This window comes from Fibrobacter sp. UWOV1 (assembly GCF_900142495.1).
Taxonomy (GTDB): Bacteria; Fibrobacterota; Fibrobacteria; order Fibrobacterales; family Fibrobacteraceae; genus Fibrobacter.
This window is the reverse complement of record NZ_FRBA01000001.1, coordinates 1-54326: the sequence shown is the minus strand read 5'-3', so window position 1 is coordinate 54326 and position 54326 is coordinate 1. Positions and strand designations below refer to the sequence as shown.

At 50.7% G+C, this 54326-nt stretch carries 66 protein-coding genes (1 of these 66 running past the window's edge); 47 read left to right on the top strand and 19 right to left on the bottom strand.

The genetic code is table 11. The features are described 5' to 3' along the window. From BUC02_RS00300 to BUC02_RS00290, 3 genes are all read left to right on the top strand, one after another. Positions 1-1079: the 3' portion of a PCMD domain-containing protein gene (locus tag BUC02_RS00300; protein WP_083564318.1), read on the top strand. Its footprint begins 577 nt before the window's first position; only the last 1079 of its 1656 coding nucleotides appear in the window; its start codon lies beyond the left edge, outside the window; it ends in the stop codon at positions 1077-1079. A gap of 63 nt (positions 1080-1142) precedes the next feature. Next, positions 1143-2636, top strand: coding sequence for an ABC transporter substrate-binding protein/permease (locus tag BUC02_RS00295; RefSeq protein WP_073317106.1), 1494 nt, complete (start codon positions 1143-1145; stop codon positions 2634-2636). After that, a complete protein-coding gene (locus BUC02_RS00290) occupies positions 2626-3372 on the top strand; it encodes an amino acid ABC transporter ATP-binding protein (RefSeq protein ID WP_073317103.1) in 747 nt (248 codons plus the stop codon). The genes BUC02_RS00295 and BUC02_RS00290 overlap by 11 nt, the downstream gene beginning before the upstream one ends. 187 nt (positions 3373-3559) lie before the next feature. On the opposite strand, the gene yfcE is transcribed toward BUC02_RS00290, so the two are convergent. Further along, positions 3560-4138, bottom strand: coding sequence for a phosphodiesterase (gene yfcE / locus BUC02_RS00285; protein ID WP_073317101.1), 579 nt, complete (start codon positions 4136-4138; stop codon positions 3560-3562). A gap of 97 nt (positions 4139-4235) precedes the next feature. Between yfcE and BUC02_RS00280 the strand changes: the two genes are divergently transcribed. The 7 genes from BUC02_RS00280 to BUC02_RS00250 all read left to right on the top strand — a co-directional run bounded on the left by BUC02_RS00280 (position 4236) and on the right by BUC02_RS00250 (position 12537). Continuing rightward, positions 4236-5129 (top strand): hypothetical protein, encoded by an 894-nt coding sequence (locus BUC02_RS00280; protein ID WP_073317098.1) that lies wholly within the window; start codon positions 4236-4238, stop codon positions 5127-5129. Between the two features lie 122 nt (positions 5130-5251). Next, a complete protein-coding gene (gene mdh / locus BUC02_RS00275; RefSeq protein WP_073054537.1) occupies positions 5252-6193 on the top strand; it encodes a malate dehydrogenase in 942 nt (313 codons plus the stop codon). Positions 6194-6613: 420 nt separating this feature from the next. Beyond that, positions 6614-8602 (top strand): family 43 glycosylhydrolase, encoded by a 1989-nt coding sequence (locus tag BUC02_RS00270; protein WP_083564317.1) that lies wholly within the window; start codon positions 6614-6616, stop codon positions 8600-8602. A 347-nt stretch (positions 8603-8949) separates the two neighbouring features. After that, positions 8950-10854 (top strand): family 43 glycosylhydrolase, encoded by a 1905-nt coding sequence (locus tag BUC02_RS00265; RefSeq protein WP_254794030.1) that lies wholly within the window; start codon positions 8950-8952, stop codon positions 10852-10854. A gap of 17 nt (positions 10855-10871) precedes the next feature. Then, positions 10872-11066: a sulfur carrier protein ThiS gene (gene thiS, locus BUC02_RS00260; protein ID WP_073317095.1), complete on the top strand. Its 195-nt coding sequence runs from the start codon at positions 10872-10874 to the stop codon at positions 11064-11066. Further along, on the top strand, positions 11066-11731 hold the full coding sequence (gene thiF / locus BUC02_RS00255) for a thiamine biosynthesis protein ThiF (RefSeq protein ID WP_254794029.1): 666 nt from the start codon (positions 11066-11068) through the stop codon (positions 11729-11731). The genes thiS and thiF overlap by 1 nt, the downstream gene beginning before the upstream one ends. A gap of 38 nt (positions 11732-11769) precedes the next feature. Beyond that, positions 11770-12537 (top strand): thiazole synthase, encoded by a 768-nt coding sequence (locus BUC02_RS00250; protein WP_073054524.1) that lies wholly within the window; start codon positions 11770-11772, stop codon positions 12535-12537. Positions 12538-12739: 202 nt separating this feature from the next. Here the strand turns inward: BUC02_RS00250 and BUC02_RS00245 are convergent, their stop codons facing one another. Then, positions 12740-15001: a DUF748 domain-containing protein gene (locus BUC02_RS00245; protein ID WP_073317092.1), complete on the bottom strand. Its 2262-nt coding sequence runs from the start codon at positions 14999-15001 to the stop codon at positions 12740-12742. Between the two features lie 81 nt (positions 15002-15082). On the opposite strand from BUC02_RS00245, the gene BUC02_RS00240 reads away from it, so the two are divergent. Genes BUC02_RS00240 through BUC02_RS00230 form a run of 3 tightly spaced genes read left to right on the top strand, consistent with a single transcriptional unit; the run spans position 15083 to position 17184 of the window. Next, complete coding sequence (locus tag BUC02_RS00240; RefSeq protein ID WP_254794028.1) at positions 15083-15988, top strand: sugar phosphate nucleotidyltransferase; 906 nt, start codon at positions 15083-15085, stop codon at positions 15986-15988. A gap of 38 nt (positions 15989-16026) precedes the next feature. Next, positions 16027-16821 (top strand): RNA methyltransferase, encoded by a 795-nt coding sequence (locus BUC02_RS00235; RefSeq protein ID WP_073317089.1) that lies wholly within the window; start codon positions 16027-16029, stop codon positions 16819-16821. Further along, positions 16822-17184, top strand: coding sequence for a hypothetical protein (locus tag BUC02_RS00230; protein WP_073317086.1), 363 nt, complete (start codon positions 16822-16824; stop codon positions 17182-17184). Between the two features lie 5 nt (positions 17185-17189). Here BUC02_RS00230 and BUC02_RS00225 read toward each other — a convergent pair whose 3' ends face one another. Beyond that, positions 17190-17636, bottom strand: coding sequence for a zinc ribbon domain-containing protein (locus BUC02_RS00225; protein ID WP_073317083.1), 447 nt, complete (start codon positions 17634-17636; stop codon positions 17190-17192). A 166-nt stretch (positions 17637-17802) separates the two neighbouring features. Between BUC02_RS00225 and BUC02_RS00220 the strand changes: the two genes are divergently transcribed. Continuing rightward, positions 17803-18237, top strand: coding sequence for a dUTP diphosphatase (locus BUC02_RS00220; RefSeq protein ID WP_073317080.1), 435 nt, complete (start codon positions 17803-17805; stop codon positions 18235-18237). Positions 18238-18416: 179 nt separating this feature from the next. Here the strand turns inward: BUC02_RS00220 and BUC02_RS00215 are convergent, their stop codons facing one another. Beyond that, positions 18417-18737 (bottom strand): type II toxin-antitoxin system RelE/ParE family toxin, encoded by a 321-nt coding sequence (locus tag BUC02_RS00215; RefSeq protein WP_073317077.1) that lies wholly within the window; start codon positions 18735-18737, stop codon positions 18417-18419. Continuing rightward, positions 18737-18973, bottom strand: coding sequence for a hypothetical protein (locus BUC02_RS00210; protein ID WP_073318800.1), 237 nt, complete (start codon positions 18971-18973; stop codon positions 18737-18739). Before BUC02_RS00210 ends, BUC02_RS00215 begins: the two co-directional genes overlap by 1 nt. A gap of 229 nt (positions 18974-19202) precedes the next feature. On the opposite strand from BUC02_RS00210, the gene BUC02_RS00205 reads away from it, so the two are divergent. Next, positions 19203-19880: an FISUMP domain-containing protein gene (locus BUC02_RS00205; protein ID WP_083564316.1), complete on the top strand. Its 678-nt coding sequence runs from the start codon at positions 19203-19205 to the stop codon at positions 19878-19880. A 322-nt stretch (positions 19881-20202) separates the two neighbouring features. Further along, a complete protein-coding gene (locus tag BUC02_RS00200) occupies positions 20203-21186 on the top strand; it encodes a diaminopimelate dehydrogenase (protein ID WP_073317071.1) in 984 nt (327 codons plus the stop codon). 94 nt (positions 21187-21280) lie between these two features. On the opposite strand, the gene BUC02_RS00195 is transcribed toward BUC02_RS00200, so the two are convergent. From BUC02_RS00195 to BUC02_RS00175, 5 genes are all read right to left on the bottom strand, one after another. After that, complete coding sequence (locus tag BUC02_RS00195; RefSeq protein ID WP_073317068.1) at positions 21281-21982, bottom strand: N-formylglutamate amidohydrolase; 702 nt, start codon at positions 21980-21982, stop codon at positions 21281-21283. Further along, positions 21982-23304, bottom strand: a complete 1323-nt coding sequence (locus tag BUC02_RS00190) for a tyrosine-protein phosphatase (protein ID WP_073317065.1) — start codon at positions 23302-23304, stop codon at positions 21982-21984. The genes BUC02_RS00195 and BUC02_RS00190 overlap by 1 nt, the downstream gene beginning before the upstream one ends. A gap of 19 nt (positions 23305-23323) precedes the next feature. Beyond that, a complete protein-coding gene (locus BUC02_RS00185; protein ID WP_073317062.1) occupies positions 23324-24550 on the bottom strand; it encodes a glutamate-cysteine ligase family protein in 1227 nt (408 codons plus the stop codon). Between the two features lie 123 nt (positions 24551-24673). Then, complete coding sequence (locus BUC02_RS00180; protein ID WP_073317060.1) at positions 24674-26185, bottom strand: RimK family protein; 1512 nt, start codon at positions 26183-26185, stop codon at positions 24674-24676. A 4-nt stretch (positions 26186-26189) separates the two neighbouring features. Continuing rightward, entirely contained in the window at positions 26190-26888 is a 699-nt protein-coding gene (locus BUC02_RS00175; RefSeq protein ID WP_073317057.1) for a cysteine peptidase family C39 domain-containing protein, read from the bottom strand. Between the two features lie 220 nt (positions 26889-27108). Here BUC02_RS00175 and BUC02_RS00170 point away from each other — a divergent pair, with 220 nt between their 5' ends. Then, a complete protein-coding gene (locus tag BUC02_RS00170) occupies positions 27109-29052 on the top strand; it encodes a hypothetical protein (protein WP_073317054.1) in 1944 nt (647 codons plus the stop codon). An 88-nt stretch (positions 29053-29140) separates the two neighbouring features. On the opposite strand, the gene dnaA is transcribed toward BUC02_RS00170, so the two are convergent. Beyond that, positions 29141-30466, bottom strand: coding sequence for a chromosomal replication initiator protein DnaA (gene dnaA / locus BUC02_RS00165; protein ID WP_073317051.1), 1326 nt, complete (start codon positions 30464-30466; stop codon positions 29141-29143). Between the two features lie 495 nt (positions 30467-30961). Here dnaA and BUC02_RS16375 point away from each other — a divergent pair, with 495 nt between their 5' ends. From BUC02_RS16375 to BUC02_RS00145, 4 genes are read left to right on the top strand one after another with little or no spacing between them, the layout of a single operon-like run. After that, positions 30962-31336: a hypothetical protein gene (locus tag BUC02_RS16375; RefSeq protein WP_139260923.1), complete on the top strand. Its 375-nt coding sequence runs from the start codon at positions 30962-30964 to the stop codon at positions 31334-31336. A gap of 39 nt (positions 31337-31375) precedes the next feature. Next, positions 31376-32494, top strand: coding sequence for a squalene/phytoene synthase family protein (locus tag BUC02_RS00155; protein WP_073317046.1), 1119 nt, complete (start codon positions 31376-31378; stop codon positions 32492-32494). Between the two features lie 45 nt (positions 32495-32539). Beyond that, a complete protein-coding gene (gene lspA, locus BUC02_RS00150; RefSeq protein WP_073317043.1) occupies positions 32540-33115 on the top strand; it encodes a signal peptidase II in 576 nt (191 codons plus the stop codon). A 48-nt stretch (positions 33116-33163) separates the two neighbouring features. Beyond that, positions 33164-34447 carry an RluA family pseudouridine synthase gene (locus BUC02_RS00145; protein WP_073317040.1) on the top strand — a complete coding sequence of 428 codons (1284 nt, stop codon included), beginning with the start codon at positions 33164-33166 and terminating at the stop codon, positions 34445-34447. A 96-nt stretch (positions 34448-34543) separates the two neighbouring features. Here the strand turns inward: BUC02_RS00145 and alr are convergent, their stop codons facing one another. Further along, the gene (gene alr / locus BUC02_RS00140; protein ID WP_073054102.1) at positions 34544-35767 is read right to left on the bottom strand and encodes an alanine racemase; all 1224 of its coding nucleotides are present in this window, start codon (positions 35765-35767) and stop codon (positions 34544-34546) included. Positions 35768-37049: 1282 nt separating this feature from the next. Between alr and BUC02_RS00130 the strand changes: the two genes are divergently transcribed. The 4 genes from BUC02_RS00130 to BUC02_RS00120 all read left to right on the top strand — a co-directional run bounded on the left by BUC02_RS00130 (position 37050) and on the right by BUC02_RS00120 (position 39688). Then, a complete protein-coding gene (locus BUC02_RS00130; protein ID WP_139260921.1) occupies positions 37050-37259 on the top strand; it encodes a hypothetical protein in 210 nt (69 codons plus the stop codon). Positions 37260-37291: 32 nt separating this feature from the next. Then, positions 37292-37798 carry a hypothetical protein gene (locus BUC02_RS00125; RefSeq protein WP_073317031.1) on the top strand — a complete coding sequence of 169 codons (507 nt, stop codon included), beginning with the start codon at positions 37292-37294 and terminating at the stop codon, positions 37796-37798. Between the two features lie 916 nt (positions 37799-38714). Beyond that, positions 38715-38873, top strand: coding sequence for a hypothetical protein (locus tag BUC02_RS16050; protein ID WP_175549766.1), 159 nt, complete (start codon positions 38715-38717; stop codon positions 38871-38873). 266 nt (positions 38874-39139) lie between these two features. Then, on the top strand, positions 39140-39688 hold the full coding sequence (locus BUC02_RS00120; RefSeq protein ID WP_073317028.1) for a hypothetical protein: 549 nt from the start codon (positions 39140-39142) through the stop codon (positions 39686-39688). A 47-nt stretch (positions 39689-39735) separates the two neighbouring features. On the opposite strand, the gene BUC02_RS15760 is transcribed toward BUC02_RS00120, so the two are convergent. Then, on the bottom strand, positions 39736-40095 hold the full coding sequence (locus tag BUC02_RS15760; protein ID WP_139260919.1) for a helix-turn-helix domain-containing protein: 360 nt from the start codon (positions 40093-40095) through the stop codon (positions 39736-39738). Between the two features lie 186 nt (positions 40096-40281). Between BUC02_RS15760 and BUC02_RS00110 the strand changes: the two genes are divergently transcribed. From BUC02_RS00110 to BUC02_RS00035, 22 genes are all read left to right on the top strand, one after another. Continuing rightward, the gene (locus tag BUC02_RS00110; protein ID WP_073317019.1) at positions 40282-40518 is read left to right on the top strand and encodes a hypothetical protein; all 237 of its coding nucleotides are present in this window, start codon (positions 40282-40284) and stop codon (positions 40516-40518) included. Between the two features lie 17 nt (positions 40519-40535). After that, the gene (locus tag BUC02_RS16045) at positions 40536-40700 is read left to right on the top strand and encodes a hypothetical protein (RefSeq protein WP_175549765.1); all 165 of its coding nucleotides are present in this window, start codon (positions 40536-40538) and stop codon (positions 40698-40700) included. After that, positions 40700-41107 (top strand): DUF3846 domain-containing protein, encoded by a 408-nt coding sequence (locus BUC02_RS00105; RefSeq protein ID WP_073317016.1) that lies wholly within the window; start codon positions 40700-40702, stop codon positions 41105-41107. The genes BUC02_RS16045 and BUC02_RS00105 overlap by 1 nt, the downstream gene beginning before the upstream one ends. A gap of 9 nt (positions 41108-41116) precedes the next feature. Then, positions 41117-41263 carry a hypothetical protein gene (locus BUC02_RS16040; protein WP_175549764.1) on the top strand — a complete coding sequence of 49 codons (147 nt, stop codon included), beginning with the start codon at positions 41117-41119 and terminating at the stop codon, positions 41261-41263. Between the two features lie 14 nt (positions 41264-41277). Next, positions 41278-41757 carry a septation protein SpoVG family protein gene (locus BUC02_RS15585; RefSeq protein WP_254794027.1) on the top strand — a complete coding sequence of 160 codons (480 nt, stop codon included), beginning with the start codon at positions 41278-41280 and terminating at the stop codon, positions 41755-41757. Next, on the top strand, positions 41758-41952 hold the full coding sequence (locus BUC02_RS00095; RefSeq protein ID WP_073317013.1) for a hypothetical protein: 195 nt from the start codon (positions 41758-41760) through the stop codon (positions 41950-41952). A gap of 69 nt (positions 41953-42021) precedes the next feature. Continuing rightward, positions 42022-42279 (top strand): hypothetical protein, encoded by a 258-nt coding sequence (locus BUC02_RS00090; protein ID WP_073317010.1) that lies wholly within the window; start codon positions 42022-42024, stop codon positions 42277-42279. Between the two features lie 2 nt (positions 42280-42281). After that, positions 42282-42446 (top strand): hypothetical protein, encoded by a 165-nt coding sequence (locus BUC02_RS16035; protein WP_175549763.1) that lies wholly within the window; start codon positions 42282-42284, stop codon positions 42444-42446. 1 nt (position 42447) lies between these two features. After that, positions 42448-43071: a JAB domain-containing protein gene (locus BUC02_RS00085; protein WP_073317007.1), complete on the top strand. Its 624-nt coding sequence runs from the start codon at positions 42448-42450 to the stop codon at positions 43069-43071. Next, positions 43068-43238, top strand: a complete 171-nt coding sequence (locus BUC02_RS16030) for a hypothetical protein (protein ID WP_175549762.1) — start codon at positions 43068-43070, stop codon at positions 43236-43238. Before BUC02_RS00085 ends, BUC02_RS16030 begins: the two co-directional genes overlap by 4 nt. Positions 43239-43249: 11 nt before the next feature. Continuing rightward, positions 43250-43414 carry a hypothetical protein gene (locus BUC02_RS16025; RefSeq protein ID WP_175549761.1) on the top strand — a complete coding sequence of 55 codons (165 nt, stop codon included), beginning with the start codon at positions 43250-43252 and terminating at the stop codon, positions 43412-43414. Further along, positions 43404-43610, top strand: coding sequence for a hypothetical protein (locus BUC02_RS00080; protein WP_073317004.1), 207 nt, complete (start codon positions 43404-43406; stop codon positions 43608-43610). Before BUC02_RS16025 ends, BUC02_RS00080 begins: the two co-directional genes overlap by 11 nt. A gap of 61 nt (positions 43611-43671) precedes the next feature. After that, on the top strand, positions 43672-43884 hold the full coding sequence (locus BUC02_RS00075) for a hypothetical protein (RefSeq protein WP_139260917.1): 213 nt from the start codon (positions 43672-43674) through the stop codon (positions 43882-43884). A gap of 19 nt (positions 43885-43903) precedes the next feature. After that, positions 43904-44476 (top strand): hypothetical protein, encoded by a 573-nt coding sequence (locus tag BUC02_RS00070; protein ID WP_139260915.1) that lies wholly within the window; start codon positions 43904-43906, stop codon positions 44474-44476. A gap of 2 nt (positions 44477-44478) precedes the next feature. Beyond that, a complete protein-coding gene (locus tag BUC02_RS00065) occupies positions 44479-44676 on the top strand; it encodes a hypothetical protein (protein WP_073316995.1) in 198 nt (65 codons plus the stop codon). A 10-nt stretch (positions 44677-44686) separates the two neighbouring features. Then, positions 44687-44827, top strand: coding sequence for a hypothetical protein (locus tag BUC02_RS16020; RefSeq protein WP_175549760.1), 141 nt, complete (start codon positions 44687-44689; stop codon positions 44825-44827). Continuing rightward, the gene (locus BUC02_RS00060; protein ID WP_073316992.1) at positions 44820-45800 is read left to right on the top strand and encodes a DUF932 domain-containing protein; all 981 of its coding nucleotides are present in this window, start codon (positions 44820-44822) and stop codon (positions 45798-45800) included. Before BUC02_RS16020 ends, BUC02_RS00060 begins: the two co-directional genes overlap by 8 nt. 12 nt (positions 45801-45812) lie before the next feature. Continuing rightward, on the top strand, positions 45813-46247 hold the full coding sequence (locus BUC02_RS00055; RefSeq protein WP_073316989.1) for a hypothetical protein: 435 nt from the start codon (positions 45813-45815) through the stop codon (positions 46245-46247). Then, positions 46247-46657: a hypothetical protein gene (locus BUC02_RS00050; protein ID WP_073316978.1), complete on the top strand. Its 411-nt coding sequence runs from the start codon at positions 46247-46249 to the stop codon at positions 46655-46657. Before BUC02_RS00055 ends, BUC02_RS00050 begins: the two co-directional genes overlap by 1 nt. After that, complete coding sequence (locus BUC02_RS00045; protein WP_073316975.1) at positions 46657-46836, top strand: hypothetical protein; 180 nt, start codon at positions 46657-46659, stop codon at positions 46834-46836. The genes BUC02_RS00050 and BUC02_RS00045 overlap by 1 nt, the downstream gene beginning before the upstream one ends. 124 nt (positions 46837-46960) lie before the next feature. After that, positions 46961-47476, top strand: coding sequence for a hypothetical protein (locus tag BUC02_RS00040; RefSeq protein WP_139260911.1), 516 nt, complete (start codon positions 46961-46963; stop codon positions 47474-47476). After that, positions 47473-47829: a hypothetical protein gene (locus tag BUC02_RS00035; RefSeq protein ID WP_073316969.1), complete on the top strand. Its 357-nt coding sequence runs from the start codon at positions 47473-47475 to the stop codon at positions 47827-47829. The genes BUC02_RS00040 and BUC02_RS00035 overlap by 4 nt, the downstream gene beginning before the upstream one ends. Here the strand turns inward: BUC02_RS00035 and BUC02_RS00030 are convergent. The 6 genes from BUC02_RS00030 to BUC02_RS00005 all read right to left on the bottom strand — a co-directional run bounded on the left by BUC02_RS00030 (position 47807) and on the right by BUC02_RS00005 (position 54003). Beyond that, on the bottom strand, positions 47807-49753 hold the full coding sequence (locus tag BUC02_RS00030) for a phage minor head protein (protein WP_073316966.1): 1947 nt from the start codon (positions 49751-49753) through the stop codon (positions 47807-47809). The two genes, BUC02_RS00035 and BUC02_RS00030, sit on opposite strands and share 23 nt — an antisense overlap. Then, positions 49754-51085, bottom strand: a complete 1332-nt coding sequence (locus tag BUC02_RS00025) for an anti-CBASS protein Acb1 family protein (RefSeq protein ID WP_073316963.1) — start codon at positions 51083-51085, stop codon at positions 49754-49756. Positions 51086-51089: 4 nt separating this feature from the next. Continuing rightward, positions 51090-52514, bottom strand: a complete 1425-nt coding sequence (gene terL, locus BUC02_RS00020; RefSeq protein ID WP_175549759.1) for a phage terminase large subunit — start codon at positions 52512-52514, stop codon at positions 51090-51092. Then, the gene (locus BUC02_RS00015) at positions 52504-52983 is read right to left on the bottom strand and encodes a hypothetical protein (RefSeq protein ID WP_073316961.1); all 480 of its coding nucleotides are present in this window, start codon (positions 52981-52983) and stop codon (positions 52504-52506) included. Before BUC02_RS00015 ends, terL begins: the two co-directional genes overlap by 11 nt. Before the next feature lie 482 nt (positions 52984-53465). Then, entirely contained in the window at positions 53466-53708 is a 243-nt protein-coding gene (locus BUC02_RS00010) for a hypothetical protein (RefSeq protein WP_073316959.1), read from the bottom strand. Position 53709: 1 nt separating this feature from the next. Next, a complete protein-coding gene (locus BUC02_RS00005; protein ID WP_073316956.1) occupies positions 53710-54003 on the bottom strand; it encodes a helix-turn-helix domain-containing protein in 294 nt (97 codons plus the stop codon). Positions 54004-54326 lie beyond the last annotated feature (323 nt).

Sequence of the window (54326 nt, the reverse complement as noted above, 5' to 3'; positions counted from 1 at the left end):
GCTCCCAAAAATCCGCGGATAGTTCTGCGGCCACATCAAGTTCTTCGGAAACTGATGAACCCGGCACCGCCGAGGCCCCCAAGATTCTAGCACTTTCGATTGCCGGGAAAGATGCTGTCATCGATGAAGAAAGCAAGTCTATTCATGTAGACAATCTTGCCTTCCGTACGGATTTAACCGCTCTTGAACTTTCGGCGATGGAACTTTCAGAAGGTGCTACGGCCAATGTGACCGTGGGCGAGTCCTACGATTTTGGCGCGGGCGTTCAGGTCAAGGTAACAAATGAAGATGAAAGCGTCACTTATTCGGTGAAGGCGGGCTACCAGTTGCCGGGCGAAAATTTCAACTCCTGGAACAAGAATGATGTCACGCCGGATTCTATTTGGGGCAACGCCAATACGATTTTGACAACCACCGAAAAGAAAACTTCGGGTTCTATGATTGGCGCAATGATTAAAACTGGTTCCGCTCTTACTAAGATTGCAAGCGGGAGCCTCTATACGGCCGACTTTAACCCCAATGGCGTGGGCACGCTTTCGATGGCCAGTTCTTCGACCTGGCCCGATGGCAATGAACTTCTGGACTTTGGCAAGCCCTTTGCGGCAAGGCCCGAATACATGGAAGTCAAGTTCAGCTACGAAGGCAAGGGCGACAGCTGCGATATCTACATTCTGCTAGAAAACCGCACCGGCAACAAGAATGTGAACCGCAAGTCCACCGATGTCAACACGCTGGTGGCTTCGGCTTGGTTCCGTTCCACCAAGGCTGACAACTCCGGCCGCGAAAATCCGGACGTCGTAAGCGTTTCGGAACCCGATGAAAATGGCATGCGCACGCTCCGCTTGAAGCTCAAGTATGGCGAACCTCTTGAAGGATCTCCCATCGAAAATTCTTCGACATTCGATACCAAGTTGAAATCTTCGAATAAGGCCGCTATCAATAACGGCCTCGTGCAGGGAACGGGCGAAGAACCCGTGACACACATTCGCGTGGTGTTCGCCTCCAGTGCCGACGGAAATCACTACAAGGGCGTATCAGGTGCTACGCTCATTGTAGATGATTTGAAATTGATTTATTAAATAAAACTCACAAGGGGTTCCCAAACCACGGTCTTTTAACTAACTTTTTGATAAGGTTAAAAGATGATGAGAAAATTCCTACTCCCAATCTTCATAGCGTTTTATGCGCTCGCCCTGGTTTCTTGCGAAAGTAAACAGGCGGTAATCCCCAATAAAGTCCACAGCATTAACGATCTCGGCCACAAGAAGGTGGGCGTGCAAATCGGCAATACCGCCGATATTTACGCGTCCGATTTCGGCGGCGATACGGCAAAAATCGACGTGGACCGCTACACGAAACTGGCCGATGCCGTGCAGGCGCTGTTGCAGGGGAAAATCGATGCGGTCATGAGTGACGACCAGCCGGCCAAGGCCTTTGTGCGGCAGAATCCGTCGCTCCGCATTCTCGAAGAAGTCTTTGTCGAAGAAATGTACGCGGGCGTGGTCGCGAAGGGCAACGAAGCGCTGCTCGATACGGTGAACCAGGCGCTCGCCCAGATGAAATTGGACGGAACCTACGATTCCCTCTTTAACACCTACATCAATCGCAGCGGCAATTACCATTACCAGAAGAAGGTGACCGAAGGCCCGAAGCTGGTGCTTTCAACGAACGCCCAGTTCCCGCCGTACGAATACTACGAAAACGCCAAAATTACCGGTTTCGATATCGAAGTGGTCAACTATATTGCCGACTTCATGAACCGCACGGTTGAAATTCAGGATATCGAATTCGATGCGATTATCAATGCGGTTTCTTCGGGCAAGGCCGATGTGGGTTTTGCAGGCTTTACCGTGACCGAAGAACGCAAAAAGTCCATCAATTTCACGACTCCGTATACACTATCGAAGATTGTGGTGATTGTACGCGGCGACGAGGCTGTCCAAAGTGAAGAATCCTTCGCCGATCACCTTCACAAGAATTTTGTGAAAGAGGACCGCTGGAAGTTCATTGTCACAGGTCTTTGCAATACGCTGATTATTTCGTTCTTTGCTGCGCTGCTAGGCATTCTGATTGGCTTTGTGATTGCGCAAATCCGCACCAGCAATGAATTCAATGGCCGCCATAAGGTTCTGAATGGAATTGCCAGGGTGTACCTCGCCGTGATTCGCGGAACGCCGATGATGATCCAGCTGCTCATCATTTATTACATCGTATTCTCGTCGGTGAACGTGAACAAGATTCTCGTGGCGATCGTGGCTTTCGGCGTGAATTCGGGTGCATACGTTTCCGAAATTATCCGCAGCGGTATCAAGGGGGTAGATCCGGGGCAGATCGAGGCGGGGCGCAGCCTCGGACTCAAGTTCCGCACGATTCTTTACAGCATCGTTTACCCGCAGGCTTTCAAGAATTCGCTCCCGGCTCTTACGAATGAATTTATCTCGCTCATCAAGGAAACTTCCATTTGCGGCTACATCGGCTTGACCGATTTGACCCGTGGTGGTGACATTATCCGCAGCATGACCTACGAAGCAATGCTCCCGCTCCTTGCTGTAGCGGTCATCTACTTTATCCTTGTGGCAGGACTTTCGTCTTGCGTTGCAAAGCTTGAAAAGAGGTTGAAGAAAAATGAACGCTAATGCAGAAACTTTAATCCAGGTCAAGGACCTTTGCAAATCTTACGGCGACAAGCAGATTCTCAAGGGAATTTCGCTTGACATTCATCGCGGCGACGTGATTGCGGTTATCGGGCCTTCGGGCTGCGGCAAGTCCACTTTCCTCCGCCAGTTGAACCTGCTTGAAATTCCGACAAGCGGCGACATTTTGCTGGACGGCAAGCGCATCTTGGCGAAGGGTGTTTCGAAGCCAGATGTTCGCAGGCGCGTGGGCATGGTGTTTCAGCAGTTTAACTTGTTCAAGAACATGACTGCCCTCAAGAATATCATGTTCGCTCCGATGAAATTGGGGCTCATGACCAAAGCCGAAGCGGAAAAGCGTGCGAAGGAACTCCTGAAACGTATCGGGCTCCTGGAACGTGCGGATCATTACCCGGCACAACTCTCCGGCGGCCAACAGCAGCGTGTGGCGATTGCCCGCGCCATGGCCATGCAGCCCGAGGTAATCCTGTTCGACGAACCCACCAGTGCCCTGGACCCCGAAATGGTCGGCGAAGTCCTCAAGATCATGAAGGACTTGGCCAAATCCGGCATGACGATGGTCGTGGTGACGCACGAAATGAGCTTTGCCCGCGAAGTCGCCAACCGCGTGCTGTTCTTTGCCGACGGCTACGTCAAGGAAGACGGCACCCCCGAACAAATCTTCGACAATCCGAAAGATTCCCGCCTCAAGGAATTTCTCTCGGCATTGAAGAAATAGGGCTATACAATCGGGAACATCATACGTGTCCAGAGGGCGTCATCTAGATTGACTCTTTTTTAGTTCCTTCTCCAAGGAATCAAAGAGGTCTTTTTGACGGGTTGATTTTCCCTTTGAAAAATCGTCTTCACTTTGAGCCAAAAGTCTTAAAATTTTTGAGGCTTTATTCTGCATTGAATAACCCTATCTACTCTCGCACAATCTCCACAGCCGCCAGTTCCTTGCCGGTTTCCAGGTGGTGTACGCTGAATCGCGGGGGAGTGGTGGAGCCTTCGCCGAAGGTCTCGTAAAGTCCGAAGGTCGGCGGATTTCCGCCCTTGGGCAGGCTCGTGGAGCCCGGGTTCAGGCAGAAGACGCCGTCAGCGTTTTTTTCGGCGGTGAAAATGTGGGTGTGGCCCGAAAAATAGACGTCGGCCTTGTAGTGGCTGAACAGATACGGGTCGTACAGGTGACCGTGGCTCAAAAATAGGCGCAGTCCGTTTTCTTCGATTTCGGCAAAGTCCGCAAGGCACGGGAATCCCAGCACCATCTGGTCCACTTCGGCGTCGCAGTTCCCGCGCACCGCAGTAATTTTTTCCTTGAGCGGGCTCAGGAGTTCGACAACTCCTTGCGGGTCGTGTCCGCCGGGGAGCGGGTTCCGCGGCCCGTGATAAAGAAGGTCGCCCAATAGGAAAATGCGGTCGCATTTGAACATGTCGAGGTAAGAAAGCGCCATCTTGCAGGCGAACGCAGAACCGTGAATATCAGAAAGAACTAGAGTGCGCATAGGATAATTCAGAATTCGAATTTCGGATTTCGGAGATGATTGTAATATAGTTAAAATAGAGTAGGCGGGCGAAATAGAAATAGGTATATTTGACGTGATGAGCGTTTTCTACCACCTTCCCGGACTGTTCGAATTTTATGACCTGTACAAGGCGTTCTTGCCACTGTTCCGCGAGCATCGGGAATTCTTTTACGAGTGGTGTGAAATCGGCTCCATTTACGGTGCGCCCAGCGATTGCCTTTGGGGTGGTGGCCGCGTCGGTTTTGGCGATGCGGAGCCCGAAGAGGTTGCCGCGCTCACGAAGGAATACGGCATCTCGGCGCGCCTGACCTTCAGCAATTCCTTGCTTCGCAAAGAACATCTTGCCGACAAAAAATGCAACGCCCTGTGCACCCTCTTTGAGAAAAACGGAGCGGCTCCGAGCGGTGTCATCATTCATTCGGATTTGTTGCTCGATTACATTAAGGCGAAGTATCCGGGATTCTATTTCGTTTCTTCGACCACGAAGGTGCTGACAGATTTCGCCCAATTCGAGGGTGAACTGAAGCGCGATGAATTCAGTTACGTGGTGCCGGATTTCAGGCTCAACAAGCAATTCGCCAAACTCAACGCGCTAACGCCTGCAGAAAAGCAGAAAGTCGAGTTCCTGTGCAATGAATGCTGCTGGTTCGGCTGCCAAGACCGCAAAAAGTGCTACGAGAACGTGAGCCAAAAGAACCTCGGCGAAACACATGAAGACCACGTATGTGCCTCGCCGAACGCAGGGCGCGGCTACCGCTTCTCTGACGCCATGAAAAATCCCGGCTTTATCGGAATTGACAACATTCAAAACATGTACGCCCCGCAAGGATTCCGCCACTTTAAAATCGAAGGCCGCAGCCTCGGCAGCGCCGTCGTCCTGGAATTTCTGCTCTATTACATGACCAAACCCGAATTCCAGCTCAAGGTCCGCGAAGAAATCTACCTCAACAGCTCGCTCGACTTGTTTTGAGACGAACCATGCTTATTTTTTCCGTTTTTCGGCTTTATGGCGTGTTTTTCATTGTCTGAAACACGAAAAAGTGCTATATTTGATGCGTAAAAATCTAATTACCTTAAAAGGAAGGTTAAATCATGGCTAGAAAGAAGATTGCACTTGTTGGTGCTGGTCAAATCGGTGGTACAATGGCTCTCGTGCTCGCCCAGAAGAATCTTGGCGACGTGGTCCTTATCGATATTCCGCAGACTCAGGGCATGCCGAAGGGCAAGGCTCTCGACATTATGGAAGGCCGCTCTGTCATCAACTCTTCTGTGGATCTTCAGGGGTCTACCGACTACTCCGCCATCAAGGGCGCAGACGTCGTGATCGTGACCGCCGGTTTCCCGCGTATGCCGGGCATGAGCCGCGACGACCTTCTGGACAAGAACTGCGGCGTGATCAAGACCGTTGCCGAAGCCATCAAGGAAAACGCTCCGGATGCATTCGTCATCGTGATCACCAACCCGCTGGACGCCATGGTCTACAACATGCAGAAGCAGTCCGGCCTCCCGGCCAACAAGGTCATCGGTATGGCTGGCGTGCTTGACTCTGCCCGTCTCGCTTGCTTTGTGGCCGACGAACTGGGCGTGTCTGTCGAAGACGTGAAGGCCCTCGTGATGGGCGGCCACGGCGACACCATGGTTTCCATCATGGAATGCGTGTCTGTCGGTGGTATCCCGGTTTCTCAGCTCATGAGCAAGGAAAAGTTCGCCGAACTCGCCAAGCGTACCGCCGGTGCCGGTGGCGAAATCGTGAACCTCCTCGGCCGCGGCTCTGCCTTCTACAGCCCGGCAACTTCCGCCATCCACATGGCCGAAGCCTACCTCCTCGACAAGAAGAGCGTGTTCTCTTGCGCTGCCAAGCTGAACGGTGAATACGGCGTGAAGGGCCTCTACTGCGGCGTGCCGGTCGTGGTCGGTGCAAACGGTGTCGAAAAGATTCTCGAAGTCAAGATGAGCGACGAAGAAAAGGCCGCCTTCGCGAAGTCTGTTGAGGCTTGCAAGAAGAACGCCGAATGGGTCGACGCACATACCTAATAAGACCGAACCGGCTAAACTTGGCTAAGTCCGTACCCTGAAGCCGGTTCTCTCGCCAACACGACTCGTTAAGACGAGTCGCTTTTGGCTCACGGAAGACCGCTCGGCTCTATCGCACAAACAAGAATGTGATATCGCCTCGCTCTCGCAACCGCCCCTGTTTAATAACAGGGGCTTTGTTGCTCACAGAGACCGTTCGCGCCCAATTGTATTGGAATTGAAGAGCCTGCCCTGAACTTGTTTCAGGGTGGGCTTTTTTGTAGTCGCGCGAAGTGTGGACTTTTTATTTTGAAATTTTGATAAAACCTACATAATTCTGTTTTTACCTGCTGAAAGTGTGGACTTTTTAATAAAAATTCTATTGACTTTTGAAGGATTTAAAGATATATTTAGATTAGACGTGTCGTCAGGGAGTTTATAATGGTTATGGGCCTGGGAAAATCTTTTGGTTTCGTGGCGCTATTGGGAGCGTCGCTTGGTGTTGCGACGTCCTCCGCTGCCGACTGGTATGCGAAGGATAATTTGCAACCCGGTCACGACCCGAGCATGGTACGGTTCGAGGACGGCTACGCCCTCATGAGCACCAACAACAATCTGCAGCTCTGGACATCCGAAGACGCATACACCTGGAAGGACCACAAGTCGACCGTGAGCGCCATTCCGCAGTGGGCCTACACCTATGCTCCGGGCACCGAGGGTATCTGGGCTCCCGACGTTTTCTACATGAACGGCGAGTACCGCGTGTATTACTGCGTGTCCGTCTTTGGCAAGCGTTCTTCGGCAATCGGCTACCAGTCCACAAAGTCCATTATGCCGGGCACATCGGGCTACAGCTGGACCGACCACGGCCACGTTTTCCACACGACGACTAGCGACAAGTACAATGCCATCGATGCCGACGTTGTGCGTGACACCGAGGGCAATTACTGGATGGCTTTCGGTTCGTTCGGGTTGGGCATTCAGCTGATTAAGTTAGATGCAACGACAGGCTACCAGGCGAGCGACGACAAGACGGTCTACAACATTGCCCGCCGTACCAGCAGCGCGAGCGGCGGTGCCGAAGAAGGTCCGAGCCTGATTGAGCATGGCGGGCAGTATTTCCTGTTCACCGCATGGGACAAGTGCTGCCAGCAGGGCGCAAACATCGAGCAGACAACGTACAAGACGGCTTACGGTCGTGCAGACAAAGTAACCGGACCGTACAAGGACCGCGCCGGTTACACCATGGCGAACGGCGGCGGCACGATTCTTTTGGAACGCTACGGGCGCTACGTGGGGCCGGGCGGCGGCGAGGCCTTCCAGGACCTGAACCGCGTGCGATTTGTGCACCACTACTACGACTTGAACGGAGACAAGTACAATCACATTCATATACGTGATGTTGTCTTCACCGAGGATAACTGGGCTGAGATGGGACAGCCCTTCCTCGGGCGTTATTTGAGCGCCGAAGTCGAGCATGGCGCGCTGACCCGCGCTGTTTCGGGCGACCTTGCGATTACCCGCAGCAATACGGCCTCGAACGGGGAATACCTCGCGTACGTGAATACCGAGGGCTCCAAGATTCGCCTGCCGATGAACATCATGCAGGCGGGCGATTACCTGCTGCGTTACCGCTACGCGAACGGTGGCGATGCGGCCGCAACACACAAGGTGACGGTGAATGGCAAGTCGCAGACGGTGACGCTCCCGCCTACGGGTTCCTGGGGCACTTTCCCCGAAAAGTCCGTGGTGATGGTGCCTGCGAAACTCAAGCGCGGTGGCAACTTCATCGAAATTGAGCCTTCGCCTAACGGTAATTTCGCGGAACTCGACCGCATTGACTTCTTGCGCATTATCCGCGATACGATTCCCGCGAACGGCTTTGACAACGGCATCCGCGTGCGTCTCACGAAGGACGATGAGTTCGCCATCAAGGATGGCGGCTATGCGATTTTCGAGAACGTGGTAACGGATTCGCTCAAGGATATCGGCAATGTTTTCCTTCAGGTAAAAAATGCTTCGTCGGGTAAGATCGTGATTCGCGACGGCAAGAAGGACGGGACTGCGGTCTTCACATGTGACCTGTCAAATAGATCTCTCATGGGTGGCGGCTGGTCTGCGGCGAAATGCTCGGGCGACATGGGCCTGCGCGGCATCAAGGACCTGTACCTGACGGCATCGGGAATTTCCGGCGAGGCGATTCTCGGGAATCTCATCTTTGAGCCGATGCAGGTTGTCTGCAACCAAGCACCGTGTGGCGACCCAGTTTCCAGCTCCAGCGAGGTTGCGCCGGAAAGTTCCAGCAGCGGAACGACTGCGATTGCCCCGCGTGCAGTCCGCCACGATTCTCCGGCACCCGCCCGCAAGGCCTACCGCGACCTCAAGGGCCGCAGTTTTGACAAGCAGATTCCGTACCGGGTGATGTTCTAAGGGGTGATTTTAAAAAAGCCTGTTTGTCGTTTTTCTTATGTTCGGGTGTTTCATAATTCACCCGAAACATTTTTCGGTTGAAGGCGGGGTAATGAAGGTTCCGTTTTACATGGCTTGGTGTATTTAGAGCAATATAGCCTTCGGAGGTTTTACCTCGGCTCATAAAGAGCCCTTATAAGACTGCCTTCTGAATATACCTTTATTTATGCGGGTTCGCAAGCGGTTGGATGCTGAAAAACGCTGTTTCTTGTTGCGAAAAAATCAATGGTATTGGATTGTTGGATGGTTGACGAATGTCTTAGGGGAGTATAAATTTAGGGTATGGTGTATGGGTAAAGCGAGGAAAAATGAAATTCGGGATTGGCAAGGCGTCTGTCGTAACGACTGCGGCAATACTTACTTTAGCTTGTTCGACTTTTGCGGCCGATTGGTACGCGAAGGAGACGCGCTGGGCAGGGCATGACCCGGACATTATCCGTTACGAGGATGGCTATGCGCTTGCCACGACGGACAACCACATGCTCATGCAGTTTTCCGAGGATGCGCTGAACTGGAAGAACGGCGAGCCCGCCATGCCGGAATTTTCGAAGTGGCTTTACAAGTACGCGCCGAACATGATTGACATCTGGGCGCCGGACATTCATTACATCGGCGGGGAATACCGCATGTACTATTGCGGTTCCGAGATGGGCATCCGCTCGTCGGGCATGGGGTTCATGGCGAGCAAGGAAATCGACCCGACAAAACCAGGCTACGGCTGGACGGACATGGGCGAGGTGATTCACACGGTCAAGAGCGACGCCTACAACGCGATTGACGCGGCGGTGCTGAAGGACAACGATGGCAAGGTTTGGATGGCGTTCGGTTCGTGGGGCACGGGCATCCACATTCTGGAACTTGACGAATCGACAGGCAAGGTGAAAGACGGTGCGAAGATGATCAACATCGCGAACCGCGGCGGTTCGGGCATCGAGGGTGCAAGCCTCATCGAGCACGATGGTTACTACTACCTGTTTACGGCGTGGGACAACTGCTGCAAGAAGGGCGCCGACCTCGAGAACAATTCTTATAAGACAACTGTGGGGCGTTCCAACCGCATCGACGGCGGGTACGTGGATCGCAGCGGCAAGGCTCTCCTGAATGGCGGCGGTACGATCCTGTTGAGTCGTTACGGGCGTTACTACGGACCTGCGGGTGGCGAGGCGTTCCAGGACGTGAACCGCCAGCGCTTTGTGAACCATTACTACGACAAGAACGACGGCGGTAATTCTTACATACAAGTTCGCGACATCGTCTATACTGACGACGGCTGGCCGGAACTGGGGCAGCCGTTCCTCGGGCGTTACCTGAGTGCCGAGGTGGAACATGGCGCCTTGACGCACGTGGATATTTCGAGCAGCTCCGATGCATCGAACGGCGAGTTCTGCGCCTACATCAACTACGAAGACAGCAAGATTCGCCTGCCGATGATTATCCCGCAGGCGGGCGAGTACCTGATTCGCTACCGCTACGATAACAACTGGACCGAAGACGGTGCGAACGGAAGTTCGCACTTCGTGAGCATCAACGGCAAGAACCAGGAAGTGGCGTTGCCGCTGACGGGCGCGTGGAGCGCATTCCCCGAGAAGTCGGTGGTGTACATCCCAGCAAAACTCAAGCGCGGCTCGAACTTCATCGAGATTACGAAGGGCAAGCATTACGCAGAACTCGACCGCCTCGACTTCTTGCGCATTATCCGCGACACGATTCCGGCGAACGGCTTTGACAACGGCATCCGCGTGCGTTTGACTGCGGACGACGAGTTCGCCATCAAGGATGGCGGCTATGCGATTTTCGAGAACGTGATTACGGATTCCATCGTAGGCCCGGGCGTACTTGTGCAGGTGAAGAACGGAGCCGGCGGTACGCTGAACATCCGCAAGGATAGCAAGAAGGGCGACGTGATTTCGAAATGCGAATTGCCCTCGGCGGGTGACGCGAGCAAGTGGATTGACGTGCGCTGCAGCAACCTGCCGGAACTCAAGGGCGTGCAGGACTTCTACCTGACCGCAGATGGTCTCGGCGGCGAGACGCTCCTCGGCAACATCAAGTTTGACGAAGGCGTGAAGGATTCGACGGATGCAATCCGCCGAATCGATGGTCGCGACGGTCGCGCCCTCCGTGCGGATAACGTGCGTGCGCTGGGCAAGGGCTACCGCGACCTCAAGGGCCGCTCTTTCGACAAGCAAATCCCGTACAGGGTGATGTTCTGATTTCCTATATTTGTTCTATGCTTACTATTAATGGACAGAATGTCGATGCGGCGGGCAAGACCGTTGCCGAATACCTTGCGGAAGCGGGGTACAATACCGTGCGCATCGCTGTGGAACGGAACGAGGAAATTGTTCCGAAGGCAAAGTATGCCGAGACGGTGCTTGCCGACGGCGATATCGTTGAGGTCGTGAATTTTGTAGGCGGCGGGTGATGACTGCTGATCTTTCGCAGATGCGCGAACCTTCTCGCATGCCTTCGCAGAACGAGATGCACGCTGCGCTTGAAAAGCGGCAGGGTGCAGAGGCTGTGCGAAAGTTGCAGGCGGCAACGGTTGCTGTTTGCGGCTTGGGCGGTCTCGGCTCCAACATAGCGGTTTCCCTGGCGCGGGCCGGAGTCGGCAAACTGATTCTGGTTGATTTCGATTGCGTCGATGTGACGAACTTGCATCGCCAGCAGTACAAGGCGAACCAGGTGGGAATGCCGAAGCCTGAGGCGTTGCTTGCGAACTTGAAAGAGATTGCCCCGTACACGGAATACGAAACTCACTTTGAAAAGGTGACTGCCGAAAATGCGGTCCCGCTCCTGGCGAAGGCCGACGTGGTTTGCGAGGCGTTCGACAATGCCGAAGCGAAGGCGATGCTTGTGAACACGGTGCTTGAAAACATGCCTGAAAAGTTCTTGGTCGCGGCTTCTGGCATGGCGGGCTACGACAGCGGTAATGTGATTACGACACGCAAGGTGACTAAGCGCTTTTATGTTTGCGGTGACGGAAAAAGCGATGTGAATGACGGAATCGGCCTGGTTGCCCCGCGTGTAATGCTTTGCGCCGCCCACCAGGCCCTGACTGTGATTCGCTTGATTCTTGGGCTGGAATAATTCTATATTTACCCCCGAAAAAACATAAAGAAGGCTTTATGGACGACAAACTCGTTATTGGTGGTCACGAATTCAATTCCCGCTTTATTCTAGGTTCCGGAAAGTATTCCCTCAAGCTGATTGAGGCTGCTGTGCGCGATGCTGGCGCAGAGATTGTCACTCTCGCCGTGCGCCGTGCAAACACCAAGGATCACGAAAATATTCTGGATTACATTCCGAAGGGTGTAACGTTGTTGCCGAATACGTCCGGCGCACGCAACGCCCAAGAGGCGGTGCGCATCGCGCGACTTTCCCGCGAACTCGGCTGCGGTGATTTCGTCAAGATCGAAATCATGCGCGACACGAAGTACCTTTTGCCCGACAACTACGAAACCATCAAGGCGACGGAGACCTTGGCGAAAGAAGGTTTCGTCGTGATGCCGTATATGTACCCGGATTTGAACGTGGCGCGCGACCTCGCTAACGCGGGTGCCGCAGCCGTGATGCCGCTTGCCGCTCCGATTGGGTCTAACAAGGGACTTTCGACTCGCGAATTTATCCAGATTCTCATCGATGAAATAGACCTCCCGATAATCGTAGATGCAGGTATCGGTAAGCCCTCTGAAGCATGCGCTGCCATGGAAATGGGCGCTGCCGCGATTATGGCGAATACCGCACTTGCAACCGCCGGCGATTTGCCGCTCATGGCGCAGAGCTTTAAGCAGGCTATTGAAGCGGGCCGCAAGGCGTACCTCGCTGGCCTTGGCCGCGTGCTGACCCGTGGCGCTTCTGCCTCTGATCCGCTTACCGGATTTCTCCGCGACTAAATTTGGGTTTTAGGGGCCTCGCCCCTAGGCGAAGGGGTAACGAAAAAAAGAGCGCTTAAAGGCGCTCTTTTTGCAGTGAGGGGAAGGCGTTCCCCTTTTACAGTTCTAAAGTAATCAGCTCAGGATGACTAATGTGAAATGTGTAATGACTGATGTGGGATAATTCATTTCACATTCCACATCTCACATCTCTAATTAGATTCTACTGAACGTCTATTTGCACCTTATACATGGCCTTCTTCTGCGTGAGTGAACCGCGCGGGGCCGTAGTCACGGTGACGTTTTTCTTGGTCACGCCGGGTTGCTGCTGCAAGGTCTTGAGGAGTTCCTGGTTGCGGGCTTCGGCCATGGCGAGGATTTCTTTTTCCATGGTCTTGCGGTCCAGTTCCTTGGCATGTTCTGCGGCATAGGCGGCGTAGGCGCTGTCCTTGTCTTCGATGGCGACAATGGCCTTTTCGTCGAGTTCGTTGAGCGTCGTCTTGTTCTGTGTGGCCTTGTAGAAGTCGGTCTTGAGCTTGTGCGTCTTGTAGGCTTCGACGGTCTTTTTCATGTTGAAGTTCTGTACGAAGTTCATCTTGAGTTTCTTGTCCTTGGCGAGTGCTTCGACCATCTTCTGGGCCTTGGCGAACTGTTCGCTGGTGAACGAGCTTGCAAGCGGGTCGATGTAGATTTCGTCGTTCTTGCCGAGGTCAATGCCCACAACGCCTGCGCCCGCGGCGGCCACGTTACCCACCACCTTGAGCGGGGAGAGAGCCACCTTGATAAGCAAGTTCATCACGGTCTGCCACACGATTTTCAGGTAAGAGAATTCCGGATCCTTCACGTTGCCCTTTACGGGAACGTCGAACTGGATTTTGTCATCCTTGTCCTTGAGGATGTAGAGGCCGACCTTCATGGGAACGGTGTATTCCGGGTCGGTGGTTCCGTCCTTGTCGGCGACGTCGATGTTGTAGATGTCGATGGTGTTCTTACTTTCGATGTTCCAGCCGCTCATCTTGTTTTCGCTGGCGAACGCCATGGTGCCCGAACTGATGGGGTAGCCGGTGTAGTGGTGGCTATACGGCGAGAAGTGCTTGAGGGCGAGATTTTTGACGCTCACGTAAGCATCCATGGTGCTGATGTCGGAGAGTGCGCCTTTGTACTTGAGCGTGAGTGCGCCGCCTTCGGGGAAGGCTGCTGAAACGTTGATGGTGCAGGGCGTATTGAAGTTGATGTTCGAACCGTTGACAGTGATGTTGCTGACTTTGTAGTTGAAGGTCTGCTTGGGCGTGTGGTCCGATGCAGAAACGTTGGTGTTGACCACTTGCAGTTTGTTGATCACGGCCTTGAGCGGCTTGGACTTTTCGGCGGTCTTGGGGGCATCCTTTGCTGTCGTGTCGACCGGGGCTGCCTTTGCGGGCTTGTTCAGCGGTTCAAGCAAAATGTCGATGTTGGTCTTGCCGTTCTTTAAGAGGTCGAGGTGTGCGTATGCTCCGTCTACAATCACGGAATCCACGCGGAAATCCATTTCGTTCACGTTTGCCTTGGCAATGCCTACGCCGACGTGTGCAACGCCAATGGCCTTGCCGCTTGTTTCGGTGAGCTTGATGTCGTCGACAGAGACGGTTCCGCTCACGTTCGAAGACAAGACGTCATTCACGTTACCCGCAACGTTCAGGTCCACGCCGAGCGTGCCTTCGAAATCCTTGTAATTGATGAAGTCCTTGAGGTAGGGCTTTGCGACGGCAAGTGCAAGCTTGTTGAGTGTGACGTTCACGCCGAAGTCCTGCGTCTTCATGTTGAACTGGACTTTGATTCCCAGGTCGCCGCCGTTTGCGAACTTGAGGTTCACGCCGATGTCGGTGTTCTTGTTGCTGAAGTAGACGGCGGGAATGGCAACAGAGAAGTCCTGGATGTGGATCTTGGAGCCGACTTTGAGGTCTTCGTAAATGATGTTGCCTTTTTCAAGAGTGATGTTTTCGATGGCGACGCTGAATCCGCCCAAGGCTTCGGTCGGGTCGAGGTTCAATGCCTGAGCGGAGTCCGCTGCGGTGGTGTCGACCTTGGGTTCTTCCTTTGCGGCGGTGGTGTCGGCTGTTGAGTCAGCGGCAAACTTGTTGAGGATGTCGCTGAAGTTGAACAGGTCGCCTCTCTGTGCTACGCGGGTGTAGAGGCCTTTCAGGTAGATTTCGCTCACGCTGATCTCTTTAGCGATGAGTCGCGTGGGGTTCACGTTGATGCGGAACTTTTCGAATGCCACGAAGGGAGTGGTGCCGTCGGGTTCAAAGATGGCGAAGTCGTCGACGGTGACGGTAAACGTAAACGGGCTGAATTCCACGTTTTCGATTTTCATCTTTCGGCCGATGAGTTCTTCGGAGTGTTCGACTACGTAGTTCTTGGCTATGCCGGGGGCGATTTTGAGGGCGGCAATGACAATGACGATCAGAGCCGCGAGAACGATAAGGGCAATGTAACGTTTCTTCATGGTGCCCTAAAAATAGAATTCTTGCTTTGCAGATGTGTGTTAAATTTTTTTAGAAAGCCTTTTTCTATCTTTGTACATATAATGGAAAATTCCCTTGTGAATAACGATTCCCTGAATGTTTTGATTCTGGCGGCAGGCCTTGGAACCCGCTTGCGCCCGCTCACAAACGATGTGCCAAAGCCCCTAGTTCCCGTGGTTGATGCCTCGATTCTGGACTTGCAGGCCCGTAAGGCGCGTGCTATCGGAAATGTTCGTTTGCACGCAAATGCCCATTACCTGGCCGAACAGGTCGTTTCGGCGGGTGGAACTTTAGGTTTCGAAAAGGTCTGGGTGGAGCTGCCCGACATTTTGGGGACGGCGGGGCCGCTCAAGCGTATTTATAATGAGGGCTATCGCGGTGGGCTCTTGATTATGAATGGCGACGCCTATTGCGATTTTGATTTGAAGGCTTTTGTTGAAAATGCGCAGGCGTTGGCCGCTCAGCCGAATGGGCCGCAGGAGGCCTTGCTCGCAGTGGATTTCCCGAAGGTGAATACCTTCCGCGTCGGTGCAGACGGTCGCTTGGCGGGCATTGCCGGGAGGTTCGGCGAGACTTCCGGGACCCCTGCGACGTTCTCTGGCGTTTCTTGGTATAGCGACGAGGCTCTTTCGCGAATTCGCGACGGTGAATTCGATATCCGCGAATTCTGGAAGCAGGAATTGGCGGCGGGTCGCGCGCCGTTCGTGGACATGACGCAGCTGCATGCAACCTGGATCGATATGGGTTCGCCTGAAGGTCTCATGGCTGCGGTGGAGGCTCGCCTCAAGGAACTTAGCCGCGACGTGAACGAAGCTGTCGTTGAACCGGGCGTGGAATTGCCTGCTGGTGCCACTGTCAAGCATTCCGTGATTTATGCCGGTGCCGAAATTCAACCCGGCGAAACCATTGAAAACGAAATCCGCGGTAAGGGTTTCAAGTGGAACGTCCCTCCAACCTCTGTTTACTAACTACTAACCACTAACCACTGTCTACTTCCTACTATCCTATGCGTAAATTCAGAGTTGTACTTGTTGAACCGGAACATCCGCACAATGTGGGCTTCGTGGCCCGCGCCATGCACTGCTACGCCCTCGATGAACTTTATATTGTTTACCCGAAGCGTGACAAGGTGATTGAAAATTCTTACCACACGGCACCGAACAGCCACGAGGTCCTGGACAAGGCGACCATCGTGCATAAGTTCGAAGATGCCATCGGTGATTGCGCCTGCGCAGTTGCTTTCAGTCGCCGCATTTACGGGTCTGCCATCAAGCACACGATGATGCCTGGGCTTTCGGAATTGTTGCCCGAAAATGGAACGATTGCGTTGGTGTTCGGCCGCGAATCTTGCGGACTCGAAACCGAAGAAGTGAACGCTTGCACCTACCAGTGCGAAATCCCGGTGCCGGGACTTATGAGTTTGAACTTGGCGCAGGCCGTTACGGTGGGACTCTATGAACTTTGCCGCAGCGGAGCGCTTGCGAACGGCGAAGGTCGTGCAAAGCGCGGAAGCAAGGGTGCCTGCGAAACGGCGCCGGCGACCATCGACCAAATTGATAGCTTCAAGAAGTTCTTGGACCGCTATCTGACAGGCCAGTATCACGACCAGTCCTGGCGTGACAACTTCCTCAATACGCTCTTGCAGCGCCTGCACCCGACGCGCAATGAACTTTCCGCTTTGTTTGGCCTCATCCGCAATCTTGCGAAAAAGCCTGCCCGTCTGGAACAGGCCGCCGACAAGGCCGCGGCACAGAAAGCCGCTAAGGCTGCCGAAACGGCCGAGTCTACTGAATCGAAATAAATGGAAGTCGAATACAACATCGCTGGGCGAATTATGGCCAAGGACGGCACGCGAGTCATTTCGCTTGCGGAAATCCTTGCGTCGCCTGTGGCGATAAATGAAGCCGCGGGCGCTGCGACGAATGCCGCCGACCTCACGGAAGACCTTCTTGCCGCATACTGCAAGTCTGTTTCCGCGCAGAATTCCTGCAAGGTCTACCTGTGGAAAGACCGTGAAGAATACGGCAACGCCAACGTCTTCAACGGCGGCTCCGATTACGAGGTCGTGAACGAAATCTGCTTCCTGTGCATCTTCGATTGTGGAAACGAAGTGGCCCGTGAAACCACGGACCACTGGAACGAAAAAATTGACGCCGTTATTTGAGGCGTTTAGCCTGCCCAATGCTTTAATTGCGAGAGGTGCGAATCGAAAAACTTGCGCCTTTCCGCATCTGGCGTATTTTCCGGATTAGGCATGTGCGAAAGCAAAAAGTCCAGCAGCGTGTCCTTGCTTGTGTAGGTGAACTTGCCGTCGGCATAGCACCACTTGCAGTAATCCTCGTTGAAGTTGCCGTCGAGTTCGCGGCTAATCATCGCATCGTCACCGAGGGGCATGCCGCAGCACTGGCAAAAGAGCTGACGTGGAGCGCCGAGTAGCGTGTTTATGGAAACATTAAATTCCTTCGAGAGCACCTTGAGCATTTCGGTGTTCGGCTGTGTTTCGCCAGTTTCCCAGCGGCTAACGGCCTGCCTGGTCACGTGAATGCGTTCGGCCATTTGGTCTTGGGTGAGATTGTGCTTTTCGCGGATGTTCTTCAAAATTTCTTGGGTCGTCATGGAATCTCCTTTGTTCGATTACGGAGTCAAATATACTTACGGCCTGACACAAATGCAAGAAACAGGCTGTTGCGTTGTGTAAAAACTACTTCTGATGATTCTGTTTATTTCGCCAGAAGCCTTATGCTTGAAATAGACTGTTTAAAAAACTATATATATTTGGCTCATGGCCTCACAGAAGATTAAAATTCAATATCTTGACGATTCTATCACGCGCCTCACGTATGTGGGCGGCAAGTCCGACTGGATTGACCTCGCGGCGGCGGAGACCGTGACGCTCAAGGCGGGGGAGTTCCGCTTGATTCACCTGGGTGTCGCGATGAAGTTGCCCGAGGGGTTCGAGGCGCATATCGCCCCGCGCAGTTCCACATTCAAGAACTTCGGTATTCTGCAGGCGAATTCCGTAGGCGTAGTCGATTCCAGCTACTGCGGCGCAAACGACTGGTGGAAAATGCCCGTGTACGCCACCCGCGACGTGACCATCGAGAAGGGAAGCCGCATCGCGCAGTTCCGCATCATGGAGCAGCAGCCGACGCTCACCTTCGAGGAAGGCCCGCTCGACGGCACCGACCGCGGCGGCTTCGGAAGTACGGGGATATAAAAGGATTGCGTCTAAACCTTGTATTTCTTTCGGACATCGGCAGACATTGTCCAGCCATTCTGTCAAAAATACAATAAAGATATACAACTTTTTGTCAAAAATACAATATAATTATGCCTAATTTTGTCAAAAAATAAGGGTCTTGATGAATTCGGGGGCGAGATCCTGCCCTACGCCCCTTAGCGGTTTGACAGAACCTGTGGCAGATTTCGTTTGCCGTAGATTACATGCACGACAGAAACGCACAAATTGTTTTCATCTACAGTATAAAAGATTGAATAGTTGCGAATTGTAAAATACCGCACCCCTTCTGAAAGCCAAGGTTCGTTTGGAAACTGATGATAACGGCTAGGCATAAGCGATAAGCCCTTCATAGCCTGATGAAGTGCGTCTATCACATTTTCAGCGGATTTTTTCGATTTCAGTTCAACCGAAATATAGGAGTATATTTCGGCTAAATCGGATTTTGCCTGTTCTGTGAGAAAAACGGAGTATTCCATTATGCGAAGCGCTGCTTGAGTTCTGCGAAAGCGTCGTCTATGGGCGTGAGGCGACCGTTTCGCACGTCATCTAGTCCCTTTTGCATCTTAGCATTGAATACCTCGTCCGACTCTTCGAGTGCGGACATGCGTTCCTGCTCATATTGGTAAAGCAGAAACTGGATATACTTCGAAACATCCTCGAGATAGGATTCCGGCAACTGGCGAATTTCTTTTTCTAGGACGTCGTATGACATAATAAATCCATTGACAAATATACACTTTTCTTTGCAGAAAAGCAAGCAATGGGTTTTGCAGTGTAGGACATAGCCGGGGCTTTGGGCCACGGAATGGTTGTTTTGGGGCGGGGTTTAGGTTATATTTAGGGGTGTGGTTGTGTCCACAAATATTCGCTGCATAAAGGATTAGGATTGACCTTGCGGTGGCGGAGACCGCGGCTTGTCCGGCTTAACGGGAATTTGATAAATGAAAATAAATAATTTCATACCTTTGTTACTTGCAGGCTTGGGATTAATGACCGCTTGCACAGACTCATCCTCCAGTTTCGATGCATCTGAAGTATGTCCAGAAAGCGGGCGTGGAACATTCCAAGATGTTCGAGATGGTCAAGTGTATAAATACATCACCATTGGCGGTAGAGTGTGGATGGACCAAAACCTGAATTACCCAGCGGAAACTAGCACTTGCTATGATGAACTGCAAAGCAATTGTGATATTTATGGAAGGTTGTATTCCGTACAATACATGAACACCAAACAAAAAAACTATGGGACGTTTAATCCAGATATCATTGATTCCATTTGCCCCAATGGATGGCGCGTTCCCACCTTGGCTGAATGGAATGAAATCGTGGACAGGGTGGATGGAATAAGCCACTTCAAGAACAATGAATGTATGGACGTATCACTTTATAGTGGGTATGCAACTTTTTACAACAACCTATCTACAGGCGATCCAGACCCACTTTTTTATGAGGATTTGGGAGAAGGCTTTCGAATGTGGGTGACAAGCACATACACTGAACATGGAAGGATGAAAATCTTTTCACCAGATTTTGAGGATAGAGTTAACGGCCTTTTAGTAGACAAGCCCAAAGGTTATTATTCTCTTCGCTGTATAAAAAAAGAAGATTGGGAGTTGTAACGCTGGGGGTTTTAGGGGGCGGAGCCCCACCTTGGTGGCCATGCGCACTAAGCAACAAGTTGCTAAGTGCTGTCCGCCCTTAGGCGTGGGGGGAGGTGGCAACGCAGTGCCGCCGAGGGGGACAACTGAAAAAGGCGAGTGTCGTAGTCTTGCTTGCAAGACTATGATTGAGCCGAACAGTTGGGACTTGAACGAAGTGAAAGTCCAACCTTCCCCCCTTTACTCCCTATAAATTTTACATGAAATTCACTTCCTACTTCCGACTTCCAACTTCCGACTTTCCTATATTTTCTACGCAAAAATTTTTAACAAGGATATTGTTATGGCAAAGATTGCTATTCTCGGTTACGGTAACCTGGGTCGCGGTGTGGAATGCGCCGTGAAGCAGGCTCCGGATATGGAACTGGTCGCCGTGTTTACCCGTCGCGACCCCTCCACGGTCAAGATCCAGACGGCGGGCGTTCCGGTGCTGAACGTTTCTGAAATGGAAGCCTGGAAGGACAAGGTGGACCTGCTCATCATCTGTGGTGGTTCCGCTACCGACCTGCCGGTGCTCACCCCGAAGTACGCCGCCATGTTCAACGTGATCGATTCCTTCGACACCCACGCCAAGATTCCGCAGCACTTCGCCGCCGTTGACGCTGCCGCCAAGGCCGCCGGCAAGATCGCGATGATTTCTGTGGGTTGGGACCCGGGCATGTTCAGCCTGAACCGCGTGTATGCCCAGTCCATCCTTCCGGAAGGCAAGGACTACACGTTCTGGGGCAAGGGCGTTAGCCAGGGCCACAGCGACGCTGTCCGCCGCATCAAGGGCGTGAAGAACGCGAAGCAGTACACCTGCCCGGTGGAAGCGGCTCTCGAAGCCGTGCGTAGCGGTTCCATGCCGGAACTCACCACGCGCCAGAAGCACACGCGCCTGGTTTACGTGGTGGCCGAAGAAGGTGCCGACAAGGCCTACATCGAGAACGCCATCAAGACGATGCCGAACTACTTCGACGAATACGACACCACGGTGAACTTCATCAGCGAAGAAGAATTCAACAAGAACCACAGCGGGCTGGCTCACGGCGGTTTCGTGATCCGTACCGGCAAGACCGGCATGAACAAGGAACACACGCACGTGATCGAATACAGCCTGAAGCTCGATTCCAACCCGGAATTTACGACGAGCGTCCTGGTGGCTTACGCCCGTGCTGCTCTCCGCATGAAGGCTAACGGCGTGACCGGTTGCAAGACTGTTCTCGACGTGCCGCCTGCATACCTCAGCACCTTGAGCGACGAAGATTTGCGCGCACACTGCTTGTAATAGTAGGAAGTAGACGGTAGACAGTAGGAAGTATTTTTTTCTGTCTGGCGTCAAAGCAAAAGAAAATTGCCTCGGGTAAGTCCCGAGGCTTTTCCTATAGGAAAAACTTCTGATTTATCTCAATCTCGATTCCCACGTAACGCGGGCCGAACTTTTTGCGGAGCGTGGTGGTGAGTCCGTCGGATGTTCCTTTGTACGGGTAGTTGAAGCGGACCTTCATGGCGGGGTAAAGTCGTTTGATTTCGGCCTTGATGACGTTCGCGTAGGCGCGTTCCTGCGGGCGTGCGGGGTCGTAGAGAATTCCGATGTCGGCGTTGCGGACTTTACCGTTTAGCACGGGCGTAAAGCTGTGGATGCCGAGGTGGACGATTTCTGGCTCGGATCTTGCTGCGCGCGTTTTAGAGGCGGTTCGCTTCGGCGAACTCACTTCGACGTTGCTCAGTGCTGGCAGCGAACTTGCCACGAATTTTTCGATGGCGGCGCGGTATTCCTGCCAGTAGGCGGTGGCTTGAACTTTCGCTTTTTGGGCAGCGGACTTGTCGCGGGCTTCGAGCGCATCGTAGTATTCGCTAAAAGCGCTCTTGTTGGTGAGGGTGCGGTTCAGGTCCACGAACAGTCGCGAGAACTTTCCTTCGCAAAAGAATTCCGGCTTCGCAAATTTCACGAGCTTGCGGAATACGGCGAGTGCCCCGATGTCATAGGCGCGGTGGGTCTTTAGAACCTCGGCAGGAACGGCCTTCTTGAAGGCGGCGGGTAATTTGTTGCTCGCGTGCTCGCATGTAAGCATGAGTTTCATTATTTCAATCGTTCCTTCAACGCGGAAATTTCCTCTGGGGTCATTCCGCGTTTCCCTAGGTATTTTTCTGTAGCTGCGGCCCAGTCAATCGGCTTGGTGTCGGGGACGTCTATTCCCTCGGCGTGGTACACGGCCTTCAGATTCCTGAGGACGACCGCCTTGAAAAAATCAATCTGTTGTTCGTTCAAGGCAACCTGTTTGCCATTGACCACGGTGAAGTAGTTGCTGAAAGTTTTGGCGTAATCATCTTGGATTTCTTCGGTGGTAGCGCCCATTAAGGCTTCCAAGACGGCAATCATAAAACCGGTGCGGTCCATGCCATAGGTGCAGTGCACCAGATACGGGCCTTCGTGCTCAATCATGTAACGGAACCCTATTACGAGACCTACTTTGAAAATCTCTGAAAAGAATTCCGGGGGAACTCCTAAAAAGATGATGTTTTGTGTCGAATAATAGGTGGTTTCGTAACCCTTGTTGGAGTAAGCACTGCTCTCTGAATCGGCTAGGTTGATGAAGGTGGTTACGCCTGCGGCTTGAGCTAGAGAATCGACGTAGTAATTGCGGCCGAGGTAAAGGTAGATGGGACTTGAAGAACGGTAAAGTTTATGTTCCCCCATGCCTGTGGTGTGAACTTCTCTAAAGTTTGCGAATTCTTCGACTGAAAGGTCTGGGTAGCTTTCGGTGTAGGTGTCCATGTATTGGGTGTTGCGCATGATGTCGAGACCCAATAGGTAGCCGTCTTTTTCTTTCATAGATACAGAAACTTCTATGGGGGCGTTTTCAACGGTTATTCCGAGGACACTTGCCAACTTGGCGTTATGAGCTGTCAAGACAAGTTGGTCGGAACCCTTGATTGCGGCGACAAGGAATCCTGCGATGGGCACGTCGCTGGAGCTTTCCGCTACCGGCATTTCAAGAGTGTCGTAGCCGTTGATTGCGACTGTTACAATGTCGCCAATTTCAAACCGAGTCAAGAAAGAATCCGCCGGGTAGTTTAGATACATTTTGCCGGATGTGATTCCGTCTTCTTCAAGTATAAAATGAAGTTCGTTGGAATCTTCTAAGGCTGCATCGTGAGTGGTTGTATCGGTATTTACCGTGTCTACAGTGACCGTCGTGTCAGACGCTGTGTCGGAAATGGCGTTTTCTTGGACGCTTGTGTCTGGCTCAGTGGGTTCTTCCAGAACTGTTGCGATTTCTTCTGTTGTGGTTTGAGGCTTTTCAGTCTCATTTGCAACAAAAGTTGAAACGGAATTGCTACAGGCTAGAAAAGCCTGCGTGCAAACCAGGAGTCCTACAAGAATCGGCCAATTTTTTCTCATTAGGAATAAATATATTCTTTTAAATTCCGTAGAGTCTATTTTCGGCCAAGCATTTTGCCAATTTCCCGTATTCGTATACAAAGTCGTCGCGGTCGGGGTCTGCGCCGACGGCTTTCACGAGGGCGCTTGCGAGCGTGCCGCGCTTGAATATTTCGGCAAGCAAGGCCTGCGAATGGGCGCTGATTTTGGCTTTGACACGGTCCGTGATTTTTTGGATGAGTTCGCCGGCGGTGATTTCGCTGACATTAATCTTCCAAATATTCAAGAAATCACGGTCCGCAATAACGGTCTTTTCGGCAGATTTTGTCGTCGCAAGCAGAATCTTGGCGAGTGCGTCGGTGTCGAGGGCACGAATTTCTTTTTCGCTTGCGAAAGCGCCTTCTGCAAGGCCCTTAAGTACGGCGACTTCCCATTCAGCAATCGCGATGTCGGCATCGGGGCATTCCTGAATGTCAACCAGACGGATTTCGATGGCTCCGCGGTCAAATCGGGCGATAGCGCCGCGGCTGTTCAAGAAGAAGTGGTTCAGCAAATGCTCCGGATCGTAGGGCGCAATGTCGGCTTTTACGCGGTTGAAAATCTGTTCTTCGTAATCCTTGTATGTAAAGACCGCTTCGGGAATCACCTTGCCCGTAATGCTCGGGATTTTCTCCTGGTTGTGGCGGTAAGTCTCGATTCGTCCGTCCAAGAATCCGCAGTACTTGCTGTCCAAGAACGGGCTTGATGCCGCAATGGCGGGAATCAGCGGCAACAGCGCACGAATGGCTGCGTGCAACTTTCCGAATTCTTCGTCGCCGTTAAAAGATAAATTGATATGGGTGGATTGCAGGTTTGCCCAGCCGTGGCCCTTGCAGTTAAAGATGCGGTCGTAAGTCTGGTAAATGTCCAGGCAATCGTAGGGCCAGAGCTTCATCTCGGCGGGGTCCATAAAGGGGTGGGCCGCCGTGGGGAGCAACATCGCGTTAATGCTTTTGAGCGATTCGTTCGCCTTCAAGATTTCGTGATGAAAGGTCTTGCCCAAGTGCTTGAGGCTATCGACAGGCTGTGCGCACTTGAATTCCAGCACATGGCTCACCAGCTCGTTGGAAAGCCCAATCGGTCCGTGTTCCACGTCAGAGAGCTGCTGGCCGTTCTTGTCTTTTCCGAGAGGTACATCGGCGCGGGGGAGAACGTTCAAGGAATCACGATCCACGATCATGTATTCCATCTCGATGCCGTAGCGTTGAAAGATTTTAAAGTCACTCATATTAAAACTTCTTGTTATAGTGTCATCTTGAGCGCAACGAAGTGGAGTCGAAAGATCTCTATGCATTTTTCTGAAGATTCTTCGACTTCGAACCTGCGGTTCTTCGCTCAGAATGACACGGGCTTAATAATTCCAGAAATCCTTCTCGTGCATTTGCAGTTTATGTTGCGCGGCGTTCATGCGTTCTTCGATGCGGTGGCGCAGCGACCTCATGATGGCGAGGTAAACTTTGCTCTTGCCCACGCCATCTTCAATTCCCGCGTCGATACTCGGGTTGTCGTTTACTTCGATGACAATCGGGTGACCGTGCCATTCCTTCAAATCTACGCCGTAAAGGCCGTTGCCGATGAGGCTGCAAATCTTGAGGGCGGTTTTTACGATTCCGTGGGGTACCATCTCGATAGGAATGCTTTCACACTTGCCCGAAAATTCTTCGCTCTGCTTGTCGTTGCTTTCCCAGTTGTAAATTTGCCAGTGGCCCTTGGCCATGTGGTACTTGCAGGCGTAGAGCGGCTTGCCGTCCAGAACGCCCACGCGCCAGTCGAATTCCGTCGGCGTGAATTCCTGGGCAATTAAAAGGTCGCTGTGCTGGAACATTTCGTCGAGAATCTGTTCCAGTTCTTCCTTGTTGGTCGCCTTCTTGACACCCATCGAGAAACTCGAATCCGGCGACTTGATCACCATCGGGAAGCCAATTTCTTTGGCCAAGGTGTGGCGGTTTTCGGCATGGGCGATAATCGTCTTCGGCGAATGAATCTTGGCCGCCTGCATCAGTTCTTGCAGGTACACTTTGTTGGAACAGCGCAGAATGCTGTCCGGGTCGTCAATCACTGCGATGCCTTGCGACTGCGCACGGCGTGCGAAACTGTAAGTGTAATGGTTCACGTTGGTGGTTTCGCGGATAAAGATAGCGTCGAATTCGCCTACGCGCGGGTAATCCTTCTTGGTTATCATCTCCACGCGGAAGCCCGTTTCTTCGGCAGCCTTGATAAAGTTCTGAATCGCCTGCGCGTTGCTCGGCGGCTCCACTTCGTCGGGGTTCGTAAGAATACCCAAGTCGTACAGGTAATCTTCTTCTTTACTGGTGGCGTAGCGAGTCTTTTCAAAATATTCCTGTGCGAATTTATCGACGAATTCCATGTGCGACTCGGGAATTTCATCGACGCAAATCGGGCGGATGCTCTGGATGAACCATTTCTGCTTGAACACGAATTTTGCGCGAAGCAAGGGTGCCTGGAACAGACGGTAAAGTTCCTGCGAAAGCTCCAGGTATTGCGGGCTCACGTTCTGACCGAAGTAAATCGAAAGTACGAACTCCGTACCCGTCAGTTTGTGGAAGCTCTTTTGAATCAAGTTGTCGATTTCGTCGGAAATGTGCTTGATGACTGCCGGAGCCTTGAAGTCGCGCATATTCTTGACGCCCGGAATTACCTTGTGCCCGCGGGCCTCGGCCAGCAGCGACACGTAGTAGCCTTTGCTCTGGTAGTTGTAATCGCGGCAAAGGTTGAATACGCGCAGGTTGCGTTCGTTGGTGTATTTGCTCGAAATCAGGTAGTCCTGTGCCGAAATGATATCGATGCCCGGAACGTGTAACTTCCAGTGCTTGGGATTGTTTACAACGATTAATTTTTTCATGATCCTATTTCTTATTCTCTATAACAAGCACGTTGCCGTCGTACGTCATGACGCCAAGCAAAATGCTGTGGAGCAGTCGGAACTTATCCACCTTGTAATAAGGGGTCTTGTGGAGGGGGTTGGTGCCGTCGGGGTCGGCCACCATGAATTGATTCTTGTCGTCTATACCGTACACCACGACGAAGTGACCCATGGGTTCGCCGTGGATGTCGTCAAAGACGGACTTGTCATCAGCTCCGGTGAATTCGCGCATGCTGCGGTACAAGTAGGTGGCCGAAAGTCCACAAAGAACGGGCACTCCCTTCTTGAAATATTTTTCGAACATGGCTGCACGCAGGTCGGAAAATGCCACAGTTCCGCCCAAGTCGATAAAGCGGATGTAGGCCTCAATAGCCTTGCGGAGCTTGGGGGCGTGCTTCGCCTTGTGCAAAAGTTCAAGCTTAGCCTTCAGTTCCGGCATGGAAAGCTCGCTCCAGGTGGGGTCCAAAAGCGTCAGGTTATACGAATGAATAGTCACCTTGAATCCACGTTTGAGCGCGTCGATTCCGAGGAAAACGCCCAGCGTCCCGCCGTCTTCCAAGAACTCAATTTCAGAAATCAGTTGCTTTAGAGAAATCTTGTAGCCAAGGTGGTTATAGACCGCCTGTAGGCTAGTCGGCCCGCAGGTAACGTCGTCGGGCTGCTGTAGAATCTTGATGTCCATCGTTTTGCCTATTTTTGCCTTGTAGGTCGGGACGGTTCGCGGATTTAATCCGTTTGGCCGTACCCGTTCTCGTCTGGCGGCTGTCGGAAGGTTTTTTCGGGTCGTCGAAGGCGTGTTGTAAAGATACCAAAATCTGTAAATTAGGGCAAGGGGGACAAAAACACCTATGTAAACTTAATTTACAAGACAAATTCACTTTATATATATAGATTTGCCTTGTATGAAATCGATTTCTTGGAAGATTGCCTCGGTAATTGCCTTGACGGTATGTTTTGCTTTTGCCGATGATTTTGAAGATGCTCTTGCCTCGGTGGATTCTACGGAAGCGGCGAATATGCCGGGCATGTACGATATCAACCATTTTGAATACATGGACTGCTGGATCGAGTCGGCGGCAAACATTGTCCCGCGCGAACGTAACCGTATCGGAGCCATTCGTGACGAGGCTACGGTGTGCGGTTGCTACACGGTCCGTGAAAAGGGTGGTTTCGGTTGGCGTGCAAACGACGAGGGTAAGAAGATCGTGAAGGTCTGGGACATTCCCAAGCCGCGTCTGCTGACCTGCCCCAAGGGTATGACTTGCTCTCAGGAACTCTACATCTCGCAGTGCGTAGACCATATCAAGGAATCGACTCCGATGCTTTCGGACTTTGCCAAGGGCAAACCGCTGGAAGGCGCAATCGCACTCAACTTCGAGGACAAGTCCAAGACTCCGTTCGGCGAATACCTGGAAGCCCGCAAGGCCCGAGCCGATTCGATCAACTGCTTTATCAACGTACATAACAGGCCGGACGCCGGTCTCGAAAGCGACTTGCGTAACCCGTTCCTATTTCACCTTTCGGGCATGCCCCGCAAGCTCATTCCGAGTGCCGTGGGTCGCTTTACCGATTATAGCGATGTGCGCTGCCTCGACAAGGGTGATCTGACCGGCTTTGCCGCTAACGGTTATATCGAAAACCTCCGCCACGTAGACGCCAACGGTCTTATTTACGGCGAAGAAATCGGTTACATGAACGACCCGACTTATCCCAAGAAGCAAGGTCCCGAATGGGGTGGAATCCTCTGGAAGTCCCATTACAAGATGGGCATGCGTGAAGGTATTTCGACCTTCTACCGCTCCAGTGTCATGGACCAGAAGATTCACGGTACGGTCGACAGCTCTTACTACTTCAAGTTCTTGGAAGTGCCTTATACCCAGGGCTACGTGAACGGAACGGCCAAGATGTATTCCTATAAAGGTTTCCTGATGGCCGAAATCCCGTACAAGCGCAATGCCTTGCATGGCCGTATGACGGTGTTCAACCCGTTCAAGAAAAAGCCCGTGGCCTTGACGTTCAACGCGAACAGCCTCGAAGGCTTCGTTGACTTCGGTGAATTCGGTGGCGTGTTCCACAAGGGGCTTCCGAACGGCATGGTGACCTTCTGGACCGTCAAGGACACTTGCTATCGGTGGATGCCCGACGAAGAAGTTTGCTATTCTGAACGCATTACCAAGAAACAGTGGGGCGCTTACAAGATGGGCCAGTTCCAGGGCACCATGGAATGCGCCGACGGTACAAAGGGCGGCAAGGATTTGATCTGCCCCGAACTCGACTCCGCTGCAGTCAAGAAACTCGCTATCAATGCAGACATTGCTCTCAAGGAAAAGGAGCGCGCAAAGGCCGAAGCCTTGATGAAGGATGCCGAAGAAGATCTTGCCAAGCAGAAAGAAGCTGACTCTTTGAAGGCTGCTGCCGCTGCGGCTCCTGCTGCAGAACAGCCGGCTCCGGAACAACAGACTGCCGCCCCTGCTGCAGCTCCTGCACCGGCCCCTGCCGCCGCTCCTGTAAAACCGGAACAGTCCGAAGAAGAAATGGCTGCCGCAATCCAAAAGGGCAAGAAGGCTATCGCTGCAAAGAAGTCTGCCAAGGCTGAACCCGAGCCGGCTGCCGCCGCTCCGGAAGAACCGCACGAACCGACTGCACTCGAAAAGGCGGAAAAGGCTAAACTCGAAGCCCAGAAGGCATTGCAAGAAGCCGAGAAGGCTCTTGCCGAAGCAAAGAAAGCTGAACGCGAAGCAATCCTTGCTGAACAGAAGGCCCTTAAGGCAGAACGCCAGGCCAAGAAGGCTCGCAAGGCAAAAGAATCTTCCAAGTCGAAAAAGTCGGGCAAGAAAAAGAAGTAACTTCTAGTTCATGGCCGCTGGCCATTGAAATCGAAAAAGGCGCAGACAACTGCGCCTTTTCTTTAACCGACGGTGGGCCGGCAATCGGCTAGTCGTGAATCGAGTTCTTCAAGCTTTCGATGAGTCGTGCAAAGCTCGGGTCGGTTTCCATTTCTTTCTTGATGCTCTTGATGGCGTGAACCACGGTGGAGTGGTCCTTGCCGCCAAAGCGCGAACCGATGGACTGCAAACTGATGGGCGAGCATTCGCGCATCAGGTACATGGCGACCTGGCGGGCCTTCGAAATTTCCTTGGTGCCACGACCCGATTCGGTAAGCTTGGCTTCGGGCACTTCGTAGTGCTTCGAAACGGTGTGGAGAACGGCGTCGAGGCTTACGCGGCGGCGAAGCGTCGGAGCGATTTCGGCCACCACCTTTTGGGCAATACTCATGTCGATGTCGTGGTGCATCAGGCTCGACTGCAAGGTGAGCTTGATGATAGCGCTTTCGAGGCAGCGCACGTTGCTTGCGATGTTTTCGGCAAGGTAGTGCAGAACGTCGTCGCTGATTTCCAGGTGGCGTTCTTCGGCCTTCTTGTGTAAAATGGCTTCGCGGGTTTCTACGTCAGGCGGCTGGATGTCGACCGTGAGGCCCCAAGCGAAACGGCTGACCAAGCGGTCAGACAAGTTCTTGACTTCGGCTGCCGGTGCATCAGAGGTCAGCACAATCTGCTTGCCGGCCTGGTGCAAAGCGTTAAAGATCAAGAAGAATTCGTTCTGGGTTTCGTACTTGCCGGTCCAGTTCTGAATATCGTCAATCAGCAAGATATCGACTTCGTTTCTGTAGAAGTCGGACATTTCGGTAATGCGCTGTTCGCGCAGGCACTTCATGTACTGCTGCGAAAAATCTTCGGAGGTCAGGTAGCACACGCGCTTAGTCGGGTCATCTTCGAGAATGTAATTACCGATAGCTTGCAAAAGGTGAGTCTTGCCAAGGCCCGAAGAACCGTAAATAAAGAGCGGGTTGTACTGCGTACCGTCGGGGTTCCTGGCAACGGCGAGTGCTGCGTTGAACGCAAGCTGAGCCTTGTCGCCCGGCACAAAATTTTCGAAGCGGAAAGAACCCGAAAGCGGAATGCTCGGCTTCAAGAAATCGCGGAAGCTGTTGTTGCCTGCAGGTGCAGCCTGGGCTACAGCTTCTTGTTGCTGGAATTCAAATTCAATTGCAGATTCGTCGTGCGTGACTTCGCGCCAGGCGAGGCGGATGAGTTCCTTGTAAGCAGAATAGACGGCGGTATCCAGTCCGGGCGGAACGGTAACGACTGCATGACCGGTGGTAAGGCTTGAGAGCTTGGTCTGCGCAAAATATGTCTTATAAACCGTGTCCGAAAGCATCCCACGGAGGTAGTTCAAACATCTTTCCCATTCGGCTTGCATTTCTTCCTCTTCCACTAAAGTGCGAACAAAAATCTATCAACAGGTAGGCCATATAATCTAGAAAATTGCGCCGGAGTGTTGATAAGTTTAGCTTCACATTAAGGCGAAAATTCGTTTTTTGAGCTTGGACCGCAACCCTAAGTCGTTGATTGTTAACAAGATAGAAGAAATAATTTACATTAAGCATGTCGTTTGTGTACAAATTAACTAGATGCTGTGAAGGTCCCACTTTGGGGCTTCTATTTCCTGAATTTGCCTCTATTTTTCTACATTTACGCCCGTATGCAGACGTTTGATATTGATTCCTTGATGACTCTATTGCTCAATACTTTGGATTACTGGTTTTGGGCTCCGCTCGTATTTTGGTTTTGGCTCTATAGATGGTTTTTCCGTGTGTCATACCCGATTTATTTCAAGAAATTGGCGAATAAAAGAGTAAAATGGGCGTATGTTCCTAAGTGGAAGTTTTATTGGAAACCCCTGGATACCTTCTTTATGCTGATTTTTTCGATCGCTTCCGCTTTGCCCGCTATTTGGGCTGTGATAAAGTGGCTTCCGATCTATCCCTGGTTTTATGGTTTTGCCATCTCGCCCTTGTTTATCCTGTTTGGCCTGCTGCTTCGCCGTGTTGCACGCGGCAAGGCAGCCAAACTTTACCAAGCCGCCTATTTCCTGGAATACCGCAAGGCCTGTTACGAATGCGATATCAAGGGTACTCTCAGGAACGAGTCCGATATTCAGAATCGGACTTTTTGGAGCTTCACCAAGAAACTCAAGAATGCCGAAGCTCACGGACGTTTGTGGAAGTACGTGAATGCCATGGCTAAGAGCAAGAAGATTCCGCGCGATATTTACGCGGAGATCAACTAGTTTCTTCGACAAAGTCAAAGGATGTATTGAGGGTTTTGAATGTCGAATATTCTTGATTCAATCGAAGTTGGCGAAAGTACCATGAACAGACGTGAGGCATGGAAGTATGCCGAAGAAATCTTGCTTCAGGTTTCTAGAACGTTTGCGCTCAATATCAATGTGCTCAAGGGAAAACTCCACAAGAGCATTTTGCTTGCCTACCTTTACCTGCGCATTGCCGACACAGTCGAAGACGACCCCGATATGAAGGCTTCTGAAAAAGAAGTCATTCTGGGCAAGTTCGCCGAAATCTTCAAGACGGAAAAACTCCCTGACGAGTCGATAGCGGCCTTTGAACAGGCGCTCCCTGAAAGCTGGCGCAAGTCTGAACACCCGTACATGAACCTTTGCCTGCATACCCATGTGGTGGTGCCCCTGTTGCGCGAAATGCCCGAAACGTATGCGGCACCCGTGCGTGCGGTAACGATCGAAATGTGCCATGGCATGGCCAAGTTTGCGCTCCGGCAAGAGGCTGCGCTCAGTTCCGGCTGGTTTACGCTCGAAAGCGTGGCCGACCTCGACGAATACTGCTACTACGTGGCCGGCATTGTCGGCAAGCTCTTGACGAATCTCTTTGCTGCCGATACCTGCCTCATCGGCGAATCCCGCAAGGCCGAAATGCAGAAACTCGACGTGAGCTTTGGGCTTGCGCTCCAGGTGGCGAACATCGTGAAGGACTGTGTCGAAGATTCCGGACGCAGGGTCTGTTTTGTTCCCGAAGAAATTTGCCGCAGGCATGGCTTTGCCCATTCCTATGAAATGTTCGCTGTCCCTGCTGAAGCTGGTGCCCGCGCTGATTTTGACAAGCGTCGTGCCGCGGTAATGGGCGAACTCGTGCAAAAGGCTTGGGGACACTTGAACGATGCGATAGCCTACACCAAGCTTGTTCCGAATATCAAGATGCGTACAAGGCTGTTCTGCCTGTGGCCGCTCTTTATGGCCGCCGAGAACATGAAGTTGATTGGCGATGGCTCGAGTCTCTTTGCCTCCGAAAAGAAGGTGAAAATTACCCGCGACACCGTCAAGCGAATCGTTAAGCAGACGACGTTGCATTTCTATTCGGATTCTTGGATCGAAAAGTCTTACGCTAAATTGAAGAGCGAGGCGCAAACCTTATAAACGTCATTGCGAACCCCATAGGGGCGAAGCAATCCAAAGAAGAGTATGAAGAAATTTGATTTTATAAATAAATGGCCGTTTCATGTGGGTGTGATTCTTTTTAGCATTGTGGCTGACCAGTTGACAAAGCTGTGGGCGCTCGTTCGCTTTACTAACGAAACGGGTGCGCCGAACCACGATACGATCAACGTCATCGGTGAATTGGTGCGTTTTCAGTTGGTGTTCAACAAGGGGGCCGCTTTCAGTAGCCGCCCGCAAGACTTGATGCCCTTTTTGCCGCCTTGGCTGTTCTTTTTGCTGATTTCGATTGTTGCAACCTTTGTGCTTGTGTGGTTCTACAAGTCCATCGACAAGCGTGATTGGATGAGCCGTTTGGGCGTGGTGATGATTCTCGGTGGTGCCGTCGGTAACTTTATTGACCGTATGCGTTTGCAGATGGTGGTGGATTTTATCGATTGCGATTTCCCGGACTTTATCATGACTCGCTTCCCGACATTCAATGTCGCGGATTCCTTTGTAACCGTGGGCGTCGCGATTGTAATCCTTTCGCCGATGATCCTGAAGAAAATCCATCAAGAAATTAAGAACGAAAAAAATAAACAAGTGGACGTTAGTCCGTAGGAAGTAAACAGTAACTTCCTACTTCCAACTTCCTACTTCCAACTGCTTATGAACTATATCGTTGACGAAAAGCATTCTGGAGAACGCATCGACAAGTTCCTTGTGGGTGTCATGGAAAACGTGTCCCGCACGGACGTGCAGAAGTTGATTGCCGCTGGCGAAGTCAAGGTGGGTGGCGTTGCCTCTCCCAAGAATTTCCGTGTCGAAACGGGCATGGTCGTGGTGGTCGACAAGGTCCCCGAAAAAGAGGCGAGCACCTTGGAACCCGAAAATATTCCACTCGACATTGTTTACGAAGACGACGATATCGTGGTCTTGAACAAGCCGCGTAACTTGGTGGTGCATCCGGGTAACGGTGTGCAGAACGGGACGCTTGCCGCAGGCCTTCTGTATCATTTTAAAGAAAATTTGTCTGCAGTGAACGGCCCGTTACGCCCGGGCATTGTCCATCGACTGGACAAGGATACACCAGGGCTTATGGTGGTGGCCAAAAACGATGCCGCCCATAGGCATTTGGCTCACCAGCTTGAAACGCGCACGCTGCACCGCACCTATAATGCCCTGGTGTGGGGGCATCCTCGCGACTTGGAAGGTACCATCGATGCCCCCATCGGGCGTAACCCCAAGAATCGCCTCAAGATGGCTGTCGTGAGCGATGGCAAGCCGAGCCGCACGCATTTTGTGGCAAAGAAATTTTTCGCCTTCGCAACATTGCTTGAATTGCAGCTTGAATCGGGCCGTACGCACCAGATTCGCGTACATAGCCGCTACATGGGGCACCCGGTCGTGGGCGATCCGCTGTACGACGGCCGCGACGGCTGCCTGAACCGCGTGTCTCCCTTGATGAAGGATGTCGCCGCGAAGGTCCTTGAAATTGCTCCTGCCCAGCTTTTGCAAGCCGTGAAAATTGAACTGATTCACCCGACCACGGGCAAAAAGATGAAGTTCAAGGTGCCGCTCGAAAAGCCTTTCGAACAAGTTCTTAAACTCCTCAAGAAGGAATGCCCGGCAGAAGCTCCTGTCTTTGATGACGAAGATGAAGGCTTCCGCGATTTCGATCCTGAAATGCGCTTTAGCGAAGGCTACGAATCGGATGAAGCTGAATCTGAAAATCTGGATGTGTTTGACGAAGGCGTTTTCCCGGAATTGAAGGAGCGCAAGACGCGCGCCCAGCGCTTTGCCGAACGTGCCGCCCGTGCAGCTAACCGCAAGGCTAAGGCTGCTGAACGTAAGCGTATCAAACAGGAAAAGGCCGCCCGCAAGCGCGGCATTGCTCCCGAAGATTTTGTTCAGCCCGGTTACGAACCGACCATCGACCCTAATTTGTTGTAGTTCGGATTTCGGAATTGTGAATTCGGAACAGGTTAGTTTGTTTTAATTCTGAACTCCGAACTCCGAATTCTGAATTTCATTAATGCCGTAGGCACATTACCTTAGAGGGTATTCCTTGAAGTCCTTGACGCCGAATTCCTTGCGCAGGTAATCCCAACGTACCAGGCGGTTCTTCCAGTAATACTTACGATACAGGCGGCGTGCGACGCGGCTTGTTAATTCGTACGGAATCGTGTGGTGGTCATCGGCCACGCTTTCCATCGAAATGCGAAAATCCAGTTCACCGTTCACGACATCGACTGTTTCGCCGACTTGCACATCGGGAATGTGGCTCACGTCAACCATGGTGGCGTCCATGCACACGCGGCCAAGAATCGGGCAGAGCTGTCCGCGAATGAACACAAATCCCTTGTTGTATTCGCCGCGCAGGTAGCCGTCGCCGTAACCGATAGCGATTGTGGCGATGCGGGTCGGCTGCTGGGCCATCCAGTAACCGCCGTAGCTCACGGTTTCGCCGGGCTTTACATCGTGGATGTGACGAATGGTAGACTTGATTCGCATCACCGGCTTGATCGGCCAGGGGGACGGCGCTGCACCCATGCAGTTGTAGCCGTAAAGGGCAAGTCCCGGGCGAACCATGTCAAAGTGGCTTTCGGGGTGGGTGAGGGTTCCTGCCGAGCTAGAACAGTGGCAAATCTCGGGGCGGAGTCCTTCGGCTTCAAGCACATCGACCAGGCGGGTAAAGCGCTGAATCTGAATTTCGGTCTTCGGGTTCCCCGGCATGTCGGCGGTGGCCAGGTGAGTGAACATGCCTTCGAAGTGCAAGTTTTTGAGGCTGAGGGCTGCACGAATGTTGTTAAAGTCTTCGGCGTCAAAACCGTAGCGGTTCATGCCGGTATCGATGGCCAAGTGGGCCTTGCAGGTGGTTCCCGTATCGCGCAGGAACTGATCGAACGCCATGGCGGTACGAATGTCTGTAATGGCCGCGGTCAGCTGGAATTCTACGAAGTAGGCGAAATCAGCCGGAGTGCAGGGGCCAAGTACCAGAATCGGCAAGTCCATGCCGTACTGGCGAAGCAACATGCCTTCGCTAATGTGGGCAACGCCCAGGTAGTCGGCACCGCCGAATTTGGCGGCAAAGGAGCAGGCGAGGCTTCCGTGGCCGTAAGAGTCCGCCTTGACGGGCAAAAGAATCTTCGTGTTGGCCGGAATCTGGCTTCTGATAAATTGAATGTTGTTGCAGAGTGCGTCTAAGTTGATTTCAATCCAGTTCGGGCGCGCTATCTTATTTAAATCGGGAGGAGTCGCTAAAAGTTTCATGATGTGTGAAATATAGGTAAGTCCTTTTGCTTTGGTTACATGTTTGTAAGAAAATTGTCCTTTTTTGGGGTGTTCTTATTCCATAGTGGAATACTACACGCCTTTATTTACAAGGCTTACACGCGAGTGTGTGCATCGTGTGTGCTGCTAATTTCGGTGTGCATACGTGGCCGTCATGCGTTGCCGTAAGCATAAATTTACGATTGCAAATGCTCTGTCCGCGACAAATTTTCCGTCTTCTCCGCATGCAATTTTCGCCGCCGTGATCCGCATCGCACGCTAGGCCTTTATTTTCAAGGTTTCCACGAGGTAGATTTTTTTTGAATCGTCCTTGACAAATTCGCTCCAAAATGCGATAAAATGGTGTGGGCATGTGGAAAAACTCGCCGTGATCACGCCGTTGTTACCGAAAGTTGCGGGTTGTTACGGCACAAAAATCCGTCTTATCCGTAATTTTTCCGCTTTATCCGTCATTTTGCGCCTTATTCGTAGGAAACGCACGGAAAGCGCCAAGAATCCGTCTTATACGTAGGCCGTGACGGACAAACGAAAATCTGCGTCCGCTTTATCCGTACGAAGCGCCCGTGATCCCGTGCGTTGTCCGCTTTATCCGTAGGCCGAGACGGACAAATTATCCGCACCGTCTTATACGTAATCCGTTACTGACAAAATCGCCGTGGCGTCCGCTTTATGCGTAAGTGATCCCGAAGTTGCCAGCGTCCGTTTTATCCGTAGGATGTCCAATACAACCGCTAGTCCGCTTTATCCGTAGGTTGTCAAATTTTGTCACAAAAAAAATCCGTCTTATATGTAGGCCTGTTACCTTATCCGTAGGTTGCCAAAAAATGGCACAAAATTTATACGTAGGCAAATTAGTTACTCCACATTACGTAACTTGCTATAAATTCCGCCACATTATACCACCTCTTACTTACTTACTTACTTAATATATATATTTATATATATAATAATATAATTATATCCTTTATAAGGAAGTATGCGTGGCCTTTTTCGCGCAAATCGAAGGCCATATCTGCATTTTGGAGGCCTGTCTGGGCATTTGGCGAAAGCCCCCTTACATTCCCATTCCGAGCCGGATTCGGAGGCTGTAAAAGGCCATTTTTGGCGGGCTTTCTGTCAACATCGCTGTCCCGAATCTGTCCACAAAAAAATGTATCTGTCAACAACTTTTTTTATCAATGGCATACCACCCGATACAACAAAATTCTATATTATAGACATCAAACAAAACAACCCACACACCACCACAATGGAGGTCAACATGAAAAACGCTTACAAAATCCACAAAATCCTCGTCACCCTGCGCGACGGCACTAAACTCTATTATGAAATCTATGCTGCCACTCGCCAAGACGCAAAGTACTTCATGTTCAACCGCATTTACAAGTGGGCCTGCTACGGCAAGCGTTTCGTGGGTGCGTACGTGAACAAGTTCAATCCGCAGACCTACCTCGCAAGGAAGGCTGCATAACCTAACAATCAAAACATCAAGGAGATGAAACCATGAAAAAGAACAACAAGAAGAACGCCGGCATTGAAGCAGTCGAAGAAGTTGCTTCCAGCATCGCAACCGAAACCGCCGAGGTTGAAACCGATACCCCGACCGTGGTGACCGCAGAGGAGGCCGAGACCGACCCGACCGAAGGCGATGCCCCCGAAACTTCCGCAGGCCTTGAAATCACGGCAAGCACCGCTGACCCTACGGAACACCACATCCGCGTCAAGTCGGACAGCGGCATCTACGATGTTGTCGTCCACGCAGACAGCCGTCAGGATGCGAAGTACCGTGTGTACCTGCAGCTTGAACAGTTCGGACCGAACGCGGTTGTCCCCAAGTTCGATGTAGACAAGTATCTCGCCCGACAGAATGCGGCTCCCAAGAAGGGCGGCAAGAAGAAGGGCGAAGGGAAGAAGCGCAGTGTTGTGGTCATTGACCTCGATGCGCCAGCGCCCGAAGTTACGGACAACACGGAAGTGGTTGAACCTGTGAGCTCCGAAAACATCATGTAACGGACAACCGCTAAAAATACGGACAAGGGAATCCCCATTGTTGGGGGTTCCCTTTATTTTGGCGTCCACCCAAAACACTCCATACCAAAATCCAACAGCGTTCACATTTGCACATAAAGGCACCGCAAAAGGCATATTCCCTCACCCCTTACATTACCATACCCGAGCAAATTTCGTGCTCCCATAGGCTCTAAAAACGAAGCATTTTTTCGAAGTTTAGGAGGCCTGTCTAGGCCATTTGCGATGGTACCCTTACATCACTATTCGGAGTACGGCCAGGAAGATCCACAAGGCCTAAAAACGCGTAGTTTTTTCGTGCATTTGGAGACCTTTTTGTCCCACATTTGGATACACCTACACAACCCTACAGTTGTAACTTTCGTGGAATTCTAGGCGCACATAAATGTTCAAAAAACGAGTTTATTTTAGGCTAAAAAGGAGGCATTTTCGTGGGCTCACGAAAATGATAATACCTACCTACCAGCCCTGCTTTTTCGTGCCTGTAAAACGCGTTTTCCGGCCTGCAAAAATCTGTCAACATTGTGACATAATCTGTCAACAAGTTGCAAACATCTTTGCAAAATCGGCATTGAACCGCTTTATCCGAAGGACGTTACGGACAACCGTCCTCGTTTTATCCGTAGGCGGATATGGACAACGGAAAGTGCCGTTACCGACAACCGCTTGATCCGTTCTATACGTAAGTTGTCACTGACAACCGAAAGTTGCGTTGTTGCGAGTAGTTGCGGACAACCGTGTTGACTGATTGTTGCGTGTCGATACGGACAACCGCTAGAACCGCCTTATCCGTAATAATACGGACAACCGCCAAAAAAAATCTTAAAATTTTACATTCCAAAAATACAACATTTTTCTATATTATAACTACAAAAACCTACAAAAAAAAGGAGCCAAAATGAAGCAGATTTCGCTTAAATGGAAGACAATCGGAGAGATCGCAAAACGGCTTGTGTGGAGCTATTTCCCGCAAGTGAAAAGCGAAACTGCGATTGTTGCAGCGTGCAGGATCTATGCCGACCCGACTTTGAGCGACAAGGAAGCGTGTGGCCTGTAAACGACCATAAATAAAGGTTTCCAGGAGAGTTACCGACAAACGTCAAAACTGCGGACAAACGTGCTGTCGGCTTTATATGTAAAATTGACCGCTTTATACGAAGGAAAGAAAAATGGTAAAATGCAAAAAATGCGGAAGGGAGTACGACGCCGAGACAATTGCCTGTTTCGTGACCGTCGGAATTTCTGTATGTGGCATGCGATGTCGTGACTGCGGGTCCGAATTGCATGCCGGGACTTATAAATCAAGCATCAAGGAGGTATCGCATGGCTTTTGAGCTTAAAACCGATGGTGGCTACGATTTCTACGAGGTCGCTTCCGCGTTGCAGAAGGCCTGCCGCAGGGGTGATGTTCGTCTTGCCGGATTCATGGCATTGGAACTGTTCCCGAAATACGCGACGTATTGCTGGAAAAGGTTGCTGACAATTTCTGCGGAAGACTGCCACGGACTTATAACACAAGAGATTATGGCGCTAAAGCAGGGATTTGATTTCGTGAACGAATCGTCGAAAAAACCTGCGGGCCGAGTATTTATCTCTAAGGCCGTGATATTGCTGTGCGAGGCGAAACATTCAAGGGATGCCGACTTGCTGTCGAACTACATTCATGACAAGCGTATGCAGCTAGACGATGCCGAGGTTGAAAAGCTGTTTGAGGAAGTCAGGAAGGAAAAGCCGGCAATTCCGGAATACGTGTTTGACTGCCATACGATTAGGGGAAAGAAGCGCGGAATGACAAAACAGCAGTTTTTCATTGACGAAGAAAAGGCTCTTGTGAACAAGCAGCCGTCGCTTTTTGACGGGCTTGATCTGTAAGGCCAATAAACAAAAGCAATAAAGGCGGGCGATTGCCCGTCTTTTTTTTATTTGTCCTTTTTTGCAAAAAGTTCCGCAAGGCCGATCTTGACAATCTGTGTGCAGGTGTCCTTGTCGGTAATCTTGCCTGGTTCGTTGTTGACGAGTCCGGCTAATGCCGTTTCAACAACGTCGGCCGACATCTTTTTCCTGTTGAGTTTCTTGCCCTTGAAGACGAATGCTTCCGTCTCCTCGTCGAAGACTTCTGCAATCGTCATGCCCATGAAAATAAGTGCCTTAAGCTGCGGTATGGCAGGTGTGGTCCTGTTTTGCGACCACGAAGAAACAGTGGCTTGCGTGACCGAAAGCTGCTGCGCGATATCTGTCTGCGTGAGTCCTGTGCGAGATTGAAAAGATTTTAGATCCATGTCTATAATATAACAAAATTTGATAGAATAGTCAACAAGAGAAAATTTTTCTATGTCAACTATCTGTCAACAAAAAAAATAAATTATCAACAATTATTTTTTAATTAGGCCTACTAATTTTACAACAAAATTCTATATTATTTTCAAAACACAAAACCACCCAACAAAATCAAAAGGAGATGGACGATGGGAACGAAAGTAAAGGTTTCAAAGAACGGAAAGTGCTCCGTTTCAATGTACTGCCGCAAGTGTGGCACAAGGTACGAACTGACTGGATTCAGCTCCGAGCAGAACGAAAGGCTGTACCGCAGGGACGAAACGAAAGAACATATCCAAGACATCATTCCCGAAGTTCCTGCCGAGTGGCGGGAACTTTTTGTCACGATGACTTGCCCTTCCTGCTGGAAGAAGATGTTCGGATAACTGGAGGAATCAACGAAATGGTTACAAAGACTTTCAGTTGCCCGAATTGCGGGGCCGACAAGGTAGTAGAAGTCGAGTTCAACGGACTTTTCATGCTCGCCTGCGGGCTCACCGTAAGGGACCGCTGTCCGAAATGCGGAAAGCGTGTGGTATTCAGACTCAAACAAGACAAGGAGATGTAATGGAAGAACAGAAGCCGATGATAAATGGTGTCCTGCTGGACATTGAAAATGACGAAGCGAAGGTGGTGGAATTTGAGCCTACTCTTGAAAACTACTACAAGATGCTCCATTGCGACTTGATAGACATCGTGTCAAGGACGATCGGGTACAACCGTAGCCACAAGGTTTTTGACATCGTTTGCGATGACGAGGGGCTTTTCAAGGAAGATGCGAAGATTTCGGCAATTGACAACCTCGGCAATCCGCAACTCGTGGGCAGCCTGCTTATTGTAGGCCTTGCCGATTCCGAAGGCAACGAAACGTCGCTTACGGAAAAGGAATGCGATTTTGTGATGGAGCGTATCCAGAAAATGGGTACAAGGAACCACCCCGAAGGGTACAAGATGCTCACGCAGTGCGAGAACTAGGAGATTGCAATGGAATTCAAAGAATATGTGCCGAAAGGCGGGTATATCGCTTACAACAAGCACCGTGAAATTATCTCAAAAGTAAAAACCACAACAATGACGATTGTCGCCTTCGTCGCATATGCGGCGGTAGTGACGATTGCCGAGTCAATCTAACCAAGGAGTAAAAGATGTCAGAAAGCATCGCAGAACTGAAAAAAGAACTTGAACGTGCAACGAGAATGGCCGCAATGATTCACGCTATCGGTGAAAAGGCTGTAGAATTGCAGTCGGAGAACGAACTGCTTCGCAAGAGGCTTGCCGAACTTGGAGACCGCAAGGAAACTAAACCGGCCGAAAGTCCTGCAGCCGAAAGTCATTCTACTGAATGGGATTGCCTCGCTGTGACCAGCGTACAAGTCTATCCTTTTAAGGAAGGGCCTTCTTTGGGGCACATCAAGGGACTTGCAACAATTGTTCTCAATGACCAGATTCAGATTCGCGGTCTCCGTGTGATGGATGGCGAAAACGGGCTGTTTGTCGCTTATCCTACGGACCCGTTCTTCAAGGGCGAATCGTTCCGCTCTATTTTCAATCCGCTGACGCGCCAGCTCCGCGATCACATTGAAAACTGCGTTCTTGAAAAGTACAACCAATCCATGGAGGCATAAATGGACATTACCATTCACGCAAACGAAACCGAAACCGTACTTGAGGCACTCAACGAATACCGCACGCAGTTGCGCGAAGACATCGCAACCGTGAAGAAAAGTACGGAAACGTGGGCCGTTGACCCTATCGTAAGGCGGATGGAGATGCGTAGCGAGACGCTCAACCGCGTCATCGCACGCATTGAAGCTCTGTAGACCGTAAAGCGCTCGCAGGGATTCGCCCCCCTGCACGGCCTTATCACTAAACCCATAAGGAGATGAAAAATGAAAATAAAGAAATCGTTGCAACAGAGAGTAATCGTCGGTCTTGAAAAAGGCCAGAGCCGTGTCAGATGCCTTGAAAGCGAATACGAGGACGCACTGCATTTCGGGATCTCGCATCCCCACGAAAAGGAAAGGTTCGTGATGGCGTTCTCGTCCTACGTTGATACTAGGGGAGGGTTCTTTGCCGTGTTCTCCGAGGCTTTCAAGGTTGCGGCTAAGGAATTGTGGAAACTCAAGATTGTGAAGAAGGGGGAGTAATCATGAGAAACGAAAATCGTGCAGAATATCTCCGTGAACTTGCGGATGAATATGGTGTGCCTATGTATGTGGTAAGGCAGTTGGCTGATATGCTCGGGCCTAATGAGGACTATGACGGGCTTGTCACCGCAGTGGAAGACTGGGCTGATTTCGTTAGTGGGTGTTGATATGCCAAACGAAGAAACTAACGAAGAACTCTTTACAAAGATTCTAGGCAGCAGGATGTTGGCCGAGAACGTATGCAGTGTTCTTTCAGGATCAGTAACTATTCCGTCGGCAGAAAAACTGATGCGCGTAAGGGGTATTGGTCGCAAGAAGGCTGAAATGATACTGTCGTGTGTAAGTATGTCTGGAAGGTACATTGTGGGAACGGCGGCTAGAGAGTACTTTCAGGCGGAGGACGTAGCAAGAAGGCTTTCGTTCCTCAAGTACGAACAGAAAGAACATTTCGTTGTCATGACGCTTGATTCTGCAAATCACGAAATAGCCGTACACGACATAAGTATCGGGACCGCGCAGAATACGTTAGTGCATCCGAGAGAAGTCTTTTCTAAGGCAGTCAAGGACGGAGCCGTGTCTATCATACTTGCCCACAATCACCCAAGCGGAAGTAATGAGCCGAGTAACGAAGACATAGGGATTACTCGCACTCTTTGTGCCGCAGGAAGGATAATGGAGATTCCTGTAATAGACCACATCATAATAAGCCGGACGGGCTATTCGTCCATTTGCAAACTGATGCCAGACATGATAGAGTCGTACATGCCTCAAAAACAAAAGGAGGTAATATGAGCAGAAGTATAAAACTCTATTGGGACGGATGCCTTGTGGCAACGCAATACCGCTGGGTAGAAATCATTCAGTCAAAAGAAAACGTGGACGAGGAAGAAGCGTGGGAGATGTTCAATGAGGCCGTAAGGGACCAATTTCTCACGCTTTACGACGACAATTTCAAATAGGAGATAAGCAAATGGCAAGTAAGTATGGATGGTGGTCGGTCAGTTTCGACCTTAAACTGGAAGGGCAGCAGGTCTATTGGGACGAACTGTCCGAAGTTACGCAGGAACACATCTGCAAGGAAATTCTTGGCGGCTGTCGTCAAGGTGAAATATGCGAGGTAGACGATGAAGATTGAACTTACAAAAAAAGAAGTCGGCACAATCAAGTGTGCGCTTGCTAGGTACAAGGAGTTCTGCGACAACTGCGTGTCCGCATTTAAGGGAACGGGTCACGACGACTACTACAAGGGCCGCAAGGAAGAAACCGAAAAACTGCAAGAGAAGTTTTACACGATAACGAATAACGCGGAGATTGACAACAATGAAGGATAAGGCATTGGTAAGCCCGGATGGGACGACGTTCTACGTGTCCGCTTGCCGGAATAATAGGGTAATGCCGTACATAGTCAAGTTCTACAAGAACTGGCCGCGTATGACCGACCCCGATGTAATCGAGTTCAAGACGTTTGACAATGCGCTTTCATATTTCATCCGGCACGACATGGACAGCCGTATGGTAGTGGAGCGCAGGACAGTCTACAACATATCGGTGCAGAAGGGAGATAAACTTTTCAAACACAAACAAACAGATAAGGAGATGACGTAAGAAGATGGATATATGCGACATGATTGCCGACAAGAAGATGGCAGAAATCAAGGCCGAAGAGGATAAGCGCAAGGAACTTGCCGAAAAGGGTGAACGCATTGTCGATGAACTTCGGGACAAGTTGCCGAAACTGCGTGAGGCGCACCGTATCTTCAAGGCCTTACAAATCAACGGCTACTTGATGAAAGATGAAGATATGCATTTGAACAGAGAGGAGCATTATAAAAGAGGGTATTTCATTAGTGACGGCTGGTATCATTGGCCTGGATTTGACGTCAAAGCTAATGTCTTTTTCACTATGGGCGGAGGGTATAGCAGATTCTCGTGCGGAATAGCCCTTGACAATTTCAACGTGGTAGTAAGCGAGAAGGAATTTGGTACGCCGGCAACAGTTATCCCTGTAGAGTTGCTGAAAAAGATGTGCGAAGATGGAGGAAGGTGGTCAACAAAACATACAGAACCGGGCCGTTACTATGACATGACTGGTTCGGGGATCGTTAGCAAGCTGGAGTACTGCAACGCCGTAGCTGACACTTTCTGCGAAAAGGTTAGAGAATTTGCTGAAAATCTTGTAAAGGACAAGGAGGTTTAAAAATGACCGTAGAAGACATCAAGAATATTCTCAACAACGCAATTGAAGCGTTGAACGAGTATGACGATATGGACGAAGTGGATCTGCAGTCCAACTATGGCGGGATGGATAATTTCATCTACGTGGATGGGGTGCGTGAAAGAGGCTTCGTTGACTTGGACGACATCGGGTACCATTGTCATAAGAACGAAAACGACTAGTAGAGGAAATATGGACGATATTGACTACGAAGATGCAATCCTGCGTATGCAGGAAGACAACGATCCCGATGCACAGCAAGTGCTTACGGAGGACGAAAAGGAAGCCCTTAGACAAAAGTACAACAACCAACAAGGAGACGACAATGAATAATGTCGAAGTAATGGAAAAAGTAAACGAGGCGCTCGCCATGCGTCGCCTCAATTTCACCGCAAATATGGCCGAGACCTATGCCCTCGTAGACGGCCTGTATGTCCCTACCGGGATGTACACGCCTGTGCGTGACGACAAGAAGGGTGAACCTAGTATCATCAACGGCAAGAGCTTCACCGACCAGTATCACCCTATCCAGCACACGGACGCTTTCAGCGTGCTTGGCGAAATGGCCGATATTGCGGACATCGAGTTCAAGAATGTCGGGTCGTGGGGTAACGGATCGGGTGTTTTCGCACAAATCAGCATCGGGAATTCGGGAGACATCGGCGGAAGCGGTGACGTAGTAGGACGCTACCTCTCCGTAGTCAATTCTCATGACGGGACTCGCAGTCTGTCTATCTTGATTACGCCGTATAGGTTCTTCTGCCGTAACCAGATTGCCAAGGCTATCCGTCACGCGAAGGAGCACAACCGCATTATCTCCATTCATCATGACCGCTACGGGCAGGCACGCTTTGCCGAATTGAAGTATGCAATCGGCATGGCTAACGATCAGTACGACTATTCGGAAGAGCAGTACAAGCGCCTTGCCGACAGGGTTGTAACGATGGACGAGGTTAAGGAGGTAATGGCCCGTTGCTATCCGCTTCCTGTCTACAAGAATGTGGGTACGCCCGAAAAGTCGCGTCTGCGCTGGGAAAAAATCGTTATCCGTCTTGTCGAGAATTTCAAGAACGCCGATGACGGACGTGTTGAAGTGATGACGGGCTGGAATCTGTACAACGCCATTCAAGGCACCTACCAACACAACACCAAGAAGACCTCTACGTACGAGAAGTCGCTGATTATGGGAAGCATCGCAAGCCAGGCCCGTAGCTCTCTTGAGACCGTGCAGAACGTTCTTTTCAACGGCGACAACGAAAAGACGCAACACTTTGACTTTGACAGGCTTTTCGCAAGCGTGGCATAAAGGAGATAAGATATGGGATATACGAACTATTGGACTTCAAAAACAAGTTCTCCCAAGCCGGAAATCCTTACGGCGGAATTCCGTGCCGACTTGATGAAATTGGTAGAAACGGCAAACAAAAATGGAATCAAGTGCCGTTATAGTGATGACCATTATTGCGTTACTGTCGCAGATGAAGAAAATCGTTGCGAAAGTTTCTACCTCAATACAGAGGAAGGCAACTATTACGGCATGGGCTTTACGTGGTTCGATTTCTGCAAGACGAACGCACTTCCGTTTGATGCTGTAGTCAAGTGTGCCATAGAGATTGCCGTAAAGCACGGAATTTTTGAAGATGATTGGTCTTTTGACGGAGACTGGTCCGACAAGGAATACGTGAAGGCCGTGGATTTGGCGAAGAAAGCCGATGTCGGTATTTACGGAGCAATGGCGGGGAGGATGCTGTAATGGGATACTATTCCGAAGTGTCTATCCTCTGCGGTCGCAATGTGGCCAAGAAGCTCGTAGAACTGCCAGAACTGTTCGGAGCCGACATAACGAAACGGCTTGGAGGGACTTACCAATTCTATTGGGAAAGCGTCAAGTGGTACGAGGGGTCGTTCAAGGAAGTCGATGCCGTCATGGGAATCGTCAATAAGTATCTTCACAAGGACTTTGGGCCTGACGGGCCGGACAAACCCGATTTCTGCTCGTATATCCGTATTGGCGAGGATCTTGACGATTCGGACTGCGAGTGCAATTCATTTGATTGGAATTCGCAGTGGATTCAGAAAAAGGTGTGCATTGACGGCGAAGACATCTGCGGTACTTGCACGCACGACGAAATAAAGAAAAAGTTCAATGAGGAGATTTGGTAATGCCCAATGTCTACAAGGTTTCCTATCGTGTCGGCGGTGGAAGGCGCAAGCACATCGTAGTCGCCGCCGATGACGATAACGCCGCAAGGCGCCATGTCTTCGAGCTTGAAGACATAGATGTTGACGACAACAACCTGTTCCTCAACATGGACGGGATTGACGTTACGAAAGTTACGTAACAATGTGTAACAATGCGCCCTGCATCGGTTTGGTTTATTCGTCTCCTTGAGCCGTTGCGGGGCGCTCCTTTTTTACTTGACTTAATGGACTTTATATTATAGATTTTAGCATATGGCAAGGGACATGAAGGATTTTATACTGCGACTGCAGAAGATGAATGCAAACTTTGACTTCATCCGTAAGCGGTCCGTTGCCGTAGGGTGGGTTGACGGGAACAAGACCTATGCCGATTACAGATCCGGCAAGAAACATCAGAAAGGGAAGCCCGCGAGCCTTGCGATGATTGCGAGGATTTTGAACTACGGGACAGCTCCGCAGTTCAAACCCGACGGCTCCATAACGCAGAGGATTCCCGCGCGCCCGTTCATGGAAGTGTTGCGTAGCGAGTATGGCGAATACTTGAACAAGGTAGCCGTCGCAGAAGCGAAGAAGATTGTCGCCGGCACTGGAAACAGCGGAGATTTCTTCAAGAGGTTCGGTGTCAGAGCGAAAGGGGCGCTCAAGAGAGCCATGCTTCAAAGCGGAAGGTATGCTCCAAACGCCCCATCTACCATAAGACGGAAGAAGAGTTCACGTCCGTTGGTTGATACCGGCACGCTTATAAATTCAGCCGATTATGAAGTGAGGGTAAGAAAATGATAGACGTAGAGAAGGCAAAAAAAGTGTATAGAAAAGAAGTCCCGGATTCCGTATTAGTAGAGTACGGAGAAATTGAAGGGATGGGTTTGCTTTTTGTGGAGGCTATTCCTAGACTAGACGACACTGTAATACTCGTAAATGACAAGTATGAAATAAAGAAAGTGCTGGTGACACCAACAAACAATGTCAAGTTGCATGCGTATAAGAAAATAGCAAATTGCTTTGATAACGAAGAAGAAAAGAAAATGCGTCGTATCATTAAGGACTACGACGCAAAGCATGGTGACGGAATGTTCTTCAAAGAGGTTGTTGACTCTAGCGAAGAAAAATTTATTTCTTCTTTGAAGGCATAACTACTCCGTTTAATTGTTCATCCGATGGATAGCAATTGTCTATCCGCCAGTATTGAGCTACGTAAAGGTCTTTTTCAAACGACCAATCGCGGAAGCCGTTGTATTTTTTATCCATCTGTGCTTCCGGTGTCGAGTGAGCGTAATTATATTCGTCAAAAGTCAAGAAGTCCGGATTTTCTGGTTGACCGTCTCGTATGATAGCTTTGCCATTATATTTCTGAACTATAAGAGTGTGCCCAGGAGCGTCAGGATTTGAGTTGAATATGTATATTTGCAATTGTCCTCCTTCGGGCAATCGCAATGTCGCTTGTTCAAGTTCCTTTAGATTGTGAAAATAATGTCGCTCGGGGTTGCGGCCCGTTTTAGGGTCTATCCAAATATCGTTTATGTTTTGAGGATTCCAACGTTTAGTTTTTGGACAAGCTATAGCGTTGTATCCATGATCCGACCACCAAACTGCGGCCACGCAGTTTTGGCAGTTTCCGTGTGTTCCGTCATTATCGTATTTTTCTCTGTTTGGATTGATGTCTTCGTAAGTAGGAGAGTTGCTTCTTCTCGTCAACCCTAACCTTTCTGCCATTTGTGTAGTCTTGCTTTCAACAATTTCCTTAGCTTCCCTGTCAGACATTGCCAACTTTTCTGTGTATGATGGTAATTCTACACGAGTTACCTTGTTGATTTTCTGCTGATACCGCTGCTCGTCAAATTTTGGAATAATCGGGTTTGTTCCATATTTAGAAGGGTTCTCTTTAAGCTCCATATAGACAGCGTGCTTCGCGTCTTGCATATTTTCTGCTGACTTGACAAATTTGAATTTCTGCCCTTCGTCGTTTGTAACAAAGACAAAGAACTTCTTGGTTCCTTCAATGTCGTCGATAGATTGTTCTAGGCCCTCTATTTCAAGATTCTGTAAATCTATTTTCTGTTGCAGAGTTTTTAGTTGTTTCTGCAGTTTCTCGTTCTCCGCAGTGAGTTGCGGAACTAGTTCCTTGTTGCGCTTGATTTCCTCGCGCTCGGCACGTTTCTCCGCCGCCTTCTGCTTTTCCTGTTCCTTGAGTTCTAGCCATTGCTTGTTCGGCTTGCCTTTCTTTTGGTTAAGTTCCTTCTCAATGAGAGGGTCCCACGGCAATGCGATGCAACGGCAGTTGTAGTCGTCGCCCGGGTGGAGATGTACTGCGGACTGCGGGCGCGGCTTCGTCTTGTGATTTTTGAGGTCGTAGACCACATTAGGATTGCTCCATATGCAGATCTTGCCGTCCATCTTTGCGTGACTCTGCCTTGTACGTTCGTCAAGCATGCAAGCCCATTCGTAGTACTCTACTCCGGCTTCCTCCATTTGGGCCTTGGAAATGGCCATGTTCAGCTTTGCCGTTTCGGTCCTTGCGATAAGGCTTGCCTTGGATTTTGAGAACGTGGCTACGGCTTCCTGTATCTGCTTGCGCGTGTCCGCAATGTTGTTGCCGTTCATCACGGCATCGGAAACTATAGCGGAGACCTTCTTTTTCATTTCATCGTTGGTGCTGCGGCACAACGTCATGAAATTCTTTTCCCAAGTATCGGTAATCGTTGGAGCGACTACCGTGGGTATGTACCTTGCGCCGATGACTGTCTCGGTGAAGTTCTCGAAACATTGCTGCTGGAAGTATTCAACCTCGTAGGAAACGCGCCTTGCGATTGATGATAGTTCAGTGTCGTTGACATATTCGGAACGCGTCAAGTCGTCCACCGTATCATTGAAAGACCAGGTATTCTTTAGCGCCTGATACTCGTAGAATTGTCCTGCGTTACGGAATTGCACCTGCAATTCCTGCTGGAATTGTCTTTCTATTGCCCAAGGGTACATTTGATGTGCAGTGACCTTGCGCCTGTTTTCGGGCCTTATACCATAAGCCCTAACTCTTTCAATGAACGTATGGAGAGACATTTATTCCTCGTCGTTGTCGTCTGTATTGAACTGAACAGATCCTTCCGGCAGGTCGCCTTGTACGGAGAGTTCGAACGTACCGCCGTTTTCAAGAGCGCACTTGCGGATTTCGGTATTCGTCATTGCACCCATGTTGAAGAACTTTTCGCACGTCTGCGCCTGAATGAATTTAGCGTCAACGTATTCCTTGCCGGAAAGGGCACCGAGAGGTGCGAAACTGAATTCCTTGAGGTCAGAAGTGCCGAGGTTGCGTTTGCAGAAATCGGTAATGAGCTTGCACATGTTGCGATAGAGGACCTTGCGGCGCCACCTGTTCACGTCGCCGTAGAACGTCTTGAGGTCTCCCTCGTTCGTTCCTGCAAGTCCCGTGATTGTCTGTCCGAAAAGGATACTCATGGGAATCTTGGAACGGGCGCACACCATGACCATCATCAAACGGACAATTTCGGGAATGCCCGTGAAATTGTGGGAGACCATGTTAAAGCTGTCGTCCTTGTCCTGGAAAAGGGAGTGGTATGCAGAAAGGGCCATATTTACAACGGACATACGTTCCTGCACGGATTTCACGCCGCTGTCCGGGCGCGATAGCATCTGCGTGAGGCCCGAAAGGGAGAATATCTTCAATCCGTTTTCAGACATCATGTTGGAAACGCCGCCCATGGACGAACCGAGGTCCTTGAGGCTGTCATCGACTTCCTTGACGGAAGAGCAGCCGAAGAAACGCTGATTGAAACTCAAGTTCTTGAGGTTTCTAGGAGCCTTCTTGTTGCGGAAGATCGTAAGACGAGAAACGTGAATCTTCGGCTGGTTCCCGTTTTCAAGGTTTAGCTTGAAAAGTTCGATTTCGTTGTAGAAAGGAGAAGTCTTGTCGTTTACGTAGTCATTGTTGGAAAGACTGAAATCCGCAGCGGAATAGACCTTGTAGCCTACAACCTTCTCGTTGGGTCTCGGAGGTCTGTAGAACTGCGTGTTTCCGTCATAAAGGGTGAGTATTGCGGCACCGCCGAAAAGACGGGCCATAGTGCCGGCCTCGATAACGGCTTCCGTAAAGCCTTTATCATCAAGATCCTTCAAGATATCGCCCGTTTCGTCACCGATAATCTTGATGTCGTCCGCAAGGGCGTGTTCCGGGAAAGCGTCCGCAATCGTGGTGGCAAGACCGTCCTGAAGATAAAGGTTGGCCAGTTCAATGTCGTTCTGCACGGAATTGGCCGGATTTACCTTCGTATGGGTTGTCTTGTCGTTCTTGAGCATGCCGAGACCCGTAATGGAGTTAAGGTATGCACCGTCCTTGAATGTTTTCTTTTTTGTGGTTGTTGTAGCTGTGGTCATGATTTTACTCCCATAGGATGTTCTTTGAAATTCGTTCGTTGATGTGGAGGATTGCCTGCGTGGTGGAGTCAACGCGGTCATCGTGTTTCGCCGTCGGGAAACGTGTAAGTTCTAGAAGGTATTCCTCTACCCAAGGGCAAATGGACTTGTCCGGCACGAAGACGTTGCCGGATTCAAAAGTTGACGATACTGCATAAGCTCTTGCCGTTTTTGAGCCTTGCGGCATGAACGGTATTATTCCTGGAATTTCCCTGCTTAGCGTATTTATGATTGCGGGTCCGTTTGCCTTGGCTTCCACTACCTTCGTGATGGCTTCCGGCCACTTGTTCGTCATGCGCCTCATTTCCCTAAGCTGTTCGGTGAAGTCCATCTGTCTGCAAATGCAGTCTAGCAGGTAGATGTTGCCGTTCACTACGCCCCATACTGTACCTGCCACGTTGTCGCTTGCCGCCGTATCGTCAAAGGTGAAGTCCCAGGACTGGATCATGAAATCGAACACCTTCGGTAAGACGTAGTATGTCCTGAACCAGTCCTTCTTGAATATGCTGCCCGCCTTGCTTGACGGGTGCTGTTGGTAAAGGGCTTCCCATTCATAGGAACCCACGGCCTTCTTTATTCGCATCAACGCTTCGATGTCGTAGCGTTCGGGGTGGAGCGGTTCTCCCTTTTTCCTGTGCCTTTCGTCCTCCTCGGCAATGGCGGGGTAGTTGATGATTTCCCAAGAATCGCCGTCATTTGCGGCCATTTTCTCAAGTAGGCGGCCAGCAAGATCGTCTTCGTGCCACCTAGTAAGGGTGAGGAGGACACCGCCGCCGGGCGCAAGACGGGTATATGCCGTGGAGGTGTACCAGTCGTAAATGGCATCGCGGACGTTGGGGGATTCTGCAGATTTTCTGTCTTTCAGAGGGTCGTCGATATTCAAGATGTCGCAACCCATACCCGTAATGCCCGTTCCTACGCCGGCACCCCTATAGCTTCCGTTGCCACGGATAATCTCGAAAATGTCCGCGTTGCGGATTTTCTTTACCCTGCTGTTGGCGAAAGGACTCTTTGACAAGAAAACGTCTGGAAAGACTCTAGAGTAGTAGTATGAATCCATGATTTTCTGCACGTCACGGCTCATACGCCTCGCAAGGTCGGTTGCGTAGGATGCAGAAATGATGTTGATGTCGGGATTTAGACCGAAACTCCACGCAGGAAAGCGCCTAGAAACGATTTCGCTCTTTCCGTGTCGCGGAGGCATTGTAAGAATCAGTCTAGGAGAACGTTTATGGACTACATCTACATAGAATTTCATGAGGCGAGCGCAGATTTCTCTGTGTACCCAGCCGATTGAGTATTCCGGCATGGTAAACTTGACAAAGGCGAGCAGGTTGCTCCGGCTCAAGTCGCACAGATTCCTGTCGTATGTCATGTCGTTAATCGCCATAGATACCCATCTTGCGGATTTCTGCCTCAATCTTCGACGTGTCCTGCTTGTCGCCCTGTTCAACGATTTCGGCATCCTGCACGTTGGCGGTCGGGTCCTTGAGGTCAAGCTGTTGCTTCATGAGCTGGATCTTGCCTATGTCGAAAATCGCGTTGGGCGACATGTGGGCCATGTCTAGCAGAAAGCGGAATGCCTTTATGTTGCCATTCATCGCCTGATATGCTATACGTACCATGGATATAGTCATGACGTTAAGCGGTTTTGAAATGTCAACGCCCATCTGCTTAAGGGCGGCTTTCTGCTTCACGTCGATATTCGGTTGCAGCTTGAGTGCAATCGTAGCAGCCCGCTTCGCGAGCATGTTTTCCTTTCTAACTTCTACGGAACGTAGGCCGCCTTTTCTGCCGATAGCGGAGCGTTCCTCGGGAGTTTTTTCGGAAAGCCTAACAAGTCCGTCAGTCCTCGCCATTGTAATCTCGTGACCACCATTTCTTGAATACTGACCATTCGATTGATATGCCTCCGTGTCGGCACGACCTGTTGAAGGGGAGTCCACGCTTGTAGATCCAACCGTAGACGGTGCGGGGGTGACGTCCTATCTTCGCGGCAAGTTGCTTCGGTGATAGGAAGCCTAAGTCTAATGTAGTTTGTCCAGGGATATTGCCTCTCATATTGCAAAATTTAAGCAAATGTTACAACAGATTGCAATACGTAAATGTCAAAAAATGACACAATATAAATTAAGATAAATCAAGATAAGTAAAGATAAATGTAGTTGCGTAATGAAAGCGTAAGTTCCGTGCCACAAACAAAAAGCATTCCGTGTGTACGGAATGAAAGAAGGGACGGCATAGCGCCGCCCCCTTTTCTAGTAAGGAAAAGTTCTTGTTTTATGTAATTATATCGCGGAATCGATACAAAATGTATAGATTTGTGAGAATATTTCTCGCGCTAGTCCTGTTTTTCGTTGACTTCCTTGGAAATGAGCATGGGTTCCTTGGAGAGCTTGCCGTCCATGCGGTCAGCAACTTCTGCCATGAACTCAAGAGTCCGTTCCAGAACCTTCGCCTTGTCGAGGCCGTCGTCTATTGCGCGAGTAGCAACCTTGATGTGGTCTCGCAACCAGTCGGCAAAGCAGGTCATGGCCTCGCGCTTGCCCTTGCAGTAAGATATTTCGAATTCTTCCGATGTCATGTTATCCCCTCGGTTCTAGTTTGTCGATCTTGTCAAAAAGTTTCTTGATGAAGAAGTCGGATTTCCTGTCGAAGTCGTCCCTCGCCGTGTTTGCGCTTGAAGGGTACGCCTTGCCGAAAAGTTCCTCCGTGGTCATTCCCATTTCGTAGAGCTGGACTTCCATTTGGTGGGTAGGGTAACGCTTGCCTTTCGCCCAAAGCGAAATGGTGTTGTTGCTTACGCCAAGCCTAGTCGCGAGTTCTTCCTGCGACTTGATCCCGATGCGGTCAATGAATTCCTTGATTTTAACGCCCATGGCATGAATATAGATAATTTTCTAACAAAAAGTATGAAAAGTTGTAAAAAATATAACTTTTTGTTTGAATTTTACACGAAAAGTTGTATATTTACACCAAAATGATATGAAAGCAGAGGGAGCTTGCTGACCATCACTGAAAAAGGTTGACACTTTTTAGGTGATTTTACTGACCGGGTTGACAGTTTCACTGTTTTGGTTTACACCATTTTCCCGGTACAACTGATCCGGTTTACAGTTCAACCGACTGGGTTGTCACCGCCGACCGGACCTCCTTCCTCCAAAGATATCTTTTTGCCTGCCTCGCGACGTTCGCGTGGCGT

Excerpts from the sequence above, each read along its gene's own strand:
- BUC02_RS00295 (WP_073317106.1), top strand. The coding sequence starts at position 1,143 with ATGATGAGAAAATTCCTACTCCCAATCTTCATAGCGTTTTATGCGCTC.
- BUC02_RS00290 (WP_073317103.1), top strand. The coding sequence starts at position 2,626 with ATGAACGCTAATGCAGAAACTTTAATCCAGGTCAAGGACCTTTGCAAA.
- yfcE (WP_073317101.1), bottom strand. The coding sequence starts at position 4,138 with ATGCGCACTCTAGTTCTTTCTGATATTCACGGTTCTGCGTTCGCCTGC.
- BUC02_RS00280 (WP_073317098.1), top strand. The coding sequence starts at position 4,236 with ATGAGCGTTTTCTACCACCTTCCCGGACTGTTCGAATTTTATGACCTG.
- mdh (WP_073054537.1), top strand. The coding sequence starts at position 5,252 with ATGGCTAGAAAGAAGATTGCACTTGTTGGTGCTGGTCAAATCGGTGGT.
- BUC02_RS00270 (WP_083564317.1), top strand. The coding sequence starts at position 6,614 with ATGGTTATGGGCCTGGGAAAATCTTTTGGTTTCGTGGCGCTATTGGGA.
- BUC02_RS00265 (WP_254794030.1), top strand. The coding sequence starts at position 8,950 with ATGAAATTCGGGATTGGCAAGGCGTCTGTCGTAACGACTGCGGCAATA.
- thiS (WP_073317095.1), top strand. The coding sequence starts at position 10,872 with ATGCTTACTATTAATGGACAGAATGTCGATGCGGCGGGCAAGACCGTT.
- thiF (WP_254794029.1), top strand. The coding sequence starts at position 11,066 with ATGACTGCTGATCTTTCGCAGATGCGCGAACCTTCTCGCATGCCTTCG.
- BUC02_RS00250 (WP_073054524.1), top strand. The coding sequence starts at position 11,770 with ATGGACGACAAACTCGTTATTGGTGGTCACGAATTCAATTCCCGCTTT.
- BUC02_RS00245 (WP_073317092.1), bottom strand. The coding sequence starts at position 15,001 with ATGAAGAAACGTTACATTGCCCTTATCGTTCTCGCGGCTCTGATCGTC.
- BUC02_RS00240 (WP_254794028.1), top strand. The coding sequence starts at position 15,083 with ATGGAAAATTCCCTTGTGAATAACGATTCCCTGAATGTTTTGATTCTG.
- BUC02_RS00235 (WP_073317089.1), top strand. The coding sequence starts at position 16,027 with ATGCGTAAATTCAGAGTTGTACTTGTTGAACCGGAACATCCGCACAAT.
- BUC02_RS00230 (WP_073317086.1), top strand. The coding sequence starts at position 16,822 with ATGGAAGTCGAATACAACATCGCTGGGCGAATTATGGCCAAGGACGGC.
- BUC02_RS00225 (WP_073317083.1), bottom strand. The coding sequence starts at position 17,636 with ATGACGACCCAAGAAATTTTGAAGAACATCCGCGAAAAGCACAATCTC.
- BUC02_RS00220 (WP_073317080.1), top strand. The coding sequence starts at position 17,803 with ATGGCCTCACAGAAGATTAAAATTCAATATCTTGACGATTCTATCACG.
- BUC02_RS00215 (WP_073317077.1), bottom strand. The coding sequence starts at position 18,737 with ATGGAATACTCCGTTTTTCTCACAGAACAGGCAAAATCCGATTTAGCC.
- BUC02_RS00210 (WP_073318800.1), bottom strand. The coding sequence starts at position 18,973 with ATGTCATACGACGTCCTAGAAAAAGAAATTCGCCAGTTGCCGGAATCC.
- BUC02_RS00205 (WP_083564316.1), top strand. The coding sequence starts at position 19,203 with ATGAAAATAAATAATTTCATACCTTTGTTACTTGCAGGCTTGGGATTA.
- BUC02_RS00200 (WP_073317071.1), top strand. The coding sequence starts at position 20,203 with ATGGCAAAGATTGCTATTCTCGGTTACGGTAACCTGGGTCGCGGTGTG.
- BUC02_RS00195 (WP_073317068.1), bottom strand. The coding sequence starts at position 21,982 with ATGAAACTCATGCTTACATGCGAGCACGCGAGCAACAAATTACCCGCC.
- BUC02_RS00190 (WP_073317065.1), bottom strand. The coding sequence starts at position 23,304 with ATGAGAAAAAATTGGCCGATTCTTGTAGGACTCCTGGTTTGCACGCAG.
- BUC02_RS00185 (WP_073317062.1), bottom strand. The coding sequence starts at position 24,550 with ATGAGTGACTTTAAAATCTTTCAACGCTACGGCATCGAGATGGAATAC.
- BUC02_RS00180 (WP_073317060.1), bottom strand. The coding sequence starts at position 26,185 with ATGAAAAAATTAATCGTTGTAAACAATCCCAAGCACTGGAAGTTACAC.
- BUC02_RS00175 (WP_073317057.1), bottom strand. The coding sequence starts at position 26,888 with ATGGACATCAAGATTCTACAGCAGCCCGACGACGTTACCTGCGGGCCG.
- BUC02_RS00170 (WP_073317054.1), top strand. The coding sequence starts at position 27,109 with ATGAAATCGATTTCTTGGAAGATTGCCTCGGTAATTGCCTTGACGGTA.
- dnaA (WP_073317051.1), bottom strand. The coding sequence starts at position 30,466 with ATGCAAGCCGAATGGGAAAGATGTTTGAACTACCTCCGTGGGATGCTT.
- BUC02_RS16375 (WP_139260923.1), top strand. The coding sequence starts at position 30,962 with ATGCTGATTTTTTCGATCGCTTCCGCTTTGCCCGCTATTTGGGCTGTG.
- BUC02_RS00155 (WP_073317046.1), top strand. The coding sequence starts at position 31,376 with ATGTCGAATATTCTTGATTCAATCGAAGTTGGCGAAAGTACCATGAAC.
- lspA (WP_073317043.1), top strand. The coding sequence starts at position 32,540 with ATGAAGAAATTTGATTTTATAAATAAATGGCCGTTTCATGTGGGTGTG.
- BUC02_RS00145 (WP_073317040.1), top strand. The coding sequence starts at position 33,164 with ATGAACTATATCGTTGACGAAAAGCATTCTGGAGAACGCATCGACAAG.
- alr (WP_073054102.1), bottom strand. The coding sequence starts at position 35,767 with ATGAAACTTTTAGCGACTCCTCCCGATTTAAATAAGATAGCGCGCCCG.
- BUC02_RS00130 (WP_139260921.1), top strand. The coding sequence starts at position 37,050 with ATGAAAAACGCTTACAAAATCCACAAAATCCTCGTCACCCTGCGCGAC.
- BUC02_RS00125 (WP_073317031.1), top strand. The coding sequence starts at position 37,292 with ATGAAAAAGAACAACAAGAAGAACGCCGGCATTGAAGCAGTCGAAGAA.
- BUC02_RS16050 (WP_175549766.1), top strand. The coding sequence starts at position 38,715 with ATGAAGCAGATTTCGCTTAAATGGAAGACAATCGGAGAGATCGCAAAA.
- BUC02_RS00120 (WP_073317028.1), top strand. The coding sequence starts at position 39,140 with ATGGCTTTTGAGCTTAAAACCGATGGTGGCTACGATTTCTACGAGGTC.
- BUC02_RS15760 (WP_139260919.1), bottom strand. The coding sequence starts at position 40,095 with ATGGATCTAAAATCTTTTCAATCTCGCACAGGACTCACGCAGACAGAT.
- BUC02_RS00110 (WP_073317019.1), top strand. The coding sequence starts at position 40,282 with ATGGGAACGAAAGTAAAGGTTTCAAAGAACGGAAAGTGCTCCGTTTCA.
- BUC02_RS16045 (WP_175549765.1), top strand. The coding sequence starts at position 40,536 with ATGGTTACAAAGACTTTCAGTTGCCCGAATTGCGGGGCCGACAAGGTA.
- BUC02_RS00105 (WP_073317016.1), top strand. The coding sequence starts at position 40,700 with ATGGAAGAACAGAAGCCGATGATAAATGGTGTCCTGCTGGACATTGAA.
- BUC02_RS16040 (WP_175549764.1), top strand. The coding sequence starts at position 41,117 with ATGGAATTCAAAGAATATGTGCCGAAAGGCGGGTATATCGCTTACAAC.
- BUC02_RS15585 (WP_254794027.1), top strand. The coding sequence starts at position 41,278 with ATGTCAGAAAGCATCGCAGAACTGAAAAAAGAACTTGAACGTGCAACG.
- BUC02_RS00095 (WP_073317013.1), top strand. The coding sequence starts at position 41,758 with ATGGACATTACCATTCACGCAAACGAAACCGAAACCGTACTTGAGGCA.
- BUC02_RS00090 (WP_073317010.1), top strand. The coding sequence starts at position 42,022 with ATGAAAATAAAGAAATCGTTGCAACAGAGAGTAATCGTCGGTCTTGAA.
- BUC02_RS16035 (WP_175549763.1), top strand. The coding sequence starts at position 42,282 with ATGAGAAACGAAAATCGTGCAGAATATCTCCGTGAACTTGCGGATGAA.
- BUC02_RS00085 (WP_073317007.1), top strand. The coding sequence starts at position 42,448 with ATGCCAAACGAAGAAACTAACGAAGAACTCTTTACAAAGATTCTAGGC.
- BUC02_RS16030 (WP_175549762.1), top strand. The coding sequence starts at position 43,068 with ATGAGCAGAAGTATAAAACTCTATTGGGACGGATGCCTTGTGGCAACG.
- BUC02_RS16025 (WP_175549761.1), top strand. The coding sequence starts at position 43,250 with ATGGCAAGTAAGTATGGATGGTGGTCGGTCAGTTTCGACCTTAAACTG.
- BUC02_RS00080 (WP_073317004.1), top strand. The coding sequence starts at position 43,404 with ATGAAGATTGAACTTACAAAAAAAGAAGTCGGCACAATCAAGTGTGCG.
- BUC02_RS00075 (WP_139260917.1), top strand. The coding sequence starts at position 43,672 with ATGCCGTACATAGTCAAGTTCTACAAGAACTGGCCGCGTATGACCGAC.
- BUC02_RS00070 (WP_139260915.1), top strand. The coding sequence starts at position 43,904 with ATGATTGCCGACAAGAAGATGGCAGAAATCAAGGCCGAAGAGGATAAG.
- BUC02_RS00065 (WP_073316995.1), top strand. The coding sequence starts at position 44,479 with ATGACCGTAGAAGACATCAAGAATATTCTCAACAACGCAATTGAAGCG.
- BUC02_RS16020 (WP_175549760.1), top strand. The coding sequence starts at position 44,687 with ATGGACGATATTGACTACGAAGATGCAATCCTGCGTATGCAGGAAGAC.
- BUC02_RS00060 (WP_073316992.1), top strand. The coding sequence starts at position 44,820 with ATGAATAATGTCGAAGTAATGGAAAAAGTAAACGAGGCGCTCGCCATG.
- BUC02_RS00055 (WP_073316989.1), top strand. The coding sequence starts at position 45,813 with ATGGGATATACGAACTATTGGACTTCAAAAACAAGTTCTCCCAAGCCG.
- BUC02_RS00050 (WP_073316978.1), top strand. The coding sequence starts at position 46,247 with ATGGGATACTATTCCGAAGTGTCTATCCTCTGCGGTCGCAATGTGGCC.
- BUC02_RS00045 (WP_073316975.1), top strand. The coding sequence starts at position 46,657 with ATGCCCAATGTCTACAAGGTTTCCTATCGTGTCGGCGGTGGAAGGCGC.
- BUC02_RS00040 (WP_139260911.1), top strand. The coding sequence starts at position 46,961 with ATGAAGGATTTTATACTGCGACTGCAGAAGATGAATGCAAACTTTGAC.
- BUC02_RS00035 (WP_073316969.1), top strand. The coding sequence starts at position 47,473 with ATGATAGACGTAGAGAAGGCAAAAAAAGTGTATAGAAAAGAAGTCCCG.
- BUC02_RS00030 (WP_073316966.1), bottom strand. The coding sequence starts at position 49,753 with ATGTCTCTCCATACGTTCATTGAAAGAGTTAGGGCTTATGGTATAAGG.
- BUC02_RS00025 (WP_073316963.1), bottom strand. The coding sequence starts at position 51,085 with ATGACCACAGCTACAACAACCACAAAAAAGAAAACATTCAAGGACGGT.
- terL (WP_175549759.1), bottom strand. The coding sequence starts at position 52,514 with ATGGCGATTAACGACATGACATACGACAGGAATCTGTGCGACTTGAGC.
- BUC02_RS00015 (WP_073316961.1), bottom strand. The coding sequence starts at position 52,983 with ATGGCGAGGACTGACGGACTTGTTAGGCTTTCCGAAAAAACTCCCGAG.
- BUC02_RS00010 (WP_073316959.1), bottom strand. The coding sequence starts at position 53,708 with ATGACATCGGAAGAATTCGAAATATCTTACTGCAAGGGCAAGCGCGAG.
- BUC02_RS00005 (WP_073316956.1), bottom strand. The coding sequence starts at position 54,003 with ATGGGCGTTAAAATCAAGGAATTCATTGACCGCATCGGGATCAAGTCG.